52 protein-coding genes and 1 pseudogene (1 of these 53 only partly in view) are annotated in these 56,796 nt (G+C 71.5%); 32 read left to right on the forward strand and 21 right to left on the reverse strand.

Annotated features, from left to right (window positions below; translation table 11 throughout):
- Positions 1 to 405: 405 nt before the first annotated feature.
- Both sucC and sucD read left to right on the forward strand, forming a co-directional pair.
- The gene (gene sucC, locus ABZX75_RS13550; RefSeq protein ID WP_355410301.1) at positions 406 to 1,584 is read left to right on the forward strand and encodes an ADP-forming succinate--CoA ligase subunit beta; all 1,179 of its coding nucleotides are present in this window, start codon (positions 406 to 408) and stop codon (positions 1,582 to 1,584) included.
- 21 nt (positions 1,585 to 1,605) lie between these two features.
- Positions 1,606 to 2,496: a succinate--CoA ligase subunit alpha gene (gene sucD / locus ABZX75_RS13555; protein WP_355410302.1), complete on the forward strand. Its 891-nt coding sequence runs from the start codon at positions 1,606 to 1,608 to the stop codon at positions 2,494 to 2,496.
- A gap of 107 nt (positions 2,497 to 2,603) precedes the next feature.
- On the opposite strand, the gene ABZX75_RS13560 is transcribed toward sucD, so the two are convergent.
- Positions 2,604 to 4,187: a helix-turn-helix domain-containing protein gene (locus tag ABZX75_RS13560; protein WP_355410303.1), complete on the reverse strand. Its 1,584-nt coding sequence runs from the start codon at positions 4,185 to 4,187 to the stop codon at positions 2,604 to 2,606.
- A 119-nt stretch (positions 4,188 to 4,306) separates the two neighbouring features.
- Here ABZX75_RS13560 and ABZX75_RS13565 point away from each other — a divergent pair, with 119 nt between their 5' ends.
- A complete protein-coding gene (locus ABZX75_RS13565; RefSeq protein ID WP_355410304.1) occupies positions 4,307 to 6,034 on the forward strand; it encodes a DUF6350 family protein in 1,728 nt (575 codons plus the stop codon).
- 29 nt (positions 6,035 to 6,063) lie between these two features.
- Here the strand turns inward: ABZX75_RS13565 and ABZX75_RS13570 are convergent, their stop codons facing one another.
- Positions 6,064 to 6,744 carry a hypothetical protein gene (locus tag ABZX75_RS13570; RefSeq protein ID WP_355410305.1) on the reverse strand — a complete coding sequence of 227 codons (681 nt, stop codon included), beginning with the start codon at positions 6,742 to 6,744 and terminating at the stop codon, positions 6,064 to 6,066.
- A 246-nt stretch (positions 6,745 to 6,990) separates the two neighbouring features.
- Here ABZX75_RS13570 and purN point away from each other — a divergent pair, with 246 nt between their 5' ends.
- Together purN and purH are read left to right on the forward strand one after the other, a co-directional pair.
- Positions 6,991 to 7,614, forward strand: coding sequence for a phosphoribosylglycinamide formyltransferase (gene purN / locus ABZX75_RS13575; protein ID WP_355410306.1), 624 nt, complete (start codon positions 6,991 to 6,993; stop codon positions 7,612 to 7,614).
- 32 nt (positions 7,615 to 7,646) lie between these two features.
- Entirely contained in the window at positions 7,647 to 9,203 is a 1,557-nt protein-coding gene (purH, locus tag ABZX75_RS13580) for a bifunctional phosphoribosylaminoimidazolecarboxamide formyltransferase/IMP cyclohydrolase (RefSeq protein WP_355410373.1), read from the forward strand.
- An 82-nt stretch (positions 9,204 to 9,285) separates the two neighbouring features.
- Here the strand turns inward: purH and ABZX75_RS13585 are convergent, their stop codons facing one another.
- Positions 9,286 to 9,945, reverse strand: coding sequence for a hypothetical protein (locus ABZX75_RS13585; RefSeq protein ID WP_355410307.1), 660 nt, complete (start codon positions 9,943 to 9,945; stop codon positions 9,286 to 9,288).
- Between the two features lie 240 nt (positions 9,946 to 10,185).
- On the opposite strand from ABZX75_RS13585, the gene ABZX75_RS13590 reads away from it, so the two are divergent.
- The 3 genes from ABZX75_RS13590 (at position 10,186) to ABZX75_RS13600 (ending at position 12,886) form a co-directional block, all read left to right on the forward strand.
- Positions 10,186 to 11,046, forward strand: coding sequence for a bifunctional methylenetetrahydrofolate dehydrogenase/methenyltetrahydrofolate cyclohydrolase (locus tag ABZX75_RS13590; RefSeq protein ID WP_355410308.1), 861 nt, complete (start codon positions 10,186 to 10,188; stop codon positions 11,044 to 11,046).
- A gap of 328 nt (positions 11,047 to 11,374) precedes the next feature.
- On the forward strand, positions 11,375 to 11,647 hold the full coding sequence (locus ABZX75_RS13595) for a DUF3017 domain-containing protein (protein WP_355410309.1): 273 nt from the start codon (positions 11,375 to 11,377) through the stop codon (positions 11,645 to 11,647).
- A 249-nt stretch (positions 11,648 to 11,896) separates the two neighbouring features.
- Complete coding sequence (locus ABZX75_RS13600) at positions 11,897 to 12,886, forward strand: malate dehydrogenase (RefSeq protein WP_355410310.1); 990 nt, start codon at positions 11,897 to 11,899, stop codon at positions 12,884 to 12,886.
- A gap of 108 nt (positions 12,887 to 12,994) precedes the next feature.
- Here ABZX75_RS13600 and ABZX75_RS13605 read toward each other — a convergent pair whose 3' ends face one another.
- Positions 12,995 to 13,444 carry a carboxymuconolactone decarboxylase family protein gene (locus ABZX75_RS13605; protein ID WP_355410374.1) on the reverse strand — a complete coding sequence of 150 codons (450 nt, stop codon included), beginning with the start codon at positions 13,442 to 13,444 and terminating at the stop codon, positions 12,995 to 12,997.
- 367 nt (positions 13,445 to 13,811) lie between these two features.
- On the opposite strand from ABZX75_RS13605, the gene ABZX75_RS13610 reads away from it, so the two are divergent.
- A complete protein-coding gene (locus tag ABZX75_RS13610; RefSeq protein ID WP_355410311.1) occupies positions 13,812 to 14,114 on the forward strand; it encodes a hypothetical protein in 303 nt (100 codons plus the stop codon).
- A 24-nt stretch (positions 14,115 to 14,138) separates the two neighbouring features.
- Entirely contained in the window at positions 14,139 to 15,335 is a 1,197-nt protein-coding gene (locus tag ABZX75_RS13615; RefSeq protein ID WP_355410312.1) for a glutathionylspermidine synthase family protein, read from the forward strand.
- A 125-nt stretch (positions 15,336 to 15,460) separates the two neighbouring features.
- Here ABZX75_RS13615 and rocD read toward each other — a convergent pair whose 3' ends face one another.
- Positions 15,461 to 16,666: an ornithine--oxo-acid transaminase gene (rocD, locus tag ABZX75_RS13620; RefSeq protein WP_355410313.1), complete on the reverse strand. Its 1,206-nt coding sequence runs from the start codon at positions 16,664 to 16,666 to the stop codon at positions 15,461 to 15,463.
- 236 nt (positions 16,667 to 16,902) lie between these two features.
- Between rocD and glyA the strand changes: the two genes are divergently transcribed.
- From glyA to ABZX75_RS13640, 4 genes are all read left to right on the forward strand, one after another.
- Positions 16,903 to 18,171 (forward strand): serine hydroxymethyltransferase, encoded by a 1,269-nt coding sequence (gene glyA / locus ABZX75_RS13625; protein ID WP_355410314.1) that lies wholly within the window; start codon positions 16,903 to 16,905, stop codon positions 18,169 to 18,171.
- Between the two features lie 223 nt (positions 18,172 to 18,394).
- Entirely contained in the window at positions 18,395 to 19,408 is a 1,014-nt protein-coding gene (trpS, locus tag ABZX75_RS13630) for a tryptophan--tRNA ligase (protein ID WP_355410315.1), read from the forward strand.
- Between the two features lie 160 nt (positions 19,409 to 19,568).
- Entirely contained in the window at positions 19,569 to 20,165 is a 597-nt protein-coding gene (locus ABZX75_RS13635) for a 2'-5' RNA ligase family protein (protein ID WP_355410316.1), read from the forward strand.
- 157 nt (positions 20,166 to 20,322) lie between these two features.
- Complete coding sequence (locus ABZX75_RS13640; RefSeq protein WP_355410317.1) at positions 20,323 to 21,351, forward strand: YihY/virulence factor BrkB family protein; 1,029 nt, start codon at positions 20,323 to 20,325, stop codon at positions 21,349 to 21,351.
- On the opposite strand, the gene ABZX75_RS13645 is transcribed toward ABZX75_RS13640, so the two are convergent.
- Complete coding sequence (locus ABZX75_RS13645) at positions 21,348 to 22,733, reverse strand: D-alanyl-D-alanine carboxypeptidase (protein ID WP_355410318.1); 1,386 nt, start codon at positions 22,731 to 22,733, stop codon at positions 21,348 to 21,350. The two genes, ABZX75_RS13640 and ABZX75_RS13645, sit on opposite strands and share 4 nt — an antisense overlap.
- Positions 22,734 to 22,854: 121 nt before the next feature.
- Between ABZX75_RS13645 and ABZX75_RS13650 the strand changes: the two genes are divergently transcribed.
- Positions 22,855 to 23,115 carry a hypothetical protein gene (locus tag ABZX75_RS13650; RefSeq protein WP_355410319.1) on the forward strand — a complete coding sequence of 87 codons (261 nt, stop codon included), beginning with the start codon at positions 22,855 to 22,857 and terminating at the stop codon, positions 23,113 to 23,115.
- Entirely contained in the window at positions 23,112 to 24,548 is a 1,437-nt protein-coding gene (locus ABZX75_RS13655) for a metallophosphoesterase (protein ID WP_355410320.1), read from the forward strand. Before ABZX75_RS13650 ends, ABZX75_RS13655 begins: the two co-directional genes overlap by 4 nt.
- 94 nt (positions 24,549 to 24,642) lie before the next feature.
- On the opposite strand, the gene ABZX75_RS13660 is transcribed toward ABZX75_RS13655, so the two are convergent.
- From ABZX75_RS13660 to ABZX75_RS13700, 9 genes are all read right to left on the reverse strand, one after another.
- Positions 24,643 to 25,401, reverse strand: a complete 759-nt coding sequence (locus ABZX75_RS13660; RefSeq protein WP_355410321.1) for a TetR family transcriptional regulator — start codon at positions 25,399 to 25,401, stop codon at positions 24,643 to 24,645.
- An 11-nt stretch (positions 25,402 to 25,412) separates the two neighbouring features.
- Positions 25,413 to 25,847: a DCC1-like thiol-disulfide oxidoreductase family protein gene (locus ABZX75_RS13665; RefSeq protein WP_355410322.1), complete on the reverse strand. Its 435-nt coding sequence runs from the start codon at positions 25,845 to 25,847 to the stop codon at positions 25,413 to 25,415.
- Positions 25,848 to 25,850: 3 nt separating this feature from the next.
- Positions 25,851 to 26,255 (reverse strand): hypothetical protein, encoded by a 405-nt coding sequence (locus tag ABZX75_RS13670; protein ID WP_355410323.1) that lies wholly within the window; start codon positions 26,253 to 26,255, stop codon positions 25,851 to 25,853.
- Between the two features lie 830 nt (positions 26,256 to 27,085).
- Entirely contained in the window at positions 27,086 to 27,634 is a 549-nt protein-coding gene (locus tag ABZX75_RS13675; protein ID WP_355410324.1) for a hypothetical protein, read from the reverse strand.
- A 177-nt stretch (positions 27,635 to 27,811) separates the two neighbouring features.
- Entirely contained in the window at positions 27,812 to 28,579 is a 768-nt protein-coding gene (locus ABZX75_RS13680; protein WP_355410325.1) for a succinate dehydrogenase iron-sulfur subunit, read from the reverse strand.
- The gene (sdhA, locus tag ABZX75_RS13685) at positions 28,579 to 30,333 is read right to left on the reverse strand and encodes a succinate dehydrogenase flavoprotein subunit (RefSeq protein WP_355410326.1); all 1,755 of its coding nucleotides are present in this window, start codon (positions 30,331 to 30,333) and stop codon (positions 28,579 to 28,581) included. The genes ABZX75_RS13680 and sdhA overlap by 1 nt, the downstream gene beginning before the upstream one ends.
- Positions 30,334 to 30,356: 23 nt before the next feature.
- On the reverse strand, positions 30,357 to 30,839 hold the full coding sequence (locus ABZX75_RS13690; protein WP_355410327.1) for a succinate dehydrogenase hydrophobic membrane anchor subunit: 483 nt from the start codon (positions 30,837 to 30,839) through the stop codon (positions 30,357 to 30,359).
- A gap of 5 nt (positions 30,840 to 30,844) precedes the next feature.
- Entirely contained in the window at positions 30,845 to 31,225 is a 381-nt protein-coding gene (sdhC, locus tag ABZX75_RS13695; RefSeq protein ID WP_355410328.1) for a succinate dehydrogenase, cytochrome b556 subunit, read from the reverse strand.
- A 133-nt stretch (positions 31,226 to 31,358) separates the two neighbouring features.
- Entirely contained in the window at positions 31,359 to 31,982 is a 624-nt protein-coding gene (locus ABZX75_RS13700) for a 2-oxo-4-hydroxy-4-carboxy-5-ureidoimidazoline decarboxylase (RefSeq protein ID WP_355410329.1), read from the reverse strand.
- A gap of 464 nt (positions 31,983 to 32,446) precedes the next feature.
- Between ABZX75_RS13700 and ABZX75_RS13705 the strand changes: the two genes are divergently transcribed.
- Positions 32,447 to 33,187, forward strand: coding sequence for an RNA polymerase sigma factor (locus tag ABZX75_RS13705; RefSeq protein ID WP_355410375.1), 741 nt, complete (start codon positions 32,447 to 32,449; stop codon positions 33,185 to 33,187).
- Positions 33,187 to 34,245 (forward strand): hypothetical protein, encoded by a 1,059-nt coding sequence (locus ABZX75_RS13710; protein ID WP_355410330.1) that lies wholly within the window; start codon positions 33,187 to 33,189, stop codon positions 34,243 to 34,245. The genes ABZX75_RS13705 and ABZX75_RS13710 overlap by 1 nt, the downstream gene beginning before the upstream one ends.
- A gap of 155 nt (positions 34,246 to 34,400) precedes the next feature.
- Here the strand turns inward: ABZX75_RS13710 and ABZX75_RS13715 are convergent, their stop codons facing one another.
- A complete protein-coding gene (locus ABZX75_RS13715) occupies positions 34,401 to 35,279 on the reverse strand; it encodes a L,D-transpeptidase family protein (protein ID WP_355410331.1) in 879 nt (292 codons plus the stop codon).
- 191 nt (positions 35,280 to 35,470) lie between these two features.
- Here ABZX75_RS13715 and ABZX75_RS13720 point away from each other — a divergent pair, with 191 nt between their 5' ends.
- Positions 35,471 to 37,051 (forward strand): methylmalonyl-CoA mutase family protein, encoded by a 1,581-nt coding sequence (locus ABZX75_RS13720; protein ID WP_355410332.1) that lies wholly within the window; start codon positions 35,471 to 35,473, stop codon positions 37,049 to 37,051.
- A 57-nt stretch (positions 37,052 to 37,108) separates the two neighbouring features.
- Entirely contained in the window at positions 37,109 to 37,759 is a 651-nt protein-coding gene (gene leuE / locus ABZX75_RS13725) for a leucine efflux protein LeuE (protein WP_355410333.1), read from the forward strand.
- Here the strand turns inward: leuE and ABZX75_RS13730 are convergent.
- Both ABZX75_RS13730 and ABZX75_RS13735 read right to left on the reverse strand, forming a co-directional pair.
- A complete protein-coding gene (locus ABZX75_RS13730; protein WP_355410334.1) occupies positions 37,752 to 39,233 on the reverse strand; it encodes a polysialyltransferase family glycosyltransferase in 1,482 nt (493 codons plus the stop codon). The genes leuE and ABZX75_RS13730 overlap by 8 nt on opposite strands.
- Positions 39,233 to 40,213, reverse strand: a complete 981-nt coding sequence (locus ABZX75_RS13735) for a glycosyltransferase family 2 protein (protein ID WP_355410376.1) — start codon at positions 40,211 to 40,213, stop codon at positions 39,233 to 39,235. The genes ABZX75_RS13730 and ABZX75_RS13735 overlap by 1 nt, the downstream gene beginning before the upstream one ends.
- A gap of 176 nt (positions 40,214 to 40,389) precedes the next feature.
- On the opposite strand from ABZX75_RS13735, the gene ABZX75_RS13740 reads away from it, so the two are divergent.
- The 12 genes and pseudogenes from ABZX75_RS13740 to ABZX75_RS13795 all read left to right on the forward strand — a co-directional run bounded on the left by ABZX75_RS13740 (position 40,390) and on the right by ABZX75_RS13795 (position 53,766).
- Positions 40,390 to 41,694 carry a DUF6716 putative glycosyltransferase gene (locus ABZX75_RS13740; RefSeq protein ID WP_355410335.1) on the forward strand — a complete coding sequence of 435 codons (1,305 nt, stop codon included), beginning with the start codon at positions 40,390 to 40,392 and terminating at the stop codon, positions 41,692 to 41,694.
- 11 nt (positions 41,695 to 41,705) lie between these two features.
- Positions 41,706 to 42,077 (forward strand): annotated as a pseudogene (locus ABZX75_RS13745) (NTP transferase domain-containing protein); the annotation flags it as partial.
- Between the two features lie 402 nt (positions 42,078 to 42,479).
- Positions 42,480 to 43,400 carry an N-acetylneuraminate synthase family protein gene (locus ABZX75_RS13750; protein ID WP_355410377.1) on the forward strand — a complete coding sequence of 307 codons (921 nt, stop codon included), beginning with the start codon at positions 42,480 to 42,482 and terminating at the stop codon, positions 43,398 to 43,400.
- 48 nt (positions 43,401 to 43,448) lie between these two features.
- The gene (locus tag ABZX75_RS13755) at positions 43,449 to 44,570 is read left to right on the forward strand and encodes a hypothetical protein (protein ID WP_355410336.1); all 1,122 of its coding nucleotides are present in this window, start codon (positions 43,449 to 43,451) and stop codon (positions 44,568 to 44,570) included.
- A 136-nt stretch (positions 44,571 to 44,706) separates the two neighbouring features.
- Entirely contained in the window at positions 44,707 to 45,999 is a 1,293-nt protein-coding gene (locus ABZX75_RS13760; protein ID WP_355410378.1) for an amidohydrolase, read from the forward strand.
- 218 nt (positions 46,000 to 46,217) lie between these two features.
- Positions 46,218 to 47,264: a BMP family ABC transporter substrate-binding protein gene (locus tag ABZX75_RS13765; protein WP_355410337.1), complete on the forward strand. Its 1,047-nt coding sequence runs from the start codon at positions 46,218 to 46,220 to the stop codon at positions 47,262 to 47,264.
- A 207-nt stretch (positions 47,265 to 47,471) separates the two neighbouring features.
- Positions 47,472 to 49,136 (forward strand): ABC transporter ATP-binding protein, encoded by a 1,665-nt coding sequence (locus ABZX75_RS13770; protein WP_355410379.1) that lies wholly within the window; start codon positions 47,472 to 47,474, stop codon positions 49,134 to 49,136.
- Positions 49,133 to 50,248 (forward strand): ABC transporter permease, encoded by a 1,116-nt coding sequence (locus tag ABZX75_RS13775; protein ID WP_355410338.1) that lies wholly within the window; start codon positions 49,133 to 49,135, stop codon positions 50,246 to 50,248. Before ABZX75_RS13770 ends, ABZX75_RS13775 begins: the two co-directional genes overlap by 4 nt.
- Positions 50,245 to 51,510: an ABC transporter permease gene (locus ABZX75_RS13780; RefSeq protein ID WP_355410339.1), complete on the forward strand. Its 1,266-nt coding sequence runs from the start codon at positions 50,245 to 50,247 to the stop codon at positions 51,508 to 51,510. The genes ABZX75_RS13775 and ABZX75_RS13780 overlap by 4 nt, the downstream gene beginning before the upstream one ends.
- Positions 51,507 to 51,914 (forward strand): cytidine deaminase, encoded by a 408-nt coding sequence (locus ABZX75_RS13785; RefSeq protein ID WP_355410340.1) that lies wholly within the window; start codon positions 51,507 to 51,509, stop codon positions 51,912 to 51,914. Before ABZX75_RS13780 ends, ABZX75_RS13785 begins: the two co-directional genes overlap by 4 nt.
- 133 nt (positions 51,915 to 52,047) lie before the next feature.
- Entirely contained in the window at positions 52,048 to 53,325 is a 1,278-nt protein-coding gene (locus tag ABZX75_RS13790) for a thymidine phosphorylase (RefSeq protein ID WP_355410341.1), read from the forward strand.
- A gap of 102 nt (positions 53,326 to 53,427) precedes the next feature.
- Complete coding sequence (locus tag ABZX75_RS13795; protein WP_355410342.1) at positions 53,428 to 53,766, forward strand: STAS domain-containing protein; 339 nt, start codon at positions 53,428 to 53,430, stop codon at positions 53,764 to 53,766.
- Here ABZX75_RS13795 and ABZX75_RS13800 read toward each other — a convergent pair.
- The 3 genes from ABZX75_RS13800 to ABZX75_RS13810 all read right to left on the reverse strand — a co-directional run.
- A complete protein-coding gene (locus ABZX75_RS13800) occupies positions 53,680 to 54,657 on the reverse strand; it encodes a sigma-70 family RNA polymerase sigma factor (RefSeq protein WP_355410343.1) in 978 nt (325 codons plus the stop codon). The genes ABZX75_RS13795 and ABZX75_RS13800 overlap by 87 nt on opposite strands.
- Positions 54,658 to 54,731: 74 nt before the next feature.
- Entirely contained in the window at positions 54,732 to 55,382 is a 651-nt protein-coding gene (locus ABZX75_RS13805) for a L,D-transpeptidase family protein (RefSeq protein ID WP_355410380.1), read from the reverse strand.
- 143 nt (positions 55,383 to 55,525) lie between these two features.
- Positions 55,526 to 56,796: the 3' portion of an MFS transporter gene (locus ABZX75_RS13810; RefSeq protein ID WP_355410344.1), read on the reverse strand. The gene runs 34 nt beyond the window's last position; the window shows 1,271 of its 1,305 coding nt (coding positions 35–1,305); its start codon lies off the right edge, out of view — the gene reads right to left on this strand; its stop codon occupies positions 55,526 to 55,528.

A 56,796-nucleotide genomic window follows, 5' to 3' on the forward strand; every position in this document is an offset into this window, starting at 1 on the left:
GGTGGCGCCCGCGGTCCTTCGCCGGGTCCGCGCCCGGGCCCTCGTACAGCCGTCATACAGACCTCGCCCGGCGCCTCGCCCGCCCTCCAACGGGTGCACGTACCGCTTCGCACACGGGCGCGCGCACGGGTGCGCGGGGCGCCCTTGGAAATCGGCGGATCGCACGAAGTTCCAGCTCAACCGTGAGGCGATCTGTGACAGGTATCACCGCTCCGGTGTGATCTGTGATTTAGGGACCTACGGCCCACGGGGATAACCTGCGGGACGGACATGCCGCGTCCACGGTCACCGTGTGCGCCTTCCTTGTGACAGCGCCGTCACGTTGCCCTCCGCGGCACGCCCACGCAGATAGCAGATAACCGCGAATCACTGCGAATCTTTAAAAAAGACAAGGGACGGACGCGCGTGGACCTGTTCGAGTACCAGGCGAGGGACCTCTTCGCCAAGCACGGTGTACCGGTGCTGGCCGGTGAAGTCATCGACACGCCTGAGGCGGCTCGCGAGGCCACCGAGCGGCTGGGCGGCAAGTCGGTCGTCAAGGCGCAGGTGAAGGTCGGCGGCCGCGGCAAGGCCGGCGGCGTGAAGCTCGCCGCCACCCCGGACGAGGCCGTCGCCCGCGCGACGGACATTCTCGGCATGGACATCAAGGGCCACACGGTCCACAAGGTGATGATCGCCGAGACCGCTCCGAAGATCGACGAGGAGTACTACGTCTCCTACCTCCTCGACCGGACCAACCGCACCTTCCTGGCCATGGCCTCGGTGCAGGGTGGCATGGACATCGAGGAGGTCGCGGAGAAGACCCCCGAGGCCCTCGCGAAGGTCCCGGTCAACGCCAACGAGGGCGTGACCATCGAGAAGGCCCGCGAGATCGTCGCCCAGGCGAAGTTCCCGGAGGCCGTGGCCGAGCAGGTCGCCGAGATCCTGGTGACCCTGTGGGACACCTTCATCGCCGAGGACGCGCTCCTCGTCGAGGTCAACCCGCTCGCCAAGGTCGAGGGCGGCCGCGTGCTCGCGCTCGACGGCAAGGTCTCGCTCGACGAGAACGCCGAGTTCCGCCAGCCGGGCCACGAGGAGTTCGTGGACCACGCGGCGGCGAACCCGCTCGAGGCCGCCGCCAAGGCGAAGAACCTCAACTACGTCAAGCTCGACGGTGAGGTCGGCATCATCGGCAACGGCGCGGGTCTCGTCATGAGCACCCTCGACGTCGTCGCCTACGCCGGTGAGAACCACGGCGGCGTCAAGCCCGCCAACTTCCTCGACATCGGCGGTGGCGCCTCCGCCGCCGTCATGGCGAACGGTCTCGAGATCATCCTCGGCGACCCGGACGTCAAGTCCGTCTTCGTCAACGTCTTCGGTGGCATCACCGCGTGTGACGAGGTCGCCAACGGCATCGTCCAGGCGCTGGCTCTGCTGGAGGAGAAGGGCGAGGCGGTCACCAAGCCGCTCGTCGTCCGTCTCGACGGCAACAACGCCGAGCTGGGTCGCAGGATCCTCTCGGACGCCAACCACCCGCTGGTGCAGCGCGTGGACACCATGGACGGCGCGGCCGACAAGGCCGCCGAGCTCGCGGCTGCGAAGTAAGGGCAGAGGTCACAGACTCACATGGCTATCTTCCTCAACAAGGACAGCAAGGTCATCGTCCAGGGCATGACCGGTGCCACGGGCATGAAGCACACCAAGCTGATGCTGGCTGACGGCACCAACATCGTCGGCGGCGTGAACCCGCGCAAGGCCGGCACCACCGTCGACTTCGACGGCACCGAGATCCCGGTCTTCGGTTCGGTCGCCGAGGCGATGGAGAAGACGGGCGCGAACGTCTCCGTCCTCTTCGTCCCGCCGGCCTTCGCCAAGGCCGCCGTCGTCGAGGCCATCGACGCCGAGATCCCGCTGGCCGTCGTCATCACCGAGGGCATCGCGGTCCACGACTCCGCCGCCTTCTGGTCGTACGCCTGCTCCAAGGGCAACAAGACGCGGATCATCGGCCCGAACTGCCCGGGTCTGATCACCCCCGGTCAGTCCAACGCCGGCATCATCCCGGGCGACATCACCAAGCCCGGCCGCATCGGTCTCGTGTCCAAGTCCGGCACGCTGACCTACCAGATGATGTACGAGCTCCGTGACATCGGCTTCTCCTCGGCCGTCGGCATCGGTGGCGACCCGGTCATCGGCACGACGCACATCGACGCCCTGGCGGCGTTCGAGGCCGACCCCGACACCGACCTGATCGTCATGATCGGTGAGATCGGCGGCGACGCCGAGGAGCGTGCGGCGGACTTCATCGCGTCGAACGTCACCAAGCCGGTCGTCGGCTACGTCGCGGGCTTCACCGCCCCCGAGGGCAAGACCATGGGCCACGCGGGCGCCATCGTGTCCGGTTCTTCTGGCACCGCACAGGCCAAGAAGGAGGCCCTCGAGGCCGCCGGCGTGAAGGTCGGCAAGACGCCGACCGAGACGGCGGAGCTCGCGCGCGCCATCCTGAACGCCGCGCAGTAGTCGACTGGCGCCTGGCAACTGTCGCCTGTCGCCTGTCGCACAGGCTGTCCGTACGGGCGTGGCCCGCACCCTTCACGGGTGCGGGCCACGCCCGTTTCCGCCGCGCCTCATTCGATCCGGGGGGCGATGCGGGCCGGTCCGGCGCCCGGGACGGCGCGCAGCATGTCGTGGAGCTCCCTGCTCTCGTCGGTGAGCTGCTGCGGGCCGCTGAGCGGCGGCACCCCGGAGACGCTCGCGCCGGGAGCGTACGGGGGCGCGTAGTGGGTGGGCGCGGTCGTGGCGGTGTAGGCGGTCGCGACGGCGATCACCGCGGTCAGGCCGAGCGCCGCGCGGGTCCAGACCCGGAGGCGGTTCTCCGCACCGACGCGTACGGCGGCCGCCGGGGGCGGCTCCAGCGGTACGGCCGGCTTCAGGGCGGTGAACCGGTCCCGCAGCACCGCGGACTGCTTCTCGGGCGGTACGTCGACCAGTTCGGGGATCCGCTCCGCCAGCTCGGCATGTGCGCGCAGGAGCCGGCCACCGGCGGTGGGGGTGGTGGCCTCGGTCTCGGCGGCGGTGTCGGGCAGGTCGAGGCCGACGTCGTCGTAGAGCAGCACGGTACGGCGGTGGATGGGGTGCAGCGCGAGCATGGCCTCCAGCAGGATCCGGTCGGCGGGCTCGGCGGGGGGCTTGTCGGGGTGCCGGTGGACCCGGCGGAACAGGTGCCACGGGGAGAGGGCGTACTCGTACGCGGCCGCGCGCACCCAGCCCACGGGGTCGGGGTCGGTGGCCACCTCGGGCCAGCGCACCCAGGCTTGCTGGAACGCTCGCTCCACTGCCTCCTGGGCGAGGTCCCGGCGGCCGGTGAGCACGTACGCCTGCCGGACGAGCACGGGGGCGGCGTGGCCGTAGAGGGCGTCGAACGCGGTGGCGGCGGCGCTCGGCCGCGCCGCGGGTGCGTCGGCCGCCGGAGGTTCCTCGGCCGCCGGAGGTGCCGCGGGCTCCTCGCGTTCCCCGGGCTCCTCGCGTTCCCCGGGCTCCTCGCGTTCCTCGGGCTCCTCGCGTTCCTCGGGCTCCCGTGGGGCCGCGGGCCCATCGGCTTCCGGCGGGGCCGCCGCTTCCGAGGCCGCCGCCGGTTCTGCGGCTTCCGTCGGCGTGTCGGTCCGCGGATCGGCCTGCTGCGGGGCCGGATGCCCTTCGGCGGCTTCGGCGACTCCGCTCCCCGGACCGGGGGTGGTGGTGATGCCCTCCGTGCCCGCCTCGACGGAAACCGGTGCCTCGGGCCGGGACGGCGACTCGACGGGTGGCTCCGCTGCCCGTACGGCCCCGTCCGCCCCGGCGGTGGAGCCGCCGTCGGCCTGCTCCTCCGGTGGAGCCGGTGAGGCGGAGGCCCCGGCTGAGCGGTCGGGCTCCTGGGGGGCCGCGTCTGGGGCGGCAGCGGTGTCCTGCGGTGGTGCGGGCGCGAGGCGGGCCAGGAACCGTGCGTAGGCCTCGCGTTTATGGCCGCGGGGGCGCGTGCGGCCGGTTTCCCAGGCGCGGACCGTCGTCGGGGTGACGCCCACCGCCGCCGCGACGTCCTCGTGCGTCAGGGCCGCCGCTTCCCGCAGTCTGCGGCGCTCCTTCGGGGACGGGAGGCGCGTCGGCGCAGCCGCAGCCGCAGCCGCAGCCGAAGCGGAAGCCGAGGTCGAGGTCGACTCGACGCTTTGTGTCATGCCACACTCCCCGCGACCCGACAGCCCTGGGCGAAAAAGTACATAAACGTATATTGGGCGACACCACGGGCATTCGCCTGTTACCCGCCCATAGCGCGTGTCGTTGGCACCATGGCGGGGTGACCCAAGTGACCGAACGCGGGACCTCGTTGTCCGGGGCCCCCCGGGCCGCCGTACGCAGCCGCCGTTCGCCCGCGGCCGCCGCCTGCGTGGCGGGCGGCGCCGTGGCGGCCGGACTCGGGCTCGGCTTCCTCGCCGTGCTCGTCATCGTGCTGTGGATCAGTTCCCCGTACCCCGACAGCGGCCCCGGCGGGGCCCTGCACCTCGCCGCCGGGCTGTGGCTGCTCGCCCACGGCACGGAGCTGGTGCGGTACGAGACCCTGTCCGGCGTGCCCGCGCCCGTCGGCGTGACGCCCCTCCTGCTCATCGCGCTGCCCGTACTGCTCATGCGGCGCGCCGCCCGGCTGGGCAGCGCCTCCGGCGCGGGCGACGGCGACGGCGGGGACGATGGCGACGCCGCGGACGCCGGGGACGAGGTGCTGCCCGCCAGCGCCGTCTTCTCCGCCGTGCTCTGCGGCTATCTGGCCGTCGGGGCCCTCGCCACGGTGTACGCCGCGGGCGGTCCGATGCCGGCCGACCCGCTGAGCGCGGCCTGGCACGTCCCGCTGGTCGCCCTACTCGCCGCCGCCGCCGGCGTGTGGGCGGCGCGGGGCCGTCCGCTCGGGCCGCTGCCGTCCTGGCTGCCGGGGGGCGTACGCAGGGCAATCGCGCGCCCCCGGTACGCGCTGGCGCTGCGGGCCGGGGCGGGCGGCGCCCTCGTGCTGCTGGGCGGTGGCGTGCTCCTCGTCGGCGCCTCGCTCGCGTGGCACGGCGCGGAGGTCCAGGGCTCCTTCCTCGCGCTGACCGAGGTGTGGTCCGGCCGGTTCGCGGTCCTGCTCCTCGCGCTCGCGTTGATCCCGAACGCCATGGTGTGGGGCGCGGCCTACGCCCTCGGGCCCGGCTTCGCCCTCGGCGCCGGCGCGACCGCCACCCCTCTGGGCTTCGCGGACCCGCCCGCGCTGCCCCGGTTCCCGCTGCTGGCGGCGCTGCCGCCCGAGGGGCCGGGGACACCGCTGACCTGGGCGGTCGCCGGGGTGCCGGTGGTGGCGGGGCTGGCGGTGGGGTGGTTCGCGGTACGCCGGGCGCGCGAGGTCTCGTACGGGGAGACCGCGCTCACCGCCGCCCTGGGCGCGCTGGTCTGCGGCCTGGTGATGGCCGGGCTGGCGGCCGCCTCCTCGGGGCCGCTCGGCTCGCGCGAACTGGCCCGCTTCGGGCCGGTGTGGTGGGCCACGGGCGGGGCGGCCTTCGCCTGGACGCTGCTGCTGGCCGTACCCCTGGCGGTGGCGGTGCACGCCTGGCGGACCCGCCCGGCGAAGGGGCTGGCCGCGCTGGACGCCGAGGAGGGCGACGGCTGGCACGACAGCGGCGTACGGGAGATCCGCTGGGCGGCCCTGCGCCGTGCGGGGGGCACCCTGGTCCCAGACTTCTCGGCTGCGACGCCGCCCGAGCCCCCGGTCGCCCCGGTCGCCCCGCCGGGGCCGGACCCGGAGCCGGCCCCAGCCCCGCCCAGGCCGCCGCGCCCGGTGACGGTCGTGCCGGGGCTGAGACTGGACCTGACGCCGATCCCGATCCCGGCGAAGCCGGCCGGCCCGCCCCGCGCGCCGTCCGTCGCCCGGCCCCTCGCGCCGCCGCTCATCCCGCCCTTGGACTCGCCGTCGGCGCCGTCCCTGGGCTCACCGCTCGGCCCGCCCCTCGTCCCGCCCGTGGCGGGTGCCCGGGTCCTGGCCCGCCGGAAGCCGCCGGCCTGAGCCGAGACGAGAACTCGCGGACTGCGGCCTTAGGGCTGGACCTTCAGGATCTCGCCCACGAAGTTGTCGGGGAGCCGGTTGTTGCACTGGAGCTCCGCCGTCTTCGTGAGGGCGTCCTCGCGGCACACGTAGAAGTCCTTGTACACGAGCTGCAAGGCGTACGAGCTCATGGCCAGCAGGATCGCCAGTGAGGCCGTGACCAGCCCGCTCACCGCGGCCGTCCGCTGGGGGCGGGCCGCCGCGCCGAGCGCGGCCAGGCCGCCCGCGGGCGCGTCGGGAGCGGGGCCGGGGCCCTGAGCCGTGTCCGCGGTCGACCCGGCGGATGGAGGAGACGCCCAGGCGGACGTCCCGCCCGCGGACCCGGCCGAAGCGGGCGCCGCCGGCTTCGCCCGCAGCGCGCTGATGCCCCAGTACAGGGCGAGCGCCCCCAGCATCAGCCCCATCGACGGGATTCCGAAGATCCCGAAGAAGAAGCCCCACATGCCGGCCAGCAGCGCGTAGCGGGCGCGGCGCTGGATCGGGTCCGTCGGATCCCAGCGCGCCGGGCCGCCCTGTCCGGCCCGGTTCCGCGGGCCGTCCCCGCTGCCGTTGTCCCGGCCCTCGCCGTCGCCACCGCCGCGCGGCTGCCACGGCTGATCGGGCCGGCCTTCCGGGGGAGCCGCGAAGGGGTTGTCGTCGGTGGAGGAGTCGGGCTGGCGGCGGTCCGGCATCGGGTGTGTTTCTTCCCCTGTGTCATGGGCGTCGCGGGCGACGTCGTGGCGAGGTGAGGCCTGTTCTCGGCTTGTAGGCCAGACGCTACCCCCCGGCCGTCCACCCATCCCCCGGGGGCCGTCCGGTGTGCCGGTATCGTTGCAGGCGGTCCGTGGCTTCGTATGGTCCCCCGTATACCGGTACCCCGAAGTTTCGTATGACCACACAAGAAGAATGCACGCATTTCCCGCCAGAAAGGGCCACCCATGGCCGCCTCCCGCCTGGTCGTGCTGGTTTCCGGTTCCGGCACCAACCTCCAGGCCCTGCTCGACGCCATCGACGCCCACCCCGGCGGCCCCGAGGGCTTCGGCGCCGAAGTCGTCGCCGTGGGGGCCGACCGCGAGGACATCGCCGGCCTGAAGCGCGCCGAGAAGGCGGGCATCCCCACCTTCGTGTGCCCGGTCAAGGCGTACGGGAGCCGCGAGGAGTGGGACACCGCCCTCACGGAGGCCACCGCTGCCCACGCTCCGGACCTCGTCGTCTCCGCCGGGTTCAAGAAGATCGTGGGCAAGGCGTTCCTCGACCGCTTCGGCGGGCGGTTCGTCAACACCCATCCCGCCCTCCTCCCGGCCTTCCCGGGCGCGCACGGCGTGCGGGACGCCCTCGCCTACGGAGCGAAGGTCACCGGCTGCACCGTCCACTTCGTGGACGCCGGCGTGGACACCGGTCCGATCATCGCCCAGGGTGTGGTCGAGATCCGGGACGAGGACGACGAAGCCGCTCTCCATGAGCGCATCAAGGAAGTCGAGCGACAGCTGCTCGTCGACGTCGTGGGGCGCCTGGCCCGGCACGGCTACCGCATTGAGGGACGAAAGGTAACAATCCAGTGACCGCCGCAGAGAGCGTAGAGAGCACCGACCCCATGTCGACCCAGCGGCCGATCCGGCGTGCGCTCGTCAGTGTCTACGACAAGACGGGACTGGAAGAGCTGGCCCGCGGGCTGCACGGGGCGGGCGTCGCGCTCGTCTCCACCGGCTCCACCGCCGCCAGGATCGCCGCAGCCGGCGTTCCCGTCACCAAGGTCGAGGAGCTCACGGGCTTTCCCGAGTGCCTGGACGGCCGGGTCAAGACCCTGCACCCGCGCGTGCACGCCGGCATCCTCGCCGACCTGCGGCTGGAGGACCACCAGCGGCAGCTGGCCGAGCTGGGCGTCGAGCCCTTCGACCTGGTCGTCGTCAACCTCTACCCCTTCCTGGAGACCGTCCAGTCGGGCGCCACCCCGGACGAGTGCGTGGAGCAGATCGACATCGGCGGCCCCTCGATGGTCCGGGCCGCCGCCAAGAACCACCCCTCCGTCGCGGTCGTGACCAGCCCCGAGCGCTACGCCGACGTCCTCGTCGCGGCCGAGAGCGGCGGCTTCGACCTCACCGCGCGCAAGAGGCTGGCGGCCGAGGCCTTCCAGCACACCGCCGCCTACGACGTCGCGGTCGCCTCCTGGTTCACGAACGCGTACGCCCCGGAGCCGGAAGCCGTGCTGCCCGAGTTCCTGGCCGGCGCCTGGGAGCGCAAGGCGAGCCTGCGCTACGGCGAGAACCCGCACCAGGCCGCCGCCCTCTACACGGACGGCCGGCCGGGCGGACTCGCCAACGCCGAGCAGCTGCACGGCAAGGAGATGTCCTTCAACAACTACGTGGACACCGAGGCCGCCCGCCGCGCCGCCTACGACCACGAAGAGCCCTGCGTCGCGATCATCAAGCACGCCAACCCGTGCGGCATCGCGGTCGGCGACGACGTCGCCGCCGCCCACCGCAAGGCACACGCCTGCGACCCGCTGTCGGCCTTCGGCGGCGTCATCGCCGTCAACCGGCCGGTGACCGTCGAGCTCGCCGGGCAGGTCGCGGAGATCTTCACCGAGGTCATCGCCGCCCCCGCCTACGAGGACGGCGCGGTCGAGATCCTGGCCAGGAAGAAGAACATCCGCGTGCTGAAGGTGGACGGCACCCCGCACCAGCCGGGCGACCTCAAGCCCATCAGCGGCGGCGTCCTGCTCCAGCAGTCGGACCTCCTCCAGGCCGCGGGCGACGACCCGGCCGGCTGGACCCTCGCCACCGGCGACGCCCTGTCCGCCGACGAGCTCGCCGAGCTCGCCTTCGCGTGGAAGGCCTGCCGGGCCGTCAAGTCCAACGCGATCCTGCTCGCCAAGGACGGCGCCTCGGTCGGCGTCGGCATGGGCCAGGTCAACCGCGTCGACTCGGCGAAGCTCGCCGTCGAGCGGGCCGGCGCCGAGCGCGCGCAGGGCTCGTACGCCGCTTCCGACGCCTTCTTCCCCTTCCCCGACGGGCTGGAGATCCTGACGGCCGCAGGGGTCAAGGCCGTGGTCCAGCCGGGCGGTTCGGTCCGCGACGAGCAGGTCGTCGAGGCGGCGAAGCAGGCCGGCGTGACGATGTACTTCACCGGGACCCGGCACTTCTTCCACTGAGCCGGACGGTCCCCGAAAACGGCGAAGGCCGCGCTCCGCAGCAGTGCGGGTCGCGGCCTTCGCCGTTGTCAGAGTCCGGCGGTCAGTACCGGGGACGCTTGAAGTAGGCACCCGCGGCCGAGTTGGCCAGGCCGACGATGACCCAGATCCCGAGGCCGAAGGAGATCACGGCCAGCAGCAGGGAGAGGATGGCACCGCCGACCGGGGTGTCTCCGCTCGCACCGAGCGCGGCCAGGTTGGCGAGCAGGCTGAAGCCGCTGAAGAGGGCCTGGAGCGAGCCGTAGATGATGCCGGAGACGCGGACTCCGCCGGCGCCCTTGCCCATCTTGGCGGCCGTCAGGATGGCCCACAGGGCCAGGCCGAGGCAGAGGACGCCGACGAAGACGAACACACCGCCGGCGATGGCGCCCGCGTCGCTCGCGGAGGAGCTGGACGAGCCCGAGAGGGCCGAGGCGAAGACCGCGCCACCGATGATGACGAGCACGCCGCCCAGGGCCTGCAGGCTGCCCAGGATGAAGAGGATCACGCGGGCGGCCTTCACGCCGCCGGGCATCACGGCCGGCGCCCCCGGGTACCCGACCGGACCGCCCGGGTAGCCCTGGGGGGCCTGCTGCTGCGGGTAGGCGTAGCCGCCCTGCGGCGGGATGCCCTGCGGGGCCTGCTGCGGGTAGCCGTAGCCCGGCTGGCCCTGAGGGGCCGGGGGCTGCTGGCCGTACGGGTTGTTCGGGTCGCCGAAGCTCATCTTGGGGTGTTCCTCCGTGGAAGTGCAGGGACGCACGGCACGCACGGAGGAAAACTGTGTTCTACGGTCCGCCCCCCGGCACTGCCCGCGGCACTCTTTCGGTCATCGTCGTCCGATCGGACAGGACTTGTCCAGCCGGTTGCCCGGGGGCCGGTCTTTGTTGTGCAAGTGCAATGAACCGTGTACACCCGCGAGCGCCTTGACTGGAACCGGGGGCACCTCATCCGGGAGGATGGGTACATGACCGCCCAGATTCTCGACGGCAAGGCCACCGCAGCCGCGATCAAGTCCGAACTGACCGCCCGTGTGGCGGCCCTCAAGGCCCGGGGCATCACCCCCGGCCTCGGCACTGTGCTGGTCGGTGACGACCCGGGCAGCCGCTGGTACGTCAACGGCAAGCACAAGGACTGCGCCGAGGTCGGCATCGCCTCCCTCCAGCGCGAACTCCCCGCGACGGCCTCCCAGGAGGACATCGAGGCGGTCGTGCGCGAACTCAACGCCAACCCGGAGTGCACCGGTTACATCGTGCAACTCCCGCTCCCCAAGGGCATCGACACCAACCGGGTGCTGGAGCTGATGGATCCGGTGAAGGACGCCGACGGCCTGCACCCGATGTCGCTCGGCCGCCTCGTCCTGAACGAGCCGGGCCCGCTGCCCTGCACCCCGTACGGGATCGTCGAACTGCTGCGCCACCACGGCGTGGGGATCAACGGCGCGCACGTCGTCGTCCTCGGCCGCGGCATCACCGTCGGGCGCTCCATCGGGCTGCTGCTGACCCGCAAGTCCGAGAACGCCACCGTGACGCTCTGCCACACGGGTACCCGCGACCTCTCCGGACTGCTGCGCCAGGCGGACATCATCGTCGCGGCGGCCGGTGTCCCGCACCTGGTCAAGCCGGAGGACGTGAAGCCGGGCGCGGCCGTGCTCGACGTGGGCGTCAGCCGCGACGAGAGCGGGAAGATCGTCGGCGATGTACACCCGGGCGTGGCCGAGGTGGCGGGCTGGATCTCCCCCAACCCGGGCGGTGTCGGACCGATGACGCGGGCCCAGCTCCTCGTCAATGTCGTCGAGGCGGCGGAACGGATCACCAGTGCGGGCTGAACCAGGCGCGGAGCCGGCGGCCGGGGCGCCGCTCTCCGGCGCTGCGGGCGCCGGCGGGGCCGGAGCGGGTGCCGGAGCGGGACGAGCGCGGGCCCGAGCCGGTGCCGTATCCGGAGCCGGGACAGGAGCCGGGACGGGAGCAGGAGCCGGGACGGGATCCGGTGCCGGGACGGGATCCGGTGCCGGGACGGGAGCAGGAGCAGGGGCAGGGGCGTCGAAGTCCCGCCGGTTCCCCTCCCTCACCCGGGACACCGCCCGCCCCGAGGGCGGCGGCCGGGCCGCCCCCGGAGACGCGCCCGCGCCCGCCCGCCAGTGGCCGATGCTCAGCGTGCTCACCGCGACCGCGGCCGGGCTGCTGTCCACCGCGATGGGGCACCCCCGGATCGGCTGCCTCGTCATCGGCGTGGCGCTGATCCTGGCCGCGGTGCTGCGCCGCGTGCTGCCCTCGGTGGGGATGCTCGCGGTGCGTTCCCGCTTCACGGACATGGTCACGTACGGGCTGCTGGGCGTCGCGATCACGCTGCTCGCGCTGGTGATGGAGCCCAAGCCGTGGCTGGAGGTCCCCTTCCTGGAGAGCGCGGTCCGCTTCACCGTCCGCTGAGTGCCGGAGCGGCCGGGATCCGCGCCGCGCCCGGCGGCTCCACCACGTGGAGCAAGGGGCAAGCGCCTTTTCGCCTTCGAACTCCCCGTGACGTGTGCGACGTGCCACAGGGACCCGGGGGTTCGGCCCCTTGCGGGTCGGATAGCCTGACGGGCGGATGTCTCTTCACATCAAGATTTACGGGAAGCGGCGTCCTTCCAGCACATGGGGCAGGGACGCCCCACCGCCAGCTGTCTAACGGAGAAGGCCATGACCCGCACTCCCGTGAATGTCACCGTCACCGGCGCCGCCGGCCAGATCGGCTACGCGCTCCTCTTCCGCATCGCGTCCGGTCACCTGCTCGGCGCGGATGTGCCGGTCAAGCTCCGCCTCCTGGAGATTCCCCAGGGCATGAAGGCCGCCGAGGGCACCGCCATGGAGCTCGACGACTGCGCCTTCCCGCTGCTCAAGGGCATCGACATCTTCGACGACCCGAACCAGGGCTTCGAGGGTGCCAACGTCGCGCTGCTCGTCGGCGCGCGCCCGCGGACCAAGGGCATGGAGCGCGGCGACCTGCTCTCCGCCAACGGCGGCATCTTCAAGCCGCAGGGCAAGGCCATCAACGACCACGCCGCGGACGACATCAAGGTCCTGGTCGTGGGCAACCCGGCCAACACCAACGCGCTCATCGCGCAGGCCGCCGCCCCGGACGTACCGGCCGAGCGCTTCACCGCGATGACCCGCCTGGACCACAACCGCGCGATCTCGCAGCTGGCCAAGAAGACCGGTGCCGACGTCACCGACATCAAGCGGCTGACCATCTGGGGCAACCACTCGGCCACCCAGTACCCGGACATCTTCAACGCGGAGATCGCCGGCAAGAACGCCGCCGAGGTCGTGGGCGACCAGACCTGGCTGGCCGACACCTTCATCCCGACCGTCGCCAAGCGCGGCGCCGCGATCATCGAGGCCCGTGGCGCGTCCTCGGCCGCCTCGGCCGCCAACGCCGCCATCGACCACGTGCACACGTGGGTCAACGGCACCGCCGAGGGCAACTGGACCTCCATGGGCATCCCGTCGGACGGCTCCTACGGCGTCCCGGCCGGTCTGATCTCCTCCTTCCCCGTCATCTGCAAGGACGGCACGTACGAGATCGTCCAGGGCCTGGACATCAACGAGTTCTCGCGCACCCGCATCGACGCCTCCGTACAGGAGCTGTCGGAGGAGCGCGACGCGGTCCGCGAGCTCGGCCTGATCTGATCCCGGTCTGATCCCGGTCTGATCCCACCGCTTCGCCCGAAGGCCCCGGCAGATCCTGCCGGGGCCTTCTCGGTGCGATCCGGGCCGTCCTGCCCGAGCGGCGCCGCGTCAGGCCTTGTCGTACATCCCGGGCCGGTAATGCCCCGGCACCATGCGGGTGGTGACGCCGAAGCGGTTCCAGACGTTGATGGTGGAGATCACGGCGATCAGCTGGGCGAGCTCGCGCTCCTCGAAATGCTTCGCGGCCTTCTCGTACACCTCGTCGGGCACGAACCCGTCCGTGAGGACGGTGATCGCCTCGGTCAGCTCGATCGCGGCGATCTCCTTCTCGGTGTAGAAGTGCCGCGACTCCTCCCAGGCGTTGAGCAGCACGATCCGCTCGACGCTCTCACCGGCGGCGATGGCGTCCTTGGTGTGCATGTCGAGGCAGTAGGCGCAGTGGTTGAGCAGCGAGGCGCGGATCTTGACGAGCTCCACCAGCGCCGGGTCCAGGCCCTTCTTCGCGGCGGTCTCCAGGGCCAGGACGGCCTTGTAGACCTCGGGAGCGAGCTTCGCCATGTGCAGGCGGGGCGTGTGCTCGGGGGCGTGCGCGGGCGCGGGTACGTGAGCGTGCGTGTGCGTGTGCGGGTCTTCGTGCGTGTGGGTCGTCGCCATGTCCCTACCGTAGGCGGCCCGCCGATACGGTCCGTCTCCACGGCGGAATCCCGGGCGACTTTCGGCGCCTGCCCCCGCCCGGGCTCCACCGTCCGCGCCGCCACTGCCCGGAGGGCGACGCCGTACCGCAGTGGGCGCCGCACCCGGTGTGCAAATCATTCCAATAACCACGAACTGACTCCAGGTCAGCGCTCTCACGACGGCCGGATTCCATCGGCCGGTGACCCCGCTCTACTCTGTCGTGCAGCACGCCACTAGGGGGAGCCCAGACATGGACAGCAGCAACATCAATCAGCGCCGCATGCGCTCCGGCGCCGTCGCCCTCGGCGGCATGGGCCTGCTCGCGGCCACGCTCGTCGCCTGCGGCTCCAGCGACGAGCCGGACAAGCGCTGCGCGTCCCGCGCCACGTTGCAGAAGCTGAACGACAAGGACTGCCGGAGCGGCGGCCACGGCTCGTACTACTACGGCGGCACCGTCACGAACGGCAAGGTCTCCGGCGGCAGCTTCGACAAGTCCGCCGTCACCCGCGGCGGCATCGGCGGCAACAGCAAATCCGGCTCCAGCGGCGGCTGAGCAGACCCCAGGGAAGTCACACCGATGAAGCGGCACACCATCGAGCCCCGCCCCGACTGGCAGAAGACCGTCGAGGAGCAGGGGCTGATCTACCCCCTCACCCGCTACCCCGACGACTCCCTGCGCCCCTACTGGGACGAGAGCGCGTACTACTCCTTCACGCTCCCCGAGGTCGAGGCGCTGGAGAACGTCGTCGAGGAGCTGCACGCCATGTGCCTGGCCGCGGCCGCGCACATCGTCGAGCGGAACCGGTTCGCCGACCTCGGCATCACCGACCCGAAACTGGCGGCCCTGATCGGCGAGTCCTGGCGGAGGCGCGCCGAACAGCCCTCCCTCTACGGCCGCTTCGACCTGCGCTACGACGGCTCCGGCAGCCCCGCCAAGATGCTGGAGTACAACGCGGACACCCCCACCTCCCTCGTGGAGGCGGCCAGCCCGCAGTGGTTCTGGATGGAGGAGCGCTTCCCGGGCGCCGACCAGTGGAACTCCCTCCACGAGCGCCTCGTCGACGCCTGGCGCCGCCAGGCCGAACTGCTGCCGCCCGGCCCCCTGCACTTCGCGCACTCCGAGACCGACGAGCTCGGCGAGGACCTGATGACGGTCGCCTACCTCCAGGAGACCGCCGAACAGGCCGGCCTGGACACCCAGGCCCTCTCCGTCGAACAGATCGGCTGGGACAGCCTGTCCGGCCGGTTCGTGGACGAGAAGCTCCGCTTCATCCGCAGCTGCTTCAAGCTCTACCCGTGGGAGTGGCTCGTCACGGACGAGTTCGCCCCGCAGGTGCTCGGCACGTACGACCACGGCGGTGGCTCCGGCACCACCTGCTGGATCGAGCCGCTGTGGAAGATGCTGATGTCCAACAAGGCGCTGCTGGCGATCCTCTGGGAGCTCTTCCCGGAGCACCCGAACCTGCTGCCCGCCTACCTCGACGGCCCGCGCGAACTCGCGGACACCACGGGTTACGCCGCCAAGCCGCTCCTCGGCCGCGAGGGCGCCGGGGTCACCCTCCACGAGGCGGGCGAAGGCGGTGAGCCGTTCGTACCGCAGGAGGGGGAGCGGTACTGCTTCCAGGGCCTCGCCCCGCTGCCCGACTTCGACGGCAACCGGGTGGTGCTCGGCGCGTGGGTCGTCGAGGACGAGGCGGCGGGGCTCGGCATCCGCGAATCGGCGGGGCCGGTCACCGACGAGTACGCCCGCTTCCTGCCCCACGTGATTCTCTGAGACGTGGCCGATGGGCGGCCGTGGCCGATCACCGGCCACGTCTCACCCGGTGATCGGCCACCGAAGCCGGTCATCAGCCGCCGGTTCCGGCGGCCGATCCGGCGGACCGGCCGCCGATCCGGCGGTCAGCCGCCCAGGACCGTCCGGAGCTGCTCCAGCCCCCAGTCCAGGTCCTCCTTGCTGATCACCAGGGGCGGGGCGAGCCGGATCGTCGACCCGTGGGTGTCCTTCGCCAGCACCCGGCGCTCCATCAGCTTCTCGGAGATCTCCCGGCCCGTCCCGTGGGCCGGGTCGATGTCGACGCCCGCCCAGAGCCCGCGCCCGCGTACGGCCGTCACCGCGCCCCCGCCGACCAGCAGGCCCAGCTCGTGGTGCAGGTGGTCGCCGAGCTCGGTGGCGCGCTGCTGGTACTCGCCGGTCCGCAGCATCGCGATCACCTCCAGGGCGACGGCGCAGGCGAGCGGATTCCCGCCGAAGGTGGAGCCGTGCTCGCCCGGCCGGAACACCCCCAGGACGTCCTGGTCGGCGACGACCGCCGACACCGGCACCACGCCGCCGCCCAGCGCCTTGCCGAGGATGTACACGTCCGGGACGACTCCCTCGTGCTCGCAGGCGAAGGTCTTGCCGGTCCTCCCGAGCCCCGACTGGATCTCGTCGGCCATGAAGAGGACGTTCCGCTCGCGCGTCAGCTCCCGTACGCCCCGCAGGTAGCCGGCGGGCGGGACCAGTACGCCGGCCTCGCCCTGGATCGGTTCCAGCAGCACGGCCGCGGTGTTCTCGGTGACGGCCGCGGCGAGCGCGGTGAGGTCGCCGTACGGGACGATCTCGAAGCCGGGCGTGTACGGACCGAAGTGGTCGCGGGCCTCGTGGTCCGTGGAGAAGGAGACGATGGTCGTGGTGCGGCCGTGGAAGTTGCCGGCCGCGACCACGATCTTCGCGTGCCCGTCCGGGATGCCCTTGACCTCGTAGCCCCACTTGCGGGCCGTCTTCACGGCCGTCTCGACGGCCTCCGCACCCGTGTTCATGGGCAGCACCGTCTCCTTGCCGCACAGCGCGGCGAGCTCGGTGCAGAAGTCGGCGAAGCGGTCGTGGTGAAAAGCGCGCGAGGTGAGCGTGAGCCGCTCCAGCTGCGCGCGGGCGGCGTCGATCAGACGGCGGTTGCCGTGCCCGAAGTTGAGTGCCGAGTACCCGGCGAGCATGTCGAGATACCTGCGGCCCTCCACGTCGGTCATCCACGCGCCGTCCGCGGAGGCGATGACGACGGGCAGCGGATGGTAGGTGTGCGCGCTGTGCGCGTCAGCGGAGCGGATGGCATCAGCAATTGTCGACACGGGGTCTCCGATCGTCCGTCCTGGCCTGTGACGAGGGTGCGTCACCTTCTTATCGTCGCTCGTATACCGGACGCAGAAACCTCTCCCGTGGCGCGAACGCTAAGGTGGGCGGTACGCACGGCGACTGGCGTACGGAGAACCAACTCCGGGGGAGCCGCGCGCGCACGACCGCACACAGGGCCGCTCGCCTGGGCCTCGCGGGGTACCGATCCACATCGACCCCGGAGGAGCCCGCCATGTCCGCGAGCCGCCACCCCGCCCTGTCCGCGACCGACCCCGAACTGGCGTCTTTCGTCGCGGCGGAAGAAGTACTGCAGGCCGAGACCCTGCGCCTCATCCCCAGCGAGAACTACGTGTCCGCGGCGGTCCTCGAAGCCTCCGGCACGGTCCTGCAGAACAAGTACAGCGAGGGCTACCCCGGCCGCCGCTACTACGAGGGCCAGCAGAACATCGACCGCGTCGAGGCCCTTGCGGTCCAGCGGGCCAAGGGCCTGTTCGGCGTGGACCACGCCAACGTCCAGCCGTACTCCGGCTCCCCGGCCAACCTGGCCGTGTACCTGGCCTTCGCCAAGCCGGGCGACACGGTGATGGGCATGGCTCTGCCCATGGGCGGACACCTCACCCACGGCTGGGGCGTCTCGGCGACGGGTTCCTGGTTCCGGGGCGTGCAGTACGGCGTCCGCCCCGACACCGGTCTCATCGACTACGACGCGGTGCGCGACCTCGCCCTGACCGAGCGTCCGAAGATCATTTTCTGTGGCGGGACGGCCCTGCCGCGCACGATCGACTTCGCCGCCTTCGCGTCCATCGCCCAGGAGGCGGGCTCGATCCTCGTCGCGGACGTCGCCCACATCGCGGGCCTCATCGCGGGCGGCGCCCACCCGTCCCCCGCCGAGCACGTGGACGTCATCTCCACCACGACCCACAAGACGCTGCGCGGGCCGCGCGGCGCGATGCTGATGTGCCGGGAGGAGCACGCGAAGGCCCTCGACAAGGCGGTCTTCCCGGGCCTCCAGGGCGGCCCCCACAACCAGACGACCGCGGGCATCGCGGTGGCCCTGCACGAGGCGGCGCAGCCGTCGTTCGTGTCGTACGCCCACGCGGTGGTCGCCAACGCGAAGGCGCTGGCCGCGGCGCTGCTGGAGCGCGGCTTCGACCTGGTGTCGGGCGGTACGGACAACCACCTGATCCTGATCGACCTGACCGGCAAGGAGGTGCCGGGCAAGGTGGCGGCGAAGGCGCTGGACCGCGCGGGCATCGTGGTGAACTACAACACGGTGCCCTTCGACCCGCGCAAGCCGTTCGACCCGTCGGGCATCCGGATCGGTACGCCGTCGCTGACCTCGCGGGGGCTGTCGGCCGAGCACATGCCGGTGGTGGCGGACTGGATCGCGCGCTCGGTGGACGCCGCGGCCAAGGCGGACGAGGCGGCCCTCGCCGGGGTCCGCGCGGAGGTCACGGCCCTGATGTCGGCCTTCCCGGCCCCCGGCCTCCCGCTCTCGTAACCCGCTGCGCCGGTGCCGGGGGCGCCGCCCCCGGCACCCCGCGCCTCAATCCCCGGCCGGGCGGATCGTTTCGGACCGGAAAGCGGTCGCTCGGCCGAGGCGGGATCCGGACGCGCCGATACTGCCCGGTACCCGGGCGGCGCCGGGGCGGACGCGGGGGCGGCGCGGAAGGTTCCGGCCAGCGCGGGCCGGAGCCAGCCCCGGCACCTGAGAGAATGAAGCCATGGCTTCTGATCGTCCTCGCGCGCTCTCCGGCATCCAGCCCACCTCCGGTTCGTTCCACCTCGGGAACTATCTCGGAGCCATTCGCCAGTACGTCGCCCTCCAGGAGACGCACGACGCGTTCTACATGGTGGTCGACCTGCACGCGATCACCATGCCGCAGGATCCGAAGGACCTCCGCGCGAACACCCGCCTCTCCGCCGCGCAGCTGCTCGCCGCCGGGCTGGACCCCGAGCGCTGCACGCTGTTCATCCAGAGCCACGTGCCCGAGCACGCGCAGCTCGGCTGGGTCATGAACTGCATCACCGGTTTCGGCGAGGCCAGCCGGATGACGCAGTTCAAGGACAAGTCCGCCAAGCAGGGCGTGGGCAACGCCACCGTCGGCCTGTTCACGTACCCCATCCTCCAGGTCGCCGACATCCTGCTCTACCAGGCGAACGCCGTCCCCGTCGGCGAGGACCAGCGCCAGCACATCGAGCTGACCCGCGACCTGGCGGAGCGCTTCAACCAGCGGTTCGGGCAGACGTTCACCCTCCCCGCCGCGCACATCGTCAAGGAGGTCGCGAAGATCTACGACCTCCAGGACCCGGCGATCAAGATGTCCAAGTCGGCGTCGTCCCCCAAGGGCCTGATCAACCTCCTCGACGAGCCCAAGGTCACCGAGAAGAAGATCAAGAGCGCGGTCACCGACACCGAGGCCGAGGTCCGCTTCGACGCCGAGAAGAAGCCCGGCGTCAGCAACCTGCTCACGATCTACTCCACCCTCACGGGCGAGACGGTCCCCGCCCTGGAGGCGAAGTACGAGGGCAAGGGCTACGGCGCACTGAAGACCGACCTGGCCGGCGTGATGGTCGATTTCGTCACACCGTTCAAGCGGCGCACCCAGGAATACCTGGACGACCCGGAGACGCTGGACTCCATCCTGGCCAAGGGCGCGGAGAAGGCCCGCGCGGTCGCCGCCGAGACGCTCGCCCAGACGTACGACCGCCTCGGTTTCCTGCCCGCCAAGCACTGACGGACGCATCTACGAAAAGAGCCCCCTGGCTATCCGGGGGGTGCTGCCGCCACACTGGGGCGGGCGGCGGCACGGCACGTCCACAGCGGGCACACACCGCACGCACCGCAGACATCGGCAGACATCGGCAGACATCGGCAGACAGACGGAGGAGAGATTCGTGGGGACCGTAACGCTCGGCGTTTCGATCGCGGTCCCGGAGCCGTACGGCAGCCAGCTCCAGGAGCTGCGCGCGGGCTTCGGGGACGCCGCCGCGCACGGCATCCCCACGCACGTCACCCTCGTGCCGCCCACCGAGGTGGAGGCGGACCGGCTCCCGGAGATCCGGGCCCACCTGGCCGAGGTCGCGGCCTCCTTCCGCTCCTTCGGGATGCGGCTGGCCGGGACGGGGACCTTCCGGCCCCTTTCGCCGGTCGTCTTCGTCCAGGTCGTCGAGGGCGCCTCCGGCTGCACCCGCCTCCAGAGCCTGGTCCGCGATCCGGCCGGGCCGCTCAGCCGCGAGCTGGCCTTTCCGTACCACCCGCACGTCACGGTCGCCCACGGGATCTCCGAGGAGGCGATGGACCTGGCGTACACGGCTCTCGCCGAGTACGCCGCCGAGTGGGTCTGCGAGGGCTTCGCGCTCTACGAGCAGGGCTCGGACGGAGTCTGGCGCAAGCTGCGCGAATACCCTTTCGGGGCCGGTCCGACCGGGGTTCCGGCGCAGCTCGGGTCCCCGGCCGACGAAGCGGCGGAGCCGACCGTACGAAGCTCCTGACGGAGCGGTCGCAGGGCCAGCCGGGCGCGGAACCGGAGCCTTCGCAGGACCAGGGAGTGGAACGGATGAGCCGCAGGGCGAAAAGTCACAATCGACGACCGTAGTCGCCAAAAGCGACAATCCCGGCTATTTCCGACAGCTCAATTACGGTGACCCCATGGACTGGCTGACGAGACTCCCGGTGGTCGGGCCGCTGGTGGCCCGTCTGATGCGGACGCACGCCTGGCGCTCGTACGAACGTCTTGACCGCGTGCACTGGAGCAGACTCGCCGCCGCGATCACCTTCATCAGCTTCCTCGCCCTCTTCCCGCTGATCACCGTGGCCGCCGCCGTCGGCGCGGCGCTGCTGAGCCAGGAACAACTGGACCGGCTCCAGCGCACCCTCTCCGAGCAGGTCCCGGGCATCTCCGACCAGCTGGACCTCGACGCACTCGTCGCCAACGCGGGCACGGTCGGCCTCGTCGCCTCCGGCGTCCTGCTCTTCACCGGCATCGGGTGGGTCGGCTCGATGCGGGACTGTCTGCGCGCGGTGTGGGAGAAGGACGACGAGGACGAGGGCAATCCCTTCGCCCGCAAGGGCAAGGACGCGGCCGTGCTCCTCGGCCTCGGCGGCGCGGGCCTCGGCTCGGCCGCCGCCTCGATCATCGGCTCCAGCGCGGTCGGCACCTTCGGCGCGTGGCTGGGCATTCCGCAGCAGGGTGCGGGTGGGGTGGTGCTGCGGGTCGGCGCGTTCCTCGTCGGCGTACTGGCCGCCTTCCTGCTCCTGCTCTACGTGCTGACCCTGCTGCCCGGCGTCGAACCGCCGCGCGGCCGCCTGATCCAGGGCGCGCTGATCGGCGCGGCGGGGTTCGAGCTGCTGAAACTGCTGCTCAGCGGCTATATGCGGGAGGTCGCCGCGAAGAGCATGTACGGGGCTTTCGGCGTGCCGATCGCCCTGCTGCTCTGGATCAACTTCACGGCGAAGCTGCTGCTGTTCGTCGCCGCCTGGACGGCGACCCGGGACCGGGACCCGGAGACCGGCAAGGACCCGGAGGCGGGCACCGACCCGGGCCCGGATCGGGAGGCGGGCACCATCGACCGGCAGCTCCCGGACCGGGAGCAGGCCCCGGTCCAGGCCCCGGTCCAGGCCCCGGCCCCTGCCCCGGGCCCGGAGAGCGGCCCGCGGAGCCGGCCCGCCGCGTCCTAAGAGACCACTTCCGGGTCCGTGCCCCGGCCCCCGGGACCGCGCGGCCAGCGCCGGTTGACGTAGAACGCGCCGCCCGCCAGCAGGCCCAGCACGCCCGACGCGACACCGAGGGCCGGGCCGGAGCCCGAGCCGGCGCCGGCCGCCGCGGGGTCGTTCTCGTGAGTCTTCGCGGGGGAACCGAGGGAGGTCGTGTCGGCGCTCTTCGGCGGCACGAGCTCCCCCACGGGCTTCACCTTTCCGGCCGCCGAGAAGCCCCAGTCGAAGAGCGCGGCGGTCTCCTCGTACACCGAGTTGGCGCCGCCCGCGCCCGGGTTCATCACCGTGACCAGCAGCTTCTTGTCACCCTTCTGGGCGGCCCCGGTGAAGGTGGAGCCGGCCATGGTGGTGGTGCCGTTCTTCACCCCGGCGATGCCCTTGTAGGGGGAGATGCCCCCCGCGCCGGTCATCAGCCGGTTGGTGGTCTGGATCTCGAAGAAGTCGCGCGGCTTCCCGGGTTCCTGCTTGCCGGGGAACTTCGCGCTCACCGTGCCGCAGTACTCCCGGAAGTCCTGCTTCTGCAGTCCGGAGCGCGCGATGAGGGTGAGGTCGTACGCGCTGGACACCTGCCCCGGGGCGTCGTACCCGTCGGGGGACACCACATGGGTGTCCAGGGCCTGGAGCTCCTCGGCGTGCGCCTGCATGTCCTTGACGGTCTTCTCGATGCCGCCGTTCATGGCCGAGAGGACGTGCACGGCGTCGTTCCCCGACCGCAGGAACACCCCGAGCCACAGGTCGTGGACGCTGTACTCCTGGTCCTCCTTGACCCCGACCAGGCTGCTGCCGGAGCCGACGCCGGAGACCTCCTCCTCGCTGACCTTGTGGACCTGTTCCTTGGGCAGGCCGGGCAGCAGCGTGTCCGCGAAGAGCATCTTCAGGGTGGAGGCGGGCGGGAGCCGCCAGTGCGCGTTGTGTGCGGCCAGGACCTCGCCGGACTCGGCGTCGGCCACGATCCAGGACCGCCCCGTGAGGTTCTTCGGCAGGGCGGGCGCACCGGGCAGCAGATTGACCTGCGTCCCCGGCTGGCCGAGCAGGGCTCCGCCGACCGTGGACATGGACACGGGCGGCGCGGGGGCCGCCCGGACCTTCGCCGCGACAGCGCGGGCCTTCGCCTTTGGAGCCTTCGCCTTCGGGGCCCTCGGGGCCTTAGGGGCCTTCGGGCCCTTCGGGCCCTTCGGAGCCTGTGCGAGCTTCGCGGCCGGAGGCTTCGGGGCCTGTGGAGCCTGCGGGGGCCGCCCCTTCCCGTCGGGCGTCGGGGCCGGCGCGGAGTGCGCGGGAGCCACGAGCACCGCGGGAATCAGCAGCGCGGCGGACAGGACCGTCAGCGCGGTCTTTTTGGCAGACACGCAGGTGAAAGTACATCCCGATGAACTGTCTGCCGCCATGGACCGGCCAATCCACTGAAACCACTGCCGGGACAGCGCACCCCGGCGAGTCCTTCCTGGGGAGGAATCCGATACTGAGGGCATGAAACTCAGTCGTACCGCCTCCTGGTTCCTGCTCGCGTTCGGGGTGTGGAGCTGGTTCATCTGGGTGTCTTTCGTCCGGAACCTGTGGAAGAACAGCAGTGGCCTGGCGTTCGACGCGGCGGGTGACCCCACGTCCTACTTCTGGGTGCACCTGCTGCTCGCGGTGACGTCCCTTCTCCTGGGGACGGCCGTCGGTGTGATCGGGTTGCGTGCCGTCCTGGCCCTGCGGCGGGGATCGCGCAAGGACTCCGACGCATGAGAATCGTGATCTTCGTGCTGGTCGCCTCGGCCGTCCTCGCCCTACTGGTCCTGGTCCACCGCTGGCTGTGGATCCGCCTGGTCCGCGACACCACGGCCCCCGGCGGCCTGCCCCGCCGCATCGGCACGGCATCGGCCATCGCCCTGCCCCTCCTCTCTGTGGCCGCGCTGACCACGGGCCGCGCCGGCGTCCCCTTCTGGCTCCAGCAGACGGTGGCCTGGCCCGGGTTCCTCTGGCTCGCGGTGCTCCTCTACCTGACCTTGACGATGCTGGTGGCGGAGCCGATCCGCGCGCTGTTGCTCCGCCGTCTGGCCCACCGGGCCCCCTCCGGGGGCGGACCGGACGGGGCGGCCACGGCTACGGAGGGCGCGGAGATCAGCCTCGCGAACCCCCGGGTAGCAGGCGTCGCGGCCGTGGCGGAAGCGGCGCAAGGGGCGGAAGGGACGGGCGGAAGAGAAGGCGCGGGTGGCGTGACCGCCCTGCGGGACACCCGCACGAGCCCCTCCGAGCCGGCCCCGGAGACTCCGCGGGCTCCTGAGGGCGGGCAGGTACCACCGGACGCCGCTCCGGCCCCGGCAGTCCCCGGCGCGGGCGGAACGGCCCCGGAGCTCAGCCGCCGCAGGTTCGTCGCGCGCGCGGTCGGCGGCGCGGCCGCCGCCGTGGCCGTCGCCACCGTCGGCAACGGCGCGTACGGAGTCCTGCGCGGCCCGAGCGTCCGGCGGGTCCGGGTCCCCCTCGCCAAGCTGCCCCGCGGGGCGCACGGTTTCCGCATCGCCGTCGTCAGCGACGTGCACATCGGCCCGGTGCTCGGCCGCGCGCACACCCAGCGCATCGTGGACACCGTCAACCGCACCCAGCCCGACCTCATCGCCATCGTCGGCGACCTGGTCGACGGCGACGTCCAGGAGCTCGGCCACGCCGCCGAGCCGCTGCGCCGGCTCACCGCCCGACACGGCTCGTACTTCGTCACCGGCAACCACGAGTACTTCTCCGGCGCCCAGCAGTGGATCGACCACGTCCGCGAACTCGGCCTGACCCCCCTGGAGAACGCCCGCCGGGCGATGCCGTACTTCGACCTCGCCGGCGTCAACGACATCGCGGGGGAGACGGAGGGCCACGGGCCGGACTTCCAGGCGGCCCTCGGCGACCGGGACCGCTCGCGCGCCGCGGTCCTCCTCGCCCACCAGCCCGTCGTCATCCACGACGCCGTCCGGCACGGCGTCGACCTCCAGCTCTCCGGCCACACCCACGGCGGCCAGCTCTGGCCCGGCAACTTCATCGCCGAGCTCGCCAACCCGACCGTCGCCGGCCTGGAGCGCTACGGTGACACCCAGCTCTACGTGTCCCGCGGAGCCGGCGCCTGGGGACCTCCGGTCCGGGTGGGGGCGCCGTCCGACATCACCGTCGTCGAACTCGCCTCACACCAGGCCTGACCACGTACAAGGAGCCAAGGGCGCACACCCGGCACCCCGAACCGTCCTTCCCGTGGATCCCGGCACGAGGCCTGCTCCTCGCGGGCCCGGCGGTCTACGCGCGCTCGGGGCCGGGCTCGGAATCGGGACCCGCGTCCGGGTCGGACGCCCGCTTGCGCGCCCCGTTCGTCGCCGTCTGCGCCATGCCCGGCAGGAAGTCCGCGAACAGCTCGTGCACTTCCCGCACCAGCGGCCGCAGCACCCGGAAGCGGGCCAGCACGATGCCCCGCGTCGTCAGCTGCGCGCCGCGCTCGGCGAGCCGCCGCGTCTTCTCGCTGTCCGGCGAGCGGTCGAAGACCCAGTACAGGACCAGGCCCATCTGCGAGAGCCACATCAGTTCCGGCAGTACGTCGGCCAGTTCGGCCGGCACCTTGGTCTTCGCCCCGGCCAGCACCTCGCGGTGGATGTCGATCGCCGCCTGGCGCGCGGCCTGCGACTCCTCCGAGAACGGACTGAGCGGACTCTCGGGATCCGCCGCGTTCTTGAAGAACTGCGAGGCGAACTCGTGGTACGGGGCCGCGATGTCGAGCCAGCTCGTCAGCACGCCCGCGAGCCGCTTCTGCAGATCGGTCTCGCTGTCCAGGATCGGCCGGACCGCCGCCTGATGAGCGGCGCCGATCCGGTCGTAGAACCCCTGGACCAGATGTTCCTTCGATTCGAAGTAGTAATAGGCGTTGCCGACCGAGACACCGGCCTCCTTGGCGATTCCCCGCATCGTGGTCTTGTCGAAACCGCGCTCCTGGAACAGCCGGAGCGCGGTTTCGAGGATGAGCGTGCGGGTCTGCTCGCTCTTGGGAGCCTTCTGATCAGTCACGGTGGACGAGCCTATCGGGGGACGGAGCACTGGTCGTCACAGACCGGTGCTCCGGGCTCCGCCCCAGCACCGCCCCCGCCTTCCGTCCGTACCGCCTGCCGCACTTTGGCCGCCGTGTACATGGCCGCCCGGGCGAAGGGCCGGCCGGTCGGGGTGGCGAGCCAGTTCGCCCTCGGCCGGTGCTCCACCAGCGCCCACAGGCACATGATGAAGGCGTCCGTCCCGGTCCACACGTGCCCCGCATCCCCGACGACGGTGATCTCCCGGAGCGTCGACGCGTGGTCGAGCCGCGGATACCGCTGCCGCGCCTCGAACGACGCGGCGGGCACGAACCGGAGCGGGACGAGCCGGCGCTGCCCGAGCAGCCAGTGCCGGATGTGCACACAGAGCGGGCAGCCGGCGTCGTACAGGACGGTCAGCGTCCGGACCGCCCCCACGGGCGTCACCGCTCAGGCCCCGGCCGGAGCGGTCCACCCCTGCGGGGCGACCGGCGGAGTCTGGTGCCGCTCCATGATCCCCCGGCGGCGCATCTTGTTCAGCACCCACACGTTCCCCAAGTGCATGACCCCGAGGACCAGCAGGACGACACCGAGCTTGACCGACAGCGCCTCGAAGAGGTCGCGGGCCGCCACGATCTCCTCGCTCGACCGCAGGTAGAGGGTCACGAAGCCGATGTTGACCAGGTAAAAGCCCACCACCAGCAGCTGGTTGACGGCGTCGGCGAGCTTCTCGTTTCCCTGGAGGACGTCGCCGATGAAGACGCGGCCGTTACGGCTGAGCGTGCGGGCGACCCAGACGGTGAGCCCGATGCTGATGAGCAGGTAGATGACGTACGCGACCACGGTGAGGTCCATTGCCCTCAGCCCCCTTGAACGTGTTCAATTACCTTGACGTCAGTCACTGTAGAGCTTCTTTTGAACATGTTCAAGCGTGGGCGGCTCACTGGATCGAGCGGAGGAACTCCAGCATCAGCCCGGTGATTTCCTCGGGGCGTTCCAAGGAGGGCAGGTGACCCGCCCAGGGCAGCTCCAGGTGTGTGGCACCGGGCACCAGGGACGGGAGTTCCGCCGCGATGCGGCGGGAGTCGGGGAGGTCATGGGCGCCGCCGACCGCCAGCGTCTTCGCCGTGACGGCGGCAGGTCGGCCTCCGGCTCGGGACGTTCGTGTTCCCCCGCGGCGCGGCGAGGCCCGTCTCGAAGTTCCGCAGCTGCATGGCTCCTACGATCCCGTGGGCCGCCGCGTCCGGCGTCCGGGCCGAGCCAGGTGGCGGCGTTGAGCAGAGCCGCGCCGGCCAGGTCGCCCGCCTCCAGCGCGCGTCCTCGGCCGCTGCGAACTTCCTCAGCTCCGGGCCCGGTTCGTGGCCGGGGCGGCCCGCACAGAGCAGGAGCAGCGAGGTCACCCGTCCCGGATGCGACGCGGCGATCCCGAGGGCGGCCAGCCTACGATGGCCGGCATGGACGAGGCCAAAGCCCTGGCGGGGAGCGGCGAGTTCAGCATCCTCGCCGAGCTGCTGGTCCGCCGGGCCCGTACCGGAAGTCTGCTCAACCCGGCGGAGGACAGCGCGCTGGAGGCGCCGGCGTCACGGCCCGACGAGAACCGGGCGCGGCCCACCGGATCCGGCCGGCCGGATCCCCGTACGCCCTCAGCTCCCCGTACGCCCCCAGCCCCCTCGGCTCTCCCGCCCTCAGAAGCTCAGCGACCGCGCGTAGTTGATCTGCGTCATCACCCACGGGTACGTGTTCGGGCCCGTCGCCGGGATCATTGTGGAGTGGTGGCGGCCGCCGCTGGTGACCGTGACCTGGATGTAGCCCGTGGTCTTCTTCTCCTTCATCAGGAGGAACAGGAGGCCGATCAGGCAAAACAGCGCGAAGACGATCGCGAGCACGACCGCGTGGGTCGGGATCTTCTCCTCGGTGCGCGAGAAGTCGGTCGCGTTCCACATCGCGCCCCTGAGCGGCATCGTGCCCGACGGGGTGATGATCTGGTCCCCGGCGATGGTGATGTCGCCGAGCGACAGGCCGGCGCCGCCCGGGTTCGGGGCGGCCGTGGGCGGGTACGCGGGGGCGGGCAGGCCCGGACCGCCGATGGTCGGCTGGTAGGCCGGGGCCGACGGGTAGGACTGCTGGGGGTAGCCGTAACTCGGCGCGCCGGGGCCCGGGTTGTAGCCCGCCGGGCCGGGCCCGCCGCCCTGGCCGGGGTCGCTCGCGTATGGATTCGGCTGCTGCTCGCTCATGTGGCCGATCCTTCCACAGCCACCCCTCACCCTGTGCCCCGATGGGAAGGCCGCGTCCGCGGAGCCGAGCTTTCGGCATGACGGAGGCCCGCACCCCGGCAGGGGTGCGGGCCTCCGTGAACCAACGACAGAGCTCCGACAGAACTCCGACAGACCTACGGCAGGTTCACCGGAAGGTCAGAAGCGACGCGTGATCAGCGCGCGCTTGACTTCCTGGATCGCCTTCGTGACCTCGATGCCACGCGGGCACGCGTCGGTGCAGTTGAAGGTCGTGCGGCAGCGCCACACGCCGTCCTTGTCGTTCAGGATCTCCAGCCGCTGCTCGCCGGCCTCGTCACGCGAGTCGAAGATGAAGCGGTGCGCGTTGACGATCGCCGCCGGGCCGAAGTACTGGCCGTCGTTCCAGAACACCGGGCACGAGGACGTGCACGCGGCGCACAGGATGCACTTGGTGGTGTCGTCGAAGCGCTCGCGGTCCTCGGCGGACTGCAGACGCTCGCGCGTCGGCTCGTTGCCCGTCGTCACCAGGAACGGCATGACGTCCCGGTACGCCTGGAAGAAGGGCTCCATGTCGACGATGAGGTCCTTCATCACCGTGAGGCCCTTTATGGCCTCGACGGTGATCGGCTTCTCCGGGTTGATGTCCTTGATCAGCGTCTTGCAGGCGAGCCTGTTCTTGCCGTTGATCCGCATCGCGTCGGAGCCGCAGATGCCGTGCGCGCACGAGCGGCGGAAGGTGAGCGTGCCGTCGAGGTCCCACTTGATCTTGTGGAGACCGTCGAGCACGCGCTCCTTCGGGTCGATCTCGATCTGGAAGTCCTGCCACTGCGCCTCGTCCGAGATCTCGGGGTTGAAGCGGCGGATCCGGAACGTGACCGTGATGAAGGGCGAGGCCGCGGCCGCCGCCTCCATCTTGTCCGTCTTGCTCAGGGTCGGGGTAGCCATCAGTACTTACGCTCCATCGGCTGGTAGCGGGTCGTGACGACCGGCTTGTAGTCGAGCCGGATCGAGTCCGAGCCGTCGGCTCCGACCTCGCGGTACGCCATGGTGTGGCGCATGAAGTTGACGTCGTCGCGGTTCGGGTAGTCCTCGCGGTAGTGACCGCCGCGGGACTCCTTGCGTGCGAGCGCGGACACGGCCATGACCTCGGCCAGGTCGAGCAGGTTGCCCAGCTCGATGGCTTCGAGCAGGTCCGTGTTGAAGCGCTTCCCCTTGTCCTGGACGGACACGTTCTTGTAGCGCTCGCGCAGCTCCGCGATCTTCTCGACCGCGGTCTTGATGGTCTGCTCCGTACGGAACACCATCACGCAGGCGTCCATCGTCTCCTGGAGCTCCAGGCGCAGCTCGGCGACCCGCTCCTTGCCCGTGGAGTTGCGCAGGCGCTCGACGAGGTCGGCGACGTCCTTGGCCGGGTTCTCCGGCAGCGCGACGTAGTCGTTCTCGTGCGCGTACTCCGCCGCGGCGATGCCCGAGCGCTTGCCGAAGACGTTGATGTCCAGCAGCGAGTTGGTGCCCAGGCGGTTCGCGCCGTGCACCGACACGCACGCGACCTCGCCGGCCGCGTACAGGCCCGGGACGACCGTGGTGTTGTCCATGAGGACTTCACCCTGGACGTTGGTCGGGATGCCGCCCATGGCGTAGTGCGCGGTGGGCTGGATCGGGATCGGGTCCGTGTACGGCTCGATGCCGAGGTACGTACGCGCGAACTCGGTGATGTCCGGGAGCTTGGCGTCGAGCTGCTCCGGCGGCAGGTGCGTCAGGTCCAGGTACACGTGGTCACCGGCCGGACCGCAGCCGCGGCCCTCGCGGATCTCGGTGTAGATGGAGCGCGAGACGACGTCACGGGACGCGAGGTCCTTCATGACCGGCGCGTACTTCTCCATGAAGCGCTCGCCGTCCTTGTTGCGGAGGATGCCGCCCTCACCGCGGGCGCCCTCCGTCAGCAGGATGCCCATGCGCCAGATGCCCGTCGGGTGGAACTGGAAGAACTCCATGTCCTCCAGCGGCAGACCGCGGCGGTAGCAGGCCGCCTGGCCGTCACCCGTGAGGGTGTGCGCGTTGGAGGTCACCTTGAAGAACTTGCCGGTGCCGCCGGAGGCGTAGATGACGGCCTTGGCGTGGAACACGTGGATCTCGCCGGTGGCGAGCTCGTACGCGACCACACCGGCCGACTTCTTGACGCCGTCTTCCTCGACGAGGAGCTGGTCCAGGACGTAGAACTCGTTGAAGAACTCCACGCCCTCCTTGACGCAGTTCTGGTACAGCGTCTGGAGGATCATGTGACCGGTGCGGTCCGCGGCGTAGCAGGACCGGCGGACCGGGGCCTCGCCGTGGTTGCGCGAGTGGCCGCCGAAGCGGCGCTGGTCGATGGTGCCGTCCGGCGTGCGGTTGAACGGCAGGCCCATCTTCTCCAGGTCGAGGACGGCGTCGATGGCCTCCTTCGCCAGGATCTCGGCGGCGTCCTGGTCGACCAGGTAGTCACCGCCCTTGATCGTGTCGAAGGTGTGCCACTCCCAGTTGTCCTCTTCCACGTTGGCCAGCGCGGCGGCCATGCCGCCCTGCGCGGCGCCCGTGTGGGAGCGGGTGGGGTAGAGCTTCGTCAGCACGGCGGTGCGGCTGCGCTTCGTCGACTCGATGGCGGCGCGCATGCCCGCGCCACCTGCGCCGACGATGACGGTGTCGTACTTGTGGATCTTCATTGGTTTCGCCTCAGCCCCGTTGCCTAGCGGATGTTCGGGTCGAAGGTGAAGATCACCAGCGTGCCCAGAAGAATGGTGAACACCGTGGCGGTGTAGAGCAGGCCCTTCAGCCACAGCCGCGTGTTGGCGCGCTCCGCGTAGTCGTTGATGACGGTACGCAGACCGTTGGCGCCGTGCAGCATCGCCAGCCACAGCATCAGCAGGTCCCAGACCTGCCAGAACGGGGACGCCCAGCGGCCCGCCACGAAGGCGAAGCCGATCTTGGAGACGCCGCCGTCGAGCACCAGCTGGATCAGCAGGTGGCCGATGACCAGGACCACCAGCACGATGCCCGAGAGGCGCATGAAGAGCCATGCCGCCATCTCGAAGTTGCCGCGGGTCGAGCGCGGGGTCTTGCCCGTGCGCTTGCGCGGCGCCTCGATGTACGGAGCCGGGTTGTCGACGTCGTAGAGGGTCACGCCCTCCACGTCGCCGACGGCCTTGGCGGAAGAAGTGTCAGAAGACATGCGCGTCACTTCCCGAACAGTTCAGCGGCTGCGTGGCCGAGCACGGGGTACAGGGCCCCGGCCATCAGCACGATCCAGATGCCCATGACGGACCAGAGCATCTGCTTCTGGTAGCGCGGGCCCTGGGACCAGAAGTCCACAGCGATGACACGGAGACCGTTGAGCGCGTGGAAGAGGATGGCGGCCACGAGGCCGTACTCCAGCAGCGCGACGATCGGAGTCTTGTAGGTAGCCACGACATCGTCGTACGCCTCAGGGGAGACGCGGACGAGAGCGGTGTCGAGGACGTGTACGAACAGGAAGAAGAAAATGAGGACGCCGGTGACTCGATGAGCCACCCAGGACCACATTCCTTCCCGGCCGCGGTACAACGTTCCAGCCGGCACGGAAAACCCTCCGGAAGCGGGGCGGGGGCCAGCCGGCTTCGTTGTCGGTCGGGCCCGGCCGGGTACGGTCCTCCGGCCCCGGACATCGTAGCGACGCTTTGTCGGTTCCTTCGCGCGGGGGCCATCGGTGTGATCAAACAGGCACGGACGGGCTATCCCACAGGGGTGAATAGCCCGATTCGGTCGCAGACAGCCCGTCTGCCGAGGTCAGCCAGTGTGTCAGGTCCCACAGCCGGGCCTGGACGACGCGGCGCAGTTCGTCCGCGGAGATCGAGCGCTCCTCGTCGACCTCGTGCCCCATCCGCCGCCGGATGGCCGTCAGCAGCTGGTCCGCCTGCTCCTCCGGAGGGTGTCCGTCGAGGCAGATCACGAAGGCGTGCCCGAATGTGCGTTCGTACTCGGCGTGGGCCGCGTCGAGGGCCAGGACCGCGGCGTACGAGGCCCCGTGCTCCAGTTCCACCGAGGATTCGGCGGCCAGCGCCTCCATCAGGTCGGCCTGGGACAGGTCGTACGAGGCCTCGTCCGCGGCCGCGAGCAGCGCGCCGAGGTCCGGGTAGGGGCGGTGGGCGGCCACTCGGTGCGCCCAGCGCCGGCTTCCGCAGCACTGCAGCAGGACCGCCTGGACGGCGTCGGACGACAGGGCGTTGAACCGCGCCAGTCCGGAGCCGTACGAGGGATCGGAGCTGCCGCGGGCCTGTGCCGGAAGGTGGCTCGACAGCGTGGGGCTCCTCGGGGCGTGGCGCGGGTGTCCCGCCACGCTATCGACGCGGGGCTGGGAGTGTCGTACCCATTCGAGGATTTCACCCGGAAGTGAGCCGAAAGGATGACGGAAGCGCCGCGGACGGGAGGATGAAGAAGCGGAGACGGGGAAGGCAGGGGGGAAGGCGCGCGGGAGCGGCGGGGAAGGGTCCGGCGAGGAAGGGGCGCGGGAAGGGTCCGGCGAGGGAGGGGCGCGCGAGTCGGCGAGGAGGTCGCGAGTGGCCGGGAAAAGGGGAAGGCGACCGAGGCCGCCACCCCCCACAGGAGAGGCCCCGGTCGCCGTCCGTCACGGACTCGTGCGACAAGCCCGTAACCCTGTCAGCGCCTCCGGTGCGTTTTATGTCACACCGCTCTCCGCACAGGGTTCGTTGCTGGTTGTACAACGCGTGGACGTGAGGTGCTTGAAAGCCGTAACGTGCTGATTTGCGCAGGACGTACAGGACAGTGAACGGGTTGGGGACTTTGCTGGGGGACGACGCCGAGCTGACGGCCGCGGTGCTCGCGGCACAGGGCGGCGATGAGAACGCGTTCCGTACGGTGTACCGCGCCGTGCATCCACGCCTGCTCGGATACGTACGCACGCTCGTTGGAGACGGCGACGCCGAAGACGTGACCTCCGAGGCCTGGCTGCAGATCGCCCGCGACTTCGACTCCTTCACCGGCGACGCCGACCGCTTCCGGGGCTGGGCCGCCCGCATCGCCCGCAACCGGGCGCTCGACCACATCCGCATGCGCGGCCGCCGTCCCGCCATCGGCGGTGACGAGACCGAGCTGACGGGCCGGGCCGCCGACTGCGACACGGCGGGCGAGGCCATGGAGTCCCTCTCCACCGGCCTGACCATGGCGCTGATCGCGCAGCTTCCCCAGGACCAGGCTGAGGCCGTCGTCCTACGGGTCGTGGTCGGCCTGGACGCCAAGAGCGCGGCCGAGACCCTGGGCAAGCGGCCGGGCGCCGTACGCACCGCCGCGCACCGGGGGCTGAAGAAGCTGGCGGAGCTGCTGGCGGCGCAGGGTCCCGACGGCGCCTTCGGCCCGGGCGCGGACTCGGTGGTTCCGGTCGGCGATAATGGAGAGGGCCCAGAGCGGGACGGCGGGGGCGGGAGGGATCTCGACGCCGTACCCGCGCAGCGTGGCCGAAGCGGTGGCCTCGTAGAACAAACCGGTGTGACGCATTCACGTTGGCGGACGCAGAAGGACATGTGATGGCCGACGAGCGCAACAGGTGGCTGGACGAAGCCGCGGCGGACAGACTGCTGCGCGGTGACCCGGTGGAACCTGTGGGCCCCGGCGCCGATTCCGGCGCCCGGCATGACGCGGCCCGGCTGCGCGCCGCCCTCGACGCCCTGGAGGCCCTCGCCGAGCCGGCGCCCCTCGGGGCGGAACTGCCCGGGGAGGCCGTCGCGGTGGCCGCCTTCCGCGCGGCGCACGGCGGGACGGCGCCCGGCACCCGGCCCGACGCCGGGTCCGATGTCCGGCCCGATGTCCGTCCCGACGCCCGGTCCGCAGCGGCCGGTTCGGGGGACCCCCTCGTCGACATCGGCCTCCTCGTCCCCGCGCCCGTGCCCCGGCGCCGCCGGCCGGTGCGGTTCGGCCTGGCGGCTGCCCTGGCCAGTGTCGCGGTCGGCGGACTGGCCGCCGCGGCGGCGGCCGGACTGCTGGACCGGTCCGGGCACGACCATGCTGGGCCCGGACCGGCGCTGTCCGTCAGCGCGGACGGGGATCCGGCATCCGGCGGCAGCACCGGCCCGACCCTCAGCCCGCAGCTGCGGCCCCACCCGCTGCGCAGCGGCGAGGGTTCGGCGGCCACCTCGGGCGTCCCGCAGACACCGGGCGCGGACGGGCAGGCGACGGGCGGAACCGGAACCACCGGCGGGCCCTCGTCCGGCACGGGCACCACCGGCGGCCTGTTCAAGGACGGCCAGGACGGTACCGAGGACGGCTCCACAGGCTCCGGCCGCGAGGGCGAGCGGGAGAACCGCCTCCAGGCGGCGGACCTCTGCCAGGACTACCGGGCGGGCCACCTCGACGACGACCGCCGCGAGCGGCTCTCGCGCCTGGCCCGCGGCCTCGCGCGCATCCCGCACTACTGCGAGTCGGTGCTGGACGGGGTCCCCGAGAGCGGCCCGGCCGACTCCCCGGCCGGCTCCGAGGGCGCGCCCGGCGGTGAGCGGAGCGCCGGTGGCGGGGGCGAGATACTCCAGGCGCCGACGCCGGTCACGAAGGACAAGGACGGCTCACCGGGCCACCGCAGCCGCCGCTGACACCTGCTGTAACACTTTTCGAATCCGCGGCGCAGTACATAACGAGCCGACTGGTCATCGGCCGCGCATGAGCCGGGGTTCCCCCCGTACCCCTGGGCTCTGCGCAACCGGCGCGGGCGGGGTTCGTTCCCCCGGCCCTGCCCGCGCCCTCTACCTCACCAGTAGACGACGACCTTGTCGCCGACGTTCACCTGGTCGAACACGGCCGCGAGCTTGCCCTTGTCCCGGACGTTCACGCAGCCGTGCGAGGCCCCGTTGTAGCCGCGCGCCGCGAAGTCCGCCGAGTAGTGCACCGCCTGGCCGCCGCTGAAGAACATCGAGTACGGCATGGCCGTGTGGTAGAGCGTGGACGTCCAGTCCTTTTCCTTCCGGTCCACCTTGAAGACGCCCTCGCGGGTCGGGGTGTTCTCCGAGCCGAAGCGCACGTCCATGGTGGAGATGATCTTGCCGTCGATCATCCAGGCCAGGGTGCGGCTCTCCTTGCTGATGCACATGACCCGGTCCTCCATGCAGCGGGCGTCGGGGGCGTCGGGCTCGTTGACGGTCGGCGGGCGCAGCTCCTCCGCCGTGGGCTTCTCGCTGGCGCCCTGGATCTTCTTCCAGGTGGCCTCGTCGACCGAACCGGTGGCGCCCAGGCCGTTCTTCGACTGGAAGGACCTGACCGCGGCGGTCGTCTTCGACCCGTAGAAACCGGTCGGCGCGACACTCATCAGCTTCAGCTGCCGCAGGCGGGCCTGGAGCTCGCGCACCTGCTCGCTGTCGTCGCCGTTCGCCATGATCTGCTTCACCGTCGGAGACGGCGAGGACGAGGGCGTCGGGGACGCCGACTTGGAGGGCGATGCCGACGGCGAGGCGTCAGCGGGCTTGTCGTCGGTGGACGGGGACGTTTCAGGTGAGGGACCCGCCGTGGACGCGGACGGAGCCGAGGAAGCGGAACCTGCGGACTCCGCCTTCTGCGGCCCGCAGGCGGTCGCGGCGAGCGCGACGGCGGTAGCGATTCCGAGCGTGCGGATTATGACTCTCTGGCGCTGCATTGCAGTCCCCCGATTTCTACGTGGTGTATGTAGTTGATGCCTGGCGCGCGTGGAGAGTTGCACACGGTCCCGGGATGTTGCGCCATTGTGACAAGCGCCGCCCGCAGCCGTTCGCGGCCGGGGAATCCCCAGCGGTAGCCGGGGGAGGTTGTATCAGCCCCGGGCCTGGTTGCCCTACAAAGGACTCGTCAATGGCACGCACCGAGAGCGGAATTCCGATCGAACCGGTTTACGGGCCCGGGGACCTGACGGGGTGGGACCCTGACGTCAAACTAGGCGAACCGGGCAATTTCCCCTATACCCGGGGGATCTACCCCACGATGTACACGGGCCGTCCGTGGACCATGCGGCAGTACGCCGGATTCGGCACGGCCGCCGAGTCCAACGCGCGCTACCGCCAGCTCATCGCCGGCGGCGGCACCGGACTGTCCGTCGCCTTCGACCTGCCGACCCAGATGGGACACGACTCCGATGCCCCCCTCGCCCACGGCGAGGTCGGCAAGGTCGGGGTCGCGATCGACTCGCTCGACGACATGCGGGCGCTGTTCGACGGGATCCCGCTCGACCGGGTCTCCACCTCGATGACCATCAACGCGCCCGCCGCCCTGCTCCTGGTGCTCTATCAGCTGGTGGCCGAGGAACAGGGCATCCCGGGCGGGCAGCTGACCGGCACGGTGCAGAACGACGTCCTGAAGGAGTACATCGCCCGCGGCACGTACATCTTCCCGCCCGAACCCTCCCTCCGGCTGACGGCCGACACCTTCCGGTACTGCCGCGCCGAGATCCCCAAGTGGAACACCATCTCCATCTCCGGCTACCACATGGCCGAAGCGGGAGCCTCGCCCGCGCAGGAGGTGGCCTTCACCCTCGCCGACGGCATCGCGTACGTCCGTACGGCCCTGGCGGCCGGAATGGCGGTCGACGAGTTCGGCCCCCGGCTCTCCTTCTTCTTCGTCGCCCGCACCACCCTGTTGGAGGAGGTCGCGAAGTTCCGGGCGGCCCGCCGGATCTGGGCCCGCGTCATGCGGGAGGAGTTCGGGGCGCGGGACCCCAAGTCGCTGATGCTGCGCTTCCACACCCAGACGGCCGGAGTCCAGCTGACGGCGCAGCAGCCCGAGCTCAATCTCGTACGGGTGGCCGTGCAGGCCCTGGCCGCCGTACTGGGCGGCACGCAGTCGCTGCACACCAACTCCTTCGACGAGGCGCTGGCACTGCCGACGGAGAAGTCTGCCCGGCTGGCGCTGCGCACCCAGCAGGTCCTGGCCTACGAGACGGACGTGCCGCACACCGTGGACCCCTTCGCCGGGTCCTACGCCGTCGAGCGGATGACCGACGAGCTGGAGGAGGAGACGCTCGCGCTGATGCGGCGGATCGAGGACCAGGGCGGGGCCGTGGCCGCGATCGAGGCCGGTTTCCAGAAGGCGGAGATCGAGCGGAACGCCTACCGCATCGCGCAGGAGACCGAGAGCGGCGAGCGGGCCGTGGTCGGGGTCAACCGTTTCGCGCTGGAGCGCGAGGAGGCGTACGAACCGCTGCGCGTGGACCCGGCCATCGAGGCGCGCCAGTGCGAGGCGCTGGCGCGGCTGCGGGCAGAGCGCGACGGGGCGGCGGTGTCAGCGGCGCTGGCGGCGCTGCGGGAGGCGGCCGCGGGTACGGAGAACGTGCTGTATCCGATGAAGGAGGCCCTGCGCGCGCGAGCCACGGTCGGAGAGGTGTGCGGGGCGCTGCGGGAGGTGTGGGGGACGTACGAGCCGGCCGGTGCCACCTGGTGAGGGAGCCGGTGAAAAGCGGTGGACTGACAGGCGCGACCCTGTGGGACACTCCTGCGCATGCTGGGTGTGACCGATCTTCCTACTTATCTCGCCGGCCTGGTGCTGATCGTCCTGCTGCCGGGTCCGAACTCGTTGTACGTGCTGTCCGTCGCCGCCCGCCGCGGGGTGCGCGAGGGGTACAAGGCCGCCTCCGGGGTGTTCACCGGCGACGCCGTCCTGATGGTGCTGGCCGCCGCCGGCGCGGGAGCGCTGCTCCAGGCGAGCCCGCTGCTCTTCACCGTGGTGAAGTTCCTCGGCGCCGGGTACCTGGCCTGGCTGGCCGCGGGCATGCTGCGGGCGGCCTGGAGCATGTGGCGCCACCGCAAGGCGCGGCAGGAGGAACTGCTGACCGCCGAGGAGCCGGCGGGCGCAGCCGAGCGGCCCTACCGGCGGGCCCTGGTGGTGAGCCTGTTCAACCCGAAGGCCATCCTCTTCCTGCTGTCGTTCTTCGTGCAGTTCGTCGACCCGGGTTACGCCTACCCCGCGCTGTCGTTCCTGCTGCTCGGCGCCGTCTCGCAGCTGGTGAGCTTCCTCTACCTGACGACGCTGATATTCACCGGCACCCGGCTGTCCGCCGCCTTCCGCCGCCGCAAGCGGCTGTCGGCCGGGGCGACGACGGCGGCGGGCGTGCTGTTCATGGGCTTCGCCGCCAAGCTCGCCGTCAGCTGAGCGCGCGGCCCAGCCGCCCGAGCCGCCGCCCGAGCCGCCGAACGGCCCGGCGTACGGCCGGGATCCTGGGCAGGAAGGACAAGTGGGCCGGGATGCCGCCCGGCAGGCCCAGCACGGTCAGGCGGCGGCGGGTGAAGTACCGCCGGGTGCGCGGGGCCAGGTGCCGGGCCAGGTAGGCCTCGGCCGCTGCCCGCCGCGAGGACAGGGTCTGCGGCTGCATCGTGAAACCGACCGCGGTCAGCAGCCCGGTCAGCTCCCCGCGGACCCGCTCCCGGCTCGGAGCGGCCTGGGAGCGGACCGCCTCCGCGTCCGCCAGGTCGGGAAGCAGGGCGTCCACCAACGCCAGCGGGACGCGGTTGCTGTTCTGGTACGGGGTCAGGCGGGCCAGTATCCCCTCCGTGCCGGTCCGGGCCACGGGGAGCCCGTACAGCGTCGCGGCGGTCAGCAGGCCCGTCGAGAAGCAGCCGACGACCAGCGCGGGGCGCAGCCGCTGGTACAGGGTCTCGGCCAGGACCGGTGCGCTCACCACGGTCAGGCGGACACCGAGCCGGCCGGCCTCCGCCTCCGCGCGGCGGGAGTAGGCGGCCGGGGCGCTGGGATGCGGCTTGAAGACCAGCTCGCGGTGGCCCAGGGCGTGGACGCCGCGGACCATGGCGACGTGGAGCTCCTCCTCCGCCGCGGGGGTCATCAGGTCCAGGGCGGAGAGGTACTGGCCGAGGAGGAGGGCCGGGGGCTCGGACGGCGCGGGGTCGGACGGGACTGGGCCGGGCGGGACCGGGTCGGACGGGGCTGGGTTGGACGGGGCTGGGTCGTGCCAGGCCGGCGCGGCGTCGCCCGGCGAGAGGTGAGCCGGCCGGGCGGGTTCCACGAGCTCGGTACCCGCGGGCGACTGGGCCAGTTCGGCGAGGACCTTCAGGAACGGCTCCGTCGGCAGCACTTCCGCCCGCACCCCGAACTCCGTCATCAGGAGCGGCTCCAGCCCCGGCACCAGGTCCAGGTGGAGCACCCGCCGCACCCGCATCCCGAGCTGCGGGTCCAGGCGGAAGCGCGTGGGTCCGTAACTCATCAGGCCGTCGGCGTAGACGTCGACCGCCGCGCCCGGGAAGAGCCGGCACAGGCTCTGCGCGGGCGGGACCTGGAGGGACTCCACGATCAGCTCGACACGGTCGTCGCCGAGGCCCCACAGGACGCGCAAGTGCCGTTCCCACAGCGGGACGTCCTCGGCGCGCGGGGCCCAGACGCTCGGGTGCATCGGCTCGATCGTGCGGTTCCAGTCGAGGACGTCGTCGAAGCGGCTGCGCAGGGCGGCGAAGCCAGGCATGTCCGCGAGCCCGGGGGAGATCTCGGCGGTGACCGCGTGGTTGCTGGTCAGCAGGATCCGGCGGCCGGCCTGGGGGAAGCTGCCCGCGTCGATGCCCGCCGCGAGCGTGGCCGCGCCGTACAGGGTGGAGGCCAGGAAGATCTGGACGGGCATCAGGCGGTCGCTCCCGACGGAACGCGACGGCTCGCGCGCAGGCGGCGCAGAACGCAGGAGCGGTCGAGGTCCATCGTGTCCAGGGTCTGGCCCAATACGTCCTGGGGCATGCGTCCGAGCGCGGCCGCGCTCATCGAACGGAGTTTCTTGGCCACGGCCGGTTCGAACCTTTCAATGGACCCGATATGGTGCGCGATCATTGCGCAATACGTTCGGACGGCTTTCGGAAGCAGCAGGCCGGATTCCCGGTCGGCGGCCGTATCCGACAGGACTTGATCGAATGCGCGAATGAAATCGAGCTGCCGCTCGTCGCCGATTTGCGTCAAGGAGGTGGAAACCCCGCGTCGGTAGAAGATTCCGGGCATTGCGACCACCGCGAAGGACCGCGCCTCCCGGTGCAGCCGCCAGATCCACGGCCGGTCCTCCGCCGTCCGCAGCCCGTCCGTGAAGTGCAGGACCCCGCGGTCCAGCAGCCGCCGGTGGTACATGCCGGCCCAGGCGTACGGATAGTCCACCGAGGTGGCCCGGGTGACGGGCAGGATCCCGGCGCGCGGATCGGCGACGACCCCCTGCGGGCCGTACGGGACGCGCTGCACGGTCCGCGACCGGCCGCTGCACCGGACATGGTCGGTGCGGACGAAATCGCAGTTCAGCGCCTCGATGGCGGCCAGCATCCGGCCCAGGTGGCCGGGGGCCAGCCAGTCGTCCCCGTCCAGGAAGGCGACGTACTCGCCACGGGCCGCGTCCAGACCGGTGTTCCGCGCGGTGGCCAGACCGCGGTTGCGGTCGTGTCTGAGGCGGACCGCCCCGGGCAGCTCGCGCGCCGCCCGCTCCAGCAGGACGGGCGTCCCGTCCGTCGAACAGTCGTCGACCAGCAGGAACTCGAAATCGTCCCGCGCGTTGAGTTCGAGACTTTTCAGGGCATCGGGTGCGTATGTCTGCACGTTGTAGAACGGCACGACGACGGAGAGCTTGAGCACCCATGAGACATTAGGACGTCGTTCCTCATTCACCATGGCCCGGATACGGATTCCGTGTGAACGACGCGGGGCGGTCACGTTAACCCGCGCGCTTTCGCTTTCCGGCGGCAGGCTGTTAACCCGCTGTTGTGCGGTCGTTGGGCCGATCACCGGAATTGCGGAATAGCTTCTGCCGCGTGCCACAACGCAAGCGCGTCGCCGTACTCGCCGATTCCGATACGCGATGGAAATGGGGCGCCCTCACCGCCCGCCGTCTCGTCCCCGACCACCAGCTCACCGGATACCTGCTGCGCGGCCGCGCCACGCCCACCGCGCGCCAGCTCGGGGAGGTGGGCGTCCAGGCCGACCGGCTGACCGAGGTGACCTGCGCCGAGTTCCTCGCCGGGATCGAGCGCGAGCGCTACGACGTGATCGTCCTCGCGCTGGTCGGCGGAGCCGTCCAAGCCGTCCTGCACGGGGCCCGCGCCCTGTGGCCCACCCCGTGCGAGCGGCCCGTACTGGTCACCGGCTACGTGGGCGTCGTGTACGAGAAGCTCGCCGACGGGCTGCTGCTGCGGCACGGGGCCGACGTCGTGCTCGCCAACTCCCGCCACGACGCGGAGCGCTTCCGCGCCGTGTACGAAGGGGTCGGCGCGGACGCGAGCGCCGTCACGGAGACCGCGCTGCCGTTCCTCGGCGGTGCGCCGTACGAGCCGGCCGGCTCGGGCCGGGCCCACGCGGTGGTCTTCGCCGTACAGCCCTCCGTACCCGACGGCCGCGCGGACCGCGCGTACCTGCTGGAACGGGCGGCCGCGCACGCGCGGCTCCACCCGGAGCGGGAGGTGCTGATCAAACTGCGCAGCCGGCCCGGGGAGCACACCACGCACCTGGAGGAGCAGCCGTACCAGCGGCTCGCGGCGCGACTCCCCGGCGGGCTGCCCCCCAACTGCCGCCTGGTGTACGGGAACATGGGCGAGGTGCTCGACGGCGCCGGCCTGCTGGTCACCGTCTCGTCCACCGCCGCCCTGGAATCCCTCCACCGGGGCATCCCGACGGCGGTCCTCACCGACCTCGGCATCCGCGAAGCCCTCGGCAACCACCACTTCCTCGGCTCGGGCTGCCTGGCGTCCTGGGACCAGCTCGACGCGGGCCTGCTCCCGCGGGGCGACCCGCACTGGCTCGCGGCCCAGGGAGTCACCGGCCCCGCCGCGCACGACGCGTACGCCCGTGCCCGGGCCAGGGTCGCCGGGCTGCCGGGCCGGCTCCCGCCCCCGGACCCGTACTACACGCTCACCACCGCCCCCCGGTACCTGCCCGCGATCCTCGCCCGGCACCACCTCGCCCCCGACGGCACCCCGCTGCCCGGCGCGGCCCGCCCGACGGCGCGTGAGTCCCGGCTGCGGCGGCGGCTGCACGCCCATCTGCGGGACGCCGCCCGCGGCGCCTACCGGCACGGGGTCCAGCGGGTCGCCCCCGTGATCCGCCGGATGGGGGAGCTGTGAGGGTCCTCGCCGTGATCCCGGCCCGCGGCGGGTCCAAGGGAGTCCCCGGCAAGAACCTCGCCGAAGTCTCCGGCACCCCGCTCGTGGCCCGCGCCGTCCGGGCCTGCCTGGCCGCGCCGGCCGTGACCGACGTGGTCGTCTCCACCGACTCCGAGGCGATCGCCGCCGTCGCCCGCGACGCCGGCGCCGACGTCATCACCCGGCCCACCGCGATCTCCGGGGACACGGCCACCAGCGAAGCCGCCGTCCTGCACGCCATGGCCGGCTTCGAGGAACTCCACTCGCTCACCGTGGACGTGGTCCTCCTGGTCCAGTGCACCAGCCCCTTCCTCACCGCCCGCGACGTCGACTCCGTCGCCGCCGCCGTCGCGTCCGGGGCAGCCGACTCGGCCCTGACCGCGGCCCCCTTCCACGGCTTCCTCTGGCGGGAGGGTGCCGACGGCGCCGGGAGCGGGGTCAACCACGAAGCCTCGTACCGCCCCCGGCGCCAGGACCGCCCGCAGGACCTGCTGGAGACCGGCGCCGCCTACGCCATGGACGCCGCCGGCTTCCGCACCGCCCGGCACCGGTTCTTCGGCCGCACCCTCCCCGTCGCCGCCGACCCCGCGCGGGTCCTGGAGATCGACGACCCGCACGACCTCGCCCGCGCCCGCCTGCTCGCCCCGCTGTTCGACGTACGACCCGACCCGCAGCCCACACCCCCGCAGCCCACACCCCCACACCCCGCACCCCCGCAGTCCCGCCCCCGCACCCTCGCGCCCCCGCACCGAAGGACGTCGCCCGCCATGACCGTCGCCAGCCCCCATGCCGATGCCACCCGTCTGCGCACCTTCGGATCCCGCAGCGCCGGGCCCGGCCGCCCCGTCTACGTCGTCGGCGAGATCGGCATCAACCACAACGGAGACCTCGGCAACGCCCTCGCCCTCGTCGACGCCGCCGCCGAAGCCGGCTGCGACGCCGTGAAGTTCCAGAAGCGGACCCCGGAGATCTGCACCCCGCGCGACCAGTGGGACATCGAGCGCGACACCCCCTGGGGCCGGATGACCTACATCGACTACCGCCACCGGGTCGAATTCGGCGAGGACGAGTACCGCGCCATCGACGAGCACTGCGCGCTGCGCGGCATCGACTGGTTCGCCTCCCCGTGGGACACCGAGGCCGTCGCCTTCCTGGAGAAGTTCGACGTCCCCGCCCACAAGGTGGCCTCCGCCTGCCTCACCGACGACGAGCTGCTGCGCGCCCTGCGCGCCACCGGCCGCACCGTGGTCCTCTCCACCGGCATGTCCACCCCGAAGCAGATCCGCCACGCCGTGGAGGTGCTCGGCAGCGACAACATCCTGCTCTGCCATGCCACGTCGACGTACCCGGCCAAGGCCGAGGAGCTCAACCTGCGGGTGATCGACACCCTCAAGGAGGAGTACCCCAACGTCCCGATCGGTTACTCCGGCCACGAGACCGGCTTGCAGACGACCCTGGCCGCCGTCGCCCTCGGCGCCGCCTTCGTCGAGCGCCACATCACCCTCGACCGCGCCATGTGGGGCTCCGACCAGGCGGCCTCCGTCGAGCCCGGTGGCCTGGCCCGCCTGGTCCGTGACATCCGCACCATCGAGACCGCCCTCGGCGACGGCGTCAAGCGCGTCTACGCGTCCGAGCTGGGCCCGATGAAGAAGCTCCGCCGCGTCCAGGGCGAGCCGGCGGCGCTCTGACGCGCGTACGAGGTTCCGTCCCGCCCGCCCCCTGACGAGGAGTTCGTGGTGATCCCTTCCGCCTCCGCCCTGGCGTTCGTCGAGAGCCCGGTCCAGCTGCTGAACGTGCTGGAGTGGGCGTACGCGCACCGCAAGACCGGGGCCCGGGCGCAGGCCCCGGCGGACGACGGCCCCCCGGCCGGCGCGGCGGGCCCGCTGCGGATCGTCGTGCTGCCGCCGACCGACCCGATGTCCCGCGGCCAGCTGCGCCGGATGGCGGGGCTGGCGCGCGACGAGGGCCATCAGGTGCGGTGGCAGGAGGCGCGCGGCGGCGGGTTCGCGCCGCTCAAGGCGCTCGCCGCGCTGGCCCGCGAGGTGCGGGCGGCGCGCCGGGTCGTCGTCGGCGACCCCTTCTCGCGCTACGTCCAGCTGCTGCTCACGCTGGTACGGGCCGAGGAGCTCGTCGTGGTCGACGACGGCACCGCCACCATGGAGTTCGTCGCCCAGACCGCCCGCGGCGAGCGCCTCGTACGCTGGCACCGGGTCGGCGGCTGCGGACTGTCCGGCCGGGTGCGCGAGCTCGCGTACGCACCGGTGGCGGCGACCGCGCGGCGCCGCTTCACTCCGGGCGAGGGCAGGGGGCGGCGCGTGGAGGTCTTCAGCTCGATGCCCGTCACCGTCCACGGCGCGATGACGCTGCGGGTCAACGACTTCGCCTGGACCCGGTCCCGCTTCGGCCCGCCGCGCCTGGCCAGGGGCACCGACCTGGTGGGCACCTCGCTCGTGGAGACGGGGGTGGTGGATCCGGACCGCTATCTGGACGCGGTGCGCGCCCTCACTCTGGAGCACGGCGCGACCCGGTATTTCGCGCACCGCCGGGAGTCCCCGGAGAAGCTGCGCGCGCTGAGCGAGGCGACCGGGCTGGAGATCGTACGTCCGGACCTGCCGCTGGAGCTGATCGCGCGGCGTGGACCCATCGGCCGTACCATCGTCAGCTTTCCGTCCACGGTCGTCCACACGCTGCCGTACGCCCTGACCGGTACCGGCGTCACGGTCGCCGTATGCGATGTGGACCCGGCCTGGCTCACCGGCTCCGCCTCGCCCAGGGCCCGCACCTTCCTCGCCGGAGTCACCGACACCGCCCGTGAGGTGCGCAGACTCCCCGTCCGGGCGGCTCCTGCGGCCGGATGAGCGCGCGAGTTTACCCCCCGGCGCACCGGGTCATGCCTCCAGAGGCGGGTTTCTTTCCCCTAACGGCATGAACTTTTCGTGATCTCCAGCCAGTTGGGTGGTCCGTACGCCTACCCTTCAACGGGTGAACCAGTTGATGTCCCGCGAGTCCCAGCCCGCCCAGCCCGCCGCGTCCGACCGGTCCGAGCTGCCCGGGAAACTTCCGGACCACCTGCGTGCCGAACTGATCGCCTTCCGCCGGGACCTGCACATGCACCCCGAGCTAGGACACCAGGAGTTCCGCACCACGGCGGCGATCAAGGCCCGGCTGGAGGAAGCCGGCCTGCGCCCACGGGTGCTGTCCTCCGGGACCGGCCTGATCTGTGACGTCGGCACCTGGGACGAAGCGCGGCGGAGCGCGTTCGAGGGTGGTGGCGGGCATCGGCAGGACGGCGTCCCGCCGATGCTGGCCCTGCGCGCGGACATCGACGCCCTTCCCATCCCGGACACCAAGACGCACGTCCCCTACCGCTCGACCTTCCCGGACCGCGCCCACGCCTGCGGTCACGACGTGCACACCGTGACCGTGCTCGGCGCGGGCCTGGTCCTCGCGGAGCTCGACCGCCAGGGCCTGCTGCCCCAGCCGGTGCGGCTGCTGTTCCAGCCCGCCGAGGAGGTGCTCCCGGGCGGGGCTACCGAAGCCATCGACTCCGGGGTCCTGGACGGCGTGGGCAAGATGATCGCGGTGCACTGCGACCCCCGGGTCGACGCGGGGAAGATCGGGCTGCGGGCCGGCCCCATCACCTCGGCCTGCGACCGGCTGGAGGTCAGCCTCGCCGGTCCCGGCGGGCACACCGCCCGGCCGCACCTGACGACCGACCTCGTGACCGCGGCCGCCCGGGTGGCCATCGACGTCCCGGCCGTGCTGGCCCGCCGGATGGACGCCCGGTCGGGCATGTCCGTCACCTGGGGCCGGATCGAGGCCGGACACGCCTGCAACGTCATCCCGATGCACGCCGAGCTGTCGGGGACGGTCCGGTGTCTGGACCTGAACGCCTGGCACGAGGCCCCCGACATGATCCACGCGGCGATCGACGAGGTCTCGTCCCTGTACGGGGCCAAGTTCGAGATCAACCACGTGCGCGGGGTGCCGCCGGTGGTCAACGACCCGGTGGTCACCGAACTGCTGCGCGAGGCAATGGCGGCCCGGTGCGGCATCGAGTCGGTCGAGGACACCGAGCAGAGCCTGGGCGGGGAGGACTTCTCCTGGTACCTGGAGCACGTGCCGGGCGCCATGGCCCGCCTGGGGGTCCGTACACCCGGCGACACCGTCAAGCACGACCTGCACCGGGGCGACTTCGACGTGGACGAGTCCGCGATCGCCGTCGGCGTGGAGTTCTTCACGGCCGCGGTCCTGCTGGACGGCCGACGCGCCCGGCCGCTCGGGTAAAGGCCCATACAACATCCGCGGTTCTCCCGGCGGACGCGTCCGGCCCTTGGTACGCAAGGGCTGGACACATCGGGAGTCACCAATCGGTCACCGTCCGATTCGCGACGATCCGATAACGACTCATGAACGGGCCTTTAACTGACATCTACGCGCGTTACGATCGCCGCGAAACCAGCGCCGGCCGTGGCGCTTCGGTCAGGTTTTGAAGGAGCCTCCCCTTGCGCCGGATCACCAGGATCGCCACTGTGGGCATCGCGTCCGCTGCGCTGGCCCTCTCGGCCACCGCCTGTGGCGGTAAGAAGTCGTCGGACACCGGAACCACCCAGGAAGCCGGCGCCGCCATCGCGTACGACATCGGTGGCCGCGGCGACCAGTCGTTCAACGACGCCGCCTACGCGGGTCTGCAGAAGGCCGAGACCGAGCTGAAGGTCAAGGGCGCCGAGGCGGAGCCCACCGACGGCGAGGGCGAGGCCGACAAGGTCCAGCGCCTCACCGAGCTGGCCCGCAAGGGCAACAACCCGGTCATCGGCGTCGGCTTCGCCTACGCCCCGGCCATCAAGAAGGTCGCGCCGAAGTTCCCGGACACCACGTTCGGCATCATCGACGACACCTCGGTGACCGGCACCAACGTGGCCAACATGGTCTTCAACGAGGAGCAGGGCTCCTACCTGGCCGGCGTCGCCGCCGCCAAGGTGTCCAAGACCGGCACGGTCGGCTTCATCGGCGGCGTCGAGGTTCCGCTGATCAAGAAGTTCGAGGCGGGCTTCGTCCAGGGCGTCAAGGACACCAACCCCAACGCCAAGGTGCTTTCCGGGTACCTGACGCAGCCGCCGAACATGGACGGCTTCTCCAAGCCCGACCTCGGCAAGGCCGCCGCGCAGGGTCAGCTCGACGCCGGCGCCGACGTGGTCTACGCCGCCGCCGGTCTGGCCGGCTCCGGTGCCATCGAGGCCGCCGCCACCAAGGGCAAGTGGGCCATCGGCGTCGACTCGGACCAGTACAACCAGGCCGGTCTGGCGAAGTACAAGGACCACATCCTGACCTCGGTCACCAAGGACGTCTCGGACTCCGTCTTCGACCTGATCAAGTCGGTCAAGGACGGCAAGCCGACCACCGGTGAGATCCGTTACGGCCTCGACAAGGACGGTGTCGGCCTGTCCGACTCCAACCCCGAGTACAAGAAGATGACCGACGTCATCGCCGCGGTGGAGAAGGCCAAGGCCGACATCATCGCCCAGAAGATCACGGTCAAGACCGCGCCGTAAGGCCGCGTCCGACACCTCATGTGGTCTCCGGGGTCCGGGAAGCGGTCTCTGCCGCTCCCGGGCCCCGAGCCGTGTCCTGTGGCCAGTCGGCCGCAAGTTTTCACTTCCGACAGTGCTACGCGCGTAGAGGCATCGTGGACGCGATAGCTTCTCTCCTCGCCCTGTCCCCCCTGCCTTCCGCTCCTTCCGCGCCAAGGAGAGTGCGTCATCAACGCGTCCAGCCCGCCCCCCGCCGTAGAACTCCACGGCATCACCAAGCGCTTCCCCGGCGTCGTCGCCAACAAGGACATCGCGATCACCGTCCGCAAGGGCACGGTCCACGCCCTCGTCGGTGAGAACGGCGCCGGCAAGTCGACCCTGATGAAGATCCTTTACGGCATGCAGAAGCCGGACGAGGGCACCATCGCCATCGACGGGGAACAGGTCTCCTTCCACCGCCCCGGCGACGCCATCGCCCGCGGCATCGGCATGGTGCACCAGCACTTCATGCTCGCCGACAACCTCACCGTGCTGGAGAACGTGGTTCTCGGCGGCGAGAAGCTCCACGGCATCGGCGCCAAGGCCCGTCGGAAGATCGAGGAGATCTCGGACGCGTACGGCCTCGGCGTACGCCCCGACGCCCTGGTCGAGGACCTCGGTGTCGCCGACCGTCAGCGCGTGGAGATCCTCAAGGTCCTCTACCGCGGCGCGAAGATCCTCATCCTCGACGAGCCGACCGCCGTACTCGTGCCGCAGGAGGTGGACGCCCTCTTCGACAACCTGCGCGAGCTCAAGGCCGAAGGCCTCACCGTCATCTTCATCTCGCACAAGCTCGGCGAGGTGCTGAAGGTCGCGGACGACATCACCGTCATCCGCCGCGGCACCACGGTGGGCACCGCCGACCCGCGCAGCACCACGACCAAGCAGCTCGCCGAGCTCATGGTCGGCGCCGAACTGCCGTCGCCGGAGACCCGCGAGTCCACCGTGACCACCACGCCCATGCTGACGGTCAAGGGCCTGACGCGCGCGGAGACCGGGGTGAGCACCCCGCTCGCGGCCACCGCACCGCCGGAGTCGCCCGCCGACTCCTACGTGCACGAGAGCGTCCCGGTCGGCCGGCTGCTGCTCGACGACATCACCTTCACCATCCACAAGGGTGAGGTCCTCGGCATCGCCGGTGTCGAGGGCAACGGCCAGACCGAACTGATCGAAGCCCTCATGGGCATGGCCTCCGCCGACGCGGGCGTGATCACGCTGGACGGCGAGGACATCACCAAGGCCCCGGTCCGCAAGCGCCGCGTGGCCGGCATCGGGTACATCCCCGAGGACCGCCACCGCCACGGCCTGCTGCTGGAATCCCCGCTGTGGGAGAACCGCATCCTGGGCCACGTCACCGAGGCGCCCAACTCCAAGCGCGGCATCCTCGACCCGAAGGCCGCCCGCAAGGACACCGAGCGCATCGTGCGCGAGTACGACGTCCGCACGCCCGGCATCGAGGTCACCGCGGCCTCGCTCTCCGGCGGCAACCAGCAGAAGCTGATCGTCGGCCGCGAGATGAGCCACCGCCCGAAGTTCCTCATCGCGGCCCACCCCACGCGCGGTGTGGACGTCGGCGCGCAGGCGCAGATCTGGGACGCGATCCGCGAGGCCCGCCGCGAGGGCCTGGCCGTGCTGCTGATCTCCGCCGACCTGGACGAGCTCATCGGCCTGTCCGACACCCTGCGCGTCATCTACCGCGGCCGCCTGGTCGCGGACGCCGACCCCGCGACCGTCACCCCCGAGGAACTCGGCACCGCCATGACGGGCGCCGCCTCCGGGCACCTGGAAGCAACCGACAACCACTCCGCCGGTGCCGACGCTGGTACCGAATCGCCGGAGGACGAGGCCCGATGAAGAAATTCGACAAGGACCGGCTGCTCCTGGCCGTCGCCGGCCCCGCGCTCGCGCTGGTCAGTGCCTTCCTGCTGACCATCGTCGTGCTCGCCGCGACGGGCGTGGACCCGATCGAGCCGCTGCGCCTGATGGTGGAGAACGCCGGCTACGAGGACGTTCAGGTCCTCATCGTGAACCAGGCCGGTACGTACTACCTGGCGGCCCTGGCGGTGGCCATCGGCTTCCGGATGAACCTCTTCAACATCGGCGTCGACGGCCAGTACCGCCTCGCGGCGATGGTCTCCGCGGTCGTTGGCACGGCCGTCGCCCTGCCCGGCCCGCTGCACATCCTGCTGATCGTGGTCGTCGCGATGATGGTCGGTGCCTTCTGGTCCGGCATCGCCGGTGTCCTCAAGGCCAAGCGCGGCGTCAGCGAGGTCGTCTCCACGATCATGCTGAACGCCATCGCGACCAGCCTGATCGCCTATCTGATCCTCCCGACGAACCTCGGCGTCCAGCCGCCCGGGTCCAACGACCTGACCACCGGCGACATCGCCGAGTCCGGCTGGTTCCCCGCGCTGCAGATGAACGACGGCCTGGAGATCTACGGCTTCACCTTCGTCGCCTTCGCGCTCGGCATCGTCTACTGGTTCGTGCTGGGCCGCACCCGCTTCGGCTTCGACCTGCGCGCCACCGGCGCCAGCGAGTCGGCGGCCCAGGCCTCGGGTGTGGACGCCAAGAAGATGATCATCACCTCGATGCTCATCTCCGGCGCCGTCGCCGGCCTCGCCGGCATGCCGGTGCTGCTGGGCGAGAGCCACACGTACAGCCTGTCCTTCCCGGTCGGTGTCGGCTTCACCGGCATCACCATCGCGCTGCTCGGCCGCAACCACCCGGTCGGCATCCTCTTCGCCGCGTTCCTCATGGCCTTCATCGACAAGGCCTCGGCCTCGCTCGACACGGCCGGGTACGCGAAGGAGATCGGCACGATCATGAAGGGCCTGATCGTGATCGCGGTCGTCGTCTCGTACGAGCTCGTCCGCCGCTACGGGATCCGCCGCCAGCAGCAGAAGGTCGGCGAGGAACTCGCCGCCGGTGGCGCCATCAAGACCGACAAGGAGGTCGCGGCGTGAGCACCAGCACCGTCTCCGCGACGAACGCCGCCCCCAAGAAGCCGGGCGGCCGCAAGAAGCTCACCCTGCCCTGGATCATGCTGATCATCGCGGGCGGCCTCGCGCTGGTCTCGCTGGTCCGCGTGATCAGCGGCGCGGACGACCTGACCTCGGTCGGCCAGGTCTCCGGCGCCCTCTCGCTCGCCGTGCCGATCGGCCTCGCCGGTCTCGGCGGCCTGTGGGCCGAGCGCGCGGGCGTCGTCAACATCGGCCTCGAAGGCATGATGATCCTCGGCACCTGGTTCGGTGCCTGGGCCGGCTACCAGTGGGGGCCCTGGAGCGGTGTCCTCGTCGGCATCGCCGGCGGCGCCGTCGGCGGTCTGCTGCACGCGATCATCACGGTCACCTTCAACGTCAACCACATCGTCTCCGGTGTGGCGATCAACATCCTGGCGCTCGGCTTCACCCAGTACCTGTCGAACTTCACCTTCGCCGAGGCGCCGGGCGGCTCCTCCAAGCAGTCGCCGCAGGTCGAGGGGATCTACAAGGTCACCGTGCCAGGGCTGTCCGACTGGATGGCGGATCTCCAGGCCACACACTGGTTCTTCGTCTCCGACCTCGGCGGCGTCATCGGCGGCCTGGTCACCGAGATCTCGCTGCTCACCGTCCTGGCCCTGCTGCTGATCCCCGGCAGCTGGTGGGTGCTGTGGCGGACCACCTTCGGCCTGCGGCTGCGGTCCTGCGGCGAGAACCCCGTCGCCGCGGAGTCGCTGGGCGTCAACGTCTACAAGTACAAGTACATCGCCGTGGTCGTATCGGGCGCGCTCGCGGGCCTCGGCGGCGTCTTCCTGTCGATCGTCGCCAGCCCCATCTACCAGGAGGGCCAGACCGGCGGCCGCGGCTTCATCGGCCTCGCCGCGATGATCTTCGGTAACTGGATGCCGGGCGGCATGGCCCTGGGCGCCGGCCTGTTCGGCTTCATCGACAGCCTCAAGCTGCGCGGCGGCGCCGAGAACGTCCACGCGATGCTGCTGCTGATCGCGATCCTGCTGCTGCTCGTCTGCGCCTGGCAGCTGTACAAGAAGAAGTACGTCCAGGCGGGCGTCTCGGCGGTCTTCGCCGTCCTGCTCTTCGTCTGGTACATGCTGACCGACGAGGTGCCGAGCCAGTTCGTGGACGCCGCCCCGTACGTGACGACCCTGCTGGTGCTCGCCCTGTCGGCGCAGCGGTTGCGGATGCCGAAGGCGGACGGGCTCCCGTACCGCAAGGGCCAGGGCAAGTGACGAACCCGGACCCGGCTCCCGCCCCGGACTGGGAAGCCCTGCGCGGCGCGGCCCGGGACGCCATGTCCCACGCGTACGCGCCCTACTCGGGCTTCCCGGTCGGGGTCGCCGCCCTCGTGGACGACGGCCGGGTCGTGACCGGCTGCAACGTCGAGAACGCCAGCTACGGGCTGGGCCTGTGCGCCGAGTGCGGGCTGGTCTCCTCGCTCCAGGCCACCGGGGGCGGCCGCCTCACGCACTTCACCTGCGTGGACGGCAAGGGACAGCTCCTGGTCCCCTGCGGGCGGTGCCGCCAGCTGCTGTACGAATTCGGCGGGCCGGACCTGCTGGTGGACACCCCGGACGGGATCGTCCCGCTGGCGGCGATGCTGCCGCAGGCCTTCGGGCCCGACCACCTGAGATAGCCGTGCGACGGCCCTTCGCCCCTGCCGGGCGGAGGGCCGTCGCCCTTCCTCCCTCCCCACCGCCTTCCGGCACCCCTCTCTTCACATCTCTTCAAAGCCACCTCTCTCTATGCGCGTAGAAGGAAGTCACCTCATGGACGTCATCTCCGTCATCCGGACCAAGCGGGACCGCGGTGAGCTGAGCCCCGAGCAGATCGACTGGGTCATCGACGCGTACACGCGCGGTGTCGTCGCCGACGAGCAGATGTCGGCGCTGGCGATGGCCATCCTGCTGAACGGGATGAACCGGGCCGAGATCGCCCGGTGGACGGCCGCGATGATCGCGTCCGGCGAGCGCATGAACTTCGACTCCCTCTCCCGCCCCACCGCCGACAAGCACTCCACCGGCGGCGTCGGCGACAAGATCACGCTGCCGCTCGCCCCGCTGGTCGCTGCCTGCGGCGCCGCCGTGCCGCAGCTGTCGGGCCGCGGCCTCGGCCACACCGGCGGCACCCTCGACAAGCTGGAGTCCATCCCCGGCTGGCGCGCGCTGCTCTCCAACGAGGAGATGCTGCACGTCCTGGACACGACCGGCGCGGTCATCTGCGCGGCGGGCGACGGCCTGGCCCCGGCGGACAAGAAGCTCTACGCGCTGCGCGACGTCACCGGCACGGTCGAGGCCATCCCGCTGATCGCCTCCTCGATCATGTCGAAGAAGATCGCCGAGGGTACGGGCTCCCTCGTGCTCGACGTGAAGGTCGGCAGCGGCGCCTTCATGAAGAACATCGAGGACGCGCGGGAGCTGGCGTCGACGATGGTCGCCCTCGGAACCGACAGCGGCGTCAAGACGATCGCCCTGCTCACCGACATGTCCACCCCGCTCGGCCTGACGGCCGGCAACGCGCTGGAGATCCGCGAGTCGGTCGAGGTCCTGGCGGGCGGCGGCCCCGCGGACGTCGTGGAGCTCACCCTGGCCCTGGCCCGGGAGATGCTGGACGCGGCCGGCATCAAGGACGCCGACCCGGCGAAGGCCCTGGCCGACGGCTCGGCGATGGACGTCTGGCGCCGGATGATCGCGGCGCAGGGCGGCGACCCCGACGCGGCGCTCCCGGTGGCGCGCGAGCGGCGCGTGGTGACGGCCCCGGCCTCGGGCGTCCTGACCCGCCTGGACGCGTACGGGGTCGGCGTGAGCGCCTGGCGCCTGGGCGCGGGCCGAGCCCGCAAGGAGGACCCGGTCCAGGCGGGCGCGGGCATCGAGCTCCACGCGAAGCCGGGCGACACGGTCACGGCGGGCCAGCCCCTGATGACCCTGCACACCGACACCCCGGAGAAGTTCGACTACGCCCTGGCCGCGCTGGAGGGCACGTACGACATCGCCCCGGCGGGCACGTCCTTCACGCCGTCCCCGATCGTGCTGGACCGCATCGCGTAGCCACCCCCGATCCCGCCGGCGCGGCCCCACGGGGGCCGCGCCGGCGCCGTCTCGTTCCGCGGCCCGGCGATGAGTTTCGACAGGCGGGGGAGTCCACCCCGCGTGGAGATCAAACGACTCGTCCTGCCCGGGCCCGAACCGACCGCGCAGGACACGGCCCGGCTGTGCGCGCGGCTGGCCCGGCTCTACGCGGCCGGTGCGAGCGCCGTGGTGTGCGATGCCAGTGCGGTCACCGCACCGGGCCTGGCCGCCGTCGAGGCACTGGCCCGGCTGCGGCTGACGGCGCGGGGGCGCGGGGCCTTCACCGTCACCGGTGCGGGGCCCGCCTACCGGGCCCTGCTCCGGCTCGTCGGGCTAGTCGAGCTGCTCGGGGAGGCCGAAGAGCGGGAACCACCGCTCGGTGTCCAGGAAGGCATTGAGCCCGACGATCCGGCCCTCTGAGATCTCCAGGACCTGGAGGGCCCACGGGGTGTGGCCCTTGCCGGAGGCCGCGGGCCGGTACTGCCCGAAGGCCGGCATGCCGTTCGCCGTCGTCGGGATCAGGCGCGAGCCCTTGCAGCCGATGCCCTGGTTCAGGTGCCAGGCGGCGATGTCCGCGTGACCCCGCAGCCACAGGTCGAACGGCGGCATCGACAGCACCGCGTCCTCGTGCAGGAGCGTGGTGAGCCGCGCGATGTCATACGCCTCGAAGGCCGAGAGGTACTGCTCCAGGAGCTGGGACTGGTCCGGGTCCAGTGGATCCGCCGGGTCGCTCTCGCGCAGCCCCTGGCCGGCGAGGGTCGCCCGCGCCCGCTGGAGCGCGCTGTTCACCGACGCCACCGTCGTTTCCAGCAGCTGTGCGACCTCGTCGGCCTTCCAGGCCAGCACCTCGCGCAGGATGAGCACGGCCCGCTGCTTCGCCGGCAGGTGCTGGAGCGCCGCGACGAAGGCCAGCCGTACGGATTCCCTCGCCAGCGCCATCTCCGCCGGGTCGGCGGTCTGCGGGAGCACCCGGCCGTCCGGGACCGGCTCCAGCCAGGTCACCTCCGGCCGCTCGTTGAGGACGGCGGAGGCCTGGTGCTGCGGGGCGGTGAGGTCCATGGGACGGGCCCGCTTGTTCCCGGCGTTCAGCAGGTCCAGGCAGACGTTGGTGGCGATCCGGTACAGCCACGACCGCAGTGAGGACCGCCCCTCGAACTTCTCGTAGCTGCGCCAGGCGCGGATGTACGTGTCCTGTACCGCGTCCTCGGCGTCGAAGGACGAGCCGAGCATCCGGTAGCAGTAGCCGGTGAGCTCGACGCGGTAGCGGTCCATCGCCGCGTCGAGGTCCGTGCCGGTCGCGAGGTCTGTCATGTCTGCCGATCCCCCTGGTAGAACCCGATACTTCGGAAACTACCGGAGGGGTCCGACAACGGCAGCCCGAAAGGCTACGTGCCCGGCTTGCGACCGTAGACGAACACGTCGTCGCCGTTCTTGAGCATGTCCCAGTACGCCTTGGCGTCGGCCGGGCGCATGTTCACGCAGCCGCCCGACCCGGGAGGGTTCCACATGCTCTTCTTGGTGGAGTGGAAGGCGATGCCGCCGTCGAAGAACTGCGAGTAGGGCATCGCCACGTTGTAGATCGTCGACCAGTGGTCGATGTTGCGGTAGTAGATCTTCTTCAGCCCGGTCCGCGTCTCCGTGCCGTCCTTCCCGGTGCGCACCGGGACCGGGCCGTACTTCAAGACCGCGCCGTCCTGGATCCAGGTGAGCTGCCGCGTCAGGTCGACGCAGGCGACGCGCCCCAGGTTGGCGGGGCAGTGCCCGTCCCGGTTCGGGGTGGTGCCGGCCGCCCGCTGGGCCAGCATCGTACTCATCGTCTGCCAGGTCAGCGGCCCGGCGTACCCCATGGTCGGGGTGATCCCGTGCCGGCCCTGGAAGGCCTGGACGGCCGCGCAATCGGCCGCCGACTGCCTGCCGTCCACCGGTCGGCCGAGGAACTGCTCGACCTGCCGCTGGTACGGCCCCGTCGTCACGTTGCAGGAGGCGGCCCGCGCCGTCCCGCCTCCCGCCACCACCATCGGTACGGCCAGCGCCATCGCCCCGCCCAGTACCGCCGCGGCCCGCCGCCTCGCGCGCGTGCGTATCGACCCCATCCGGTCCTCCCCTGACTCGCAGTACATTCCCCGGTTCAATGCCCGCTATACGGGAGGAGGTTCACGAGGGGGCGGCGTAGATTTCCTCAGCGCGCGAGGGTCGCCTCCGGCGTGAGCCTCCGCTGCGCGCGGGCCGCGCGGCTCCCGTACAGCGTGATCGACACGACGCCGAGCACGGCCAGCAGCGCGATGCCCACCGTGGCCGCCCAGCCGGCGCAGTGGTAGGCGAGCGCGCCCAGCGTGCCGCCGGCGCTGGAGCCGAGGTAGTACGCCGACTGGTAGAGGGCGGAGGCCTGCGCCCGGCCCGTCTTCGCCGTCCGGCTCACCGCGGAGGAGGCCACCGCGTGGCCCGCGAAGAATCCCGCCGTGATCAGGACCAGCCCCAGCAGGATCGCGGCCAGCGACCCGGCCAGCGAGAGCAGCAGCCCGAGGGCGGTGGTGGTCACGGCCAGGTACAGCGCGCCGCGCCGCCCCGTGCGGGCCACCAGCTGACCGGCGGCGGCGGAGGAGACCGTACCGACCAGGTAGATCAGGAAGACCGACCCGATCACGCCCTGCCCGAGGGAGAACGGCTCGTCCATCAGGCGGTAACCGATGACGGTGTACACGGCGCCGAAGACGGTCATGAACAGCGCGCCGATGCCGTACAGCCGCAGCAGCAGCGGATCGCGCAGGTGGCCGCGGACGGTCCGCCCGACCGCGCGCGGGTTCAGCGACGCCGGGCGGAAGAACCGGGCCCGGGGCAGCAGCACGAGGAACGCCACCCCGCAGAGCAGCGACATGACTCCGACGGCGGCGAGTCCGGCCCGCCAGCCGCCCAGTTGGGCCGCCCAGCCGGTGACGAGACGGCCGCTCATGCCGCCGATGGAGTTGCCCGCCACGAACAGTCCGATGGCGGCCACCAGCGCCTTCGGCTTGACCTCCTCCGCCAGGTACGCCATCGCGGACGCCGGGATACCGGCGATCGCCGCGCCCTGCACCGCGCGCAGCGCCACCAGCCATTCCAGGCTCGGCGCGAACGGCACCAGCAGGCCGACGCCGACGGCCACCACCATCGACCAGGTCATCATCCGGGTCCGGCCGAACCGCTCGGACAGCGCGCTGAGCGGGAGCACGAACAGCGCGAGCGCACCGGTGGCCGCCGACACCGTCCAGCTGGCCTGGCCCGCCGTCACGCCGAAGTCGCCGGAGATCGCGGGGAGCAGCGCCTGGGTGGAGTAGAGGAGGGCGAAGGTCGCGAGCCCGGCGGCGAAGAGCGCGAGGCTCAGGCGGCGGTAGCCGGGGCTGCCGGGTGAGTGGGCTTCGGGTCCGGCGCCCTGCGGCGCAGAGGTAAGGAACGACGAGGTGGAGGCACCCA

This window comes from Streptomyces sp. NPDC003038 (genome assembly GCF_040611115.1).
Taxonomy (GTDB): Bacteria; Actinomycetota; Actinomycetes; order Streptomycetales; family Streptomycetaceae; genus Streptomyces.

Coding starts and splice junctions, on each gene's coding strand:
- ABZX75_RS13805 (WP_355410380.1), bottom strand. CDS start 55,382: ATGGCGCTGGCCGTACCGATGGTGGTGGCGGGAGGCGGGACGGCGCGG.
- ABZX75_RS13605 (WP_355410374.1), bottom strand. CDS start 13,444: ATGGCGAAGCTCGCTCCCGAGGTCTACAAGGCCGTCCTGGCCCTGGAG.
- ABZX75_RS13730 (WP_355410334.1), bottom strand. CDS start 39,233: ATGCCCGTCCAGATCTTCCTGGCCTCCACCCTGTACGGCGCGGCCACG.
- ABZX75_RS13615 (WP_355410312.1), top strand. CDS start 14,139: ATGAAGCGGCACACCATCGAGCCCCGCCCCGACTGGCAGAAGACCGTC.
- leuE (WP_355410333.1), top strand. CDS start 37,109: ATGCTGGGTGTGACCGATCTTCCTACTTATCTCGCCGGCCTGGTGCTG.
- ABZX75_RS13800 (WP_355410343.1), bottom strand. CDS start 54,657: ATGACAGACCTCGCGACCGGCACGGACCTCGACGCGGCGATGGACCGC.
- glyA (WP_355410314.1), top strand. CDS start 16,903: ATGTCCGCGAGCCGCCACCCCGCCCTGTCCGCGACCGACCCCGAACTG.
- ABZX75_RS13775 (WP_355410338.1), top strand. CDS start 49,133: ATGAAGAAATTCGACAAGGACCGGCTGCTCCTGGCCGTCGCCGGCCCC.
- ABZX75_RS13655 (WP_355410320.1), top strand. CDS start 23,112: ATGAGAATCGTGATCTTCGTGCTGGTCGCCTCGGCCGTCCTCGCCCTA.
- ABZX75_RS13720 (WP_355410332.1), top strand. CDS start 35,471: ATGGCACGCACCGAGAGCGGAATTCCGATCGAACCGGTTTACGGGCCC.
- ABZX75_RS13710 (WP_355410330.1), top strand. CDS start 33,187: ATGGCCGACGAGCGCAACAGGTGGCTGGACGAAGCCGCGGCGGACAGA.
- ABZX75_RS13690 (WP_355410327.1), bottom strand. CDS start 30,839: ATGTCTTCTGACACTTCTTCCGCCAAGGCCGTCGGCGACGTGGAGGGC.
- ABZX75_RS13675 (WP_355410324.1), bottom strand. CDS start 27,634: ATGAGCGAGCAGCAGCCGAATCCATACGCGAGCGACCCCGGCCAGGGC.
- ABZX75_RS13750 (WP_355410377.1), top strand. CDS start 42,480: ATGACCGTCGCCAGCCCCCATGCCGATGCCACCCGTCTGCGCACCTTC.
- ABZX75_RS13760 (WP_355410378.1), top strand. CDS start 44,707: ATGTCCCGCGAGTCCCAGCCCGCCCAGCCCGCCGCGTCCGACCGGTCC.
- ABZX75_RS13600 (WP_355410310.1), top strand. CDS start 11,897: ATGACCCGCACTCCCGTGAATGTCACCGTCACCGGCGCCGCCGGCCAG.
- ABZX75_RS13610 (WP_355410311.1), top strand. CDS start 13,812: ATGGACAGCAGCAACATCAATCAGCGCCGCATGCGCTCCGGCGCCGTC.
- sucD (WP_355410302.1), top strand. CDS start 1,606: ATGGCTATCTTCCTCAACAAGGACAGCAAGGTCATCGTCCAGGGCATG.
- ABZX75_RS13650 (WP_355410319.1), top strand. CDS start 22,855: ATGAAACTCAGTCGTACCGCCTCCTGGTTCCTGCTCGCGTTCGGGGTG.
- ABZX75_RS13585 (WP_355410307.1), bottom strand. CDS start 9,945: ATGAGCTTCGGCGACCCGAACAACCCGTACGGCCAGCAGCCCCCGGCC.
- ABZX75_RS13590 (WP_355410308.1), top strand. CDS start 10,186: ATGACCGCCCAGATTCTCGACGGCAAGGCCACCGCAGCCGCGATCAAG.
- ABZX75_RS13560 (WP_355410303.1), bottom strand. CDS start 4,187: ATGACACAAAGCGTCGAGTCGACCTCGACCTCGGCTTCCGCTTCGGCT.
- sdhA (WP_355410326.1), bottom strand. CDS start 30,333: ATGAAGATCCACAAGTACGACACCGTCATCGTCGGCGCAGGTGGCGCG.
- ABZX75_RS13790 (WP_355410341.1), top strand. CDS start 52,048: ATGGACGTCATCTCCGTCATCCGGACCAAGCGGGACCGCGGTGAGCTG.
- ABZX75_RS13670 (WP_355410323.1), bottom strand. CDS start 26,255: ATGGACCTCACCGTGGTCGCGTACGTCATCTACCTGCTCATCAGCATC.
- ABZX75_RS13570 (WP_355410305.1), bottom strand. CDS start 6,744: ATGCCGGACCGCCGCCAGCCCGACTCCTCCACCGACGACAACCCCTTC.
- ABZX75_RS13640 (WP_355410317.1), top strand. CDS start 20,323: ATGGACTGGCTGACGAGACTCCCGGTGGTCGGGCCGCTGGTGGCCCGT.
- ABZX75_RS13715 (WP_355410331.1), bottom strand. CDS start 35,279: ATGCAGCGCCAGAGAGTCATAATCCGCACGCTCGGAATCGCTACCGCC.
- ABZX75_RS13680 (WP_355410325.1), bottom strand. CDS start 28,579: ATGGCTACCCCGACCCTGAGCAAGACGGACAAGATGGAGGCGGCGGCC.
- purN (WP_355410306.1), top strand. CDS start 6,991: ATGGCCGCCTCCCGCCTGGTCGTGCTGGTTTCCGGTTCCGGCACCAAC.
- trpS (WP_355410315.1), top strand. CDS start 18,395: ATGGCTTCTGATCGTCCTCGCGCGCTCTCCGGCATCCAGCCCACCTCC.
- purH (WP_355410373.1), top strand. CDS start 7,647: ATGTCGACCCAGCGGCCGATCCGGCGTGCGCTCGTCAGTGTCTACGAC.